This is a genomic window from Enterobacter sp. 302C9, from assembly GCF_034106085.1.
Taxonomy (GTDB): domain Bacteria; phylum Pseudomonadota; class Gammaproteobacteria; order Enterobacterales; family Enterobacteriaceae; genus Enterobacter; species Enterobacter asburiae_B.
Genome location: NZ_JAWNBW010000014.1, coordinates 57285 through 101769 on the forward strand (window position 1 = coordinate 57285; position 44485 = coordinate 101769).

38 protein-coding genes and 1 riboswitch (1 of these 39 running past the window's edge) are annotated in these 44485 nt (G+C 57.1%); of the genes, 17 read left to right on the forward strand and 21 right to left on the reverse strand.

Annotated elements, in window-relative coordinates; all coding sequences use genetic code 11:
• Positions 1-724: the 3' portion of a CDP-diacylglycerol diphosphatase gene (locus UR289_RS19740; protein WP_069303926.1), read on the forward strand. Its footprint begins 20 nt before the window's first position; only the last 724 of its 744 coding nucleotides appear in the window; its start codon lies off the left edge, out of view; its stop codon occupies positions 722-724.
• A 73-nt stretch (positions 725-797) separates the two neighbouring features.
• Positions 798-2102 (forward strand): SLC13 family permease, encoded by a 1305-nt coding sequence (locus UR289_RS19745; protein WP_211438796.1) that lies wholly within the window; start codon positions 798-800, stop codon positions 2100-2102.
• A gap of 99 nt (positions 2103-2201) precedes the next feature.
• Here UR289_RS19745 and tpiA read toward each other — a convergent pair whose 3' ends face one another.
• Both tpiA and UR289_RS19755 read right to left on the reverse strand, forming a co-directional pair.
• The gene (gene tpiA / locus UR289_RS19750) at positions 2202-2969 is read right to left on the reverse strand and encodes a triose-phosphate isomerase (RefSeq protein ID WP_033146941.1); all 768 of its coding nucleotides are present in this window, start codon (positions 2967-2969) and stop codon (positions 2202-2204) included.
• A gap of 111 nt (positions 2970-3080) precedes the next feature.
• The gene (locus UR289_RS19755; protein ID WP_023309692.1) at positions 3081-3677 is read right to left on the reverse strand and encodes a DUF1454 family protein; all 597 of its coding nucleotides are present in this window, start codon (positions 3675-3677) and stop codon (positions 3081-3083) included.
• A gap of 112 nt (positions 3678-3789) precedes the next feature.
• Here UR289_RS19755 and UR289_RS19760 point away from each other — a divergent pair, with 112 nt between their 5' ends.
• Positions 3790-4209, forward strand: a complete 420-nt coding sequence (locus UR289_RS19760; RefSeq protein ID WP_023293600.1) for a DUF805 domain-containing protein — start codon at positions 3790-3792, stop codon at positions 4207-4209.
• On the opposite strand, the gene fpr is transcribed toward UR289_RS19760, so the two are convergent.
• The 4 genes from fpr to UR289_RS19780 form a co-directional block, all read right to left on the reverse strand.
• The gene (gene fpr / locus UR289_RS19765) at positions 4210-4956 is read right to left on the reverse strand and encodes a ferredoxin--NADP(+) reductase (RefSeq protein ID WP_029739198.1); all 747 of its coding nucleotides are present in this window, start codon (positions 4954-4956) and stop codon (positions 4210-4212) included. It abuts the gene before it with no gap.
• 96 nt (positions 4957-5052) lie between these two features.
• Positions 5053-6063 carry a class II fructose-bisphosphatase gene (glpX, locus tag UR289_RS19770; protein ID WP_045355537.1) on the reverse strand — a complete coding sequence of 337 codons (1011 nt, stop codon included), beginning with the start codon at positions 6061-6063 and terminating at the stop codon, positions 5053-5055.
• A 154-nt stretch (positions 6064-6217) separates the two neighbouring features.
• Positions 6218-7726, reverse strand: coding sequence for a glycerol kinase GlpK (gene glpK / locus UR289_RS19775; RefSeq protein WP_023309688.1), 1509 nt, complete (start codon positions 7724-7726; stop codon positions 6218-6220).
• Between the two features lie 21 nt (positions 7727-7747).
• Positions 7748-8593 carry an MIP/aquaporin family protein gene (locus UR289_RS19780; protein WP_143347711.1) on the reverse strand — a complete coding sequence of 282 codons (846 nt, stop codon included), beginning with the start codon at positions 8591-8593 and terminating at the stop codon, positions 7748-7750.
• A gap of 399 nt (positions 8594-8992) precedes the next feature.
• Here UR289_RS19780 and zapB point away from each other — a divergent pair, with 399 nt between their 5' ends.
• A complete protein-coding gene (gene zapB, locus UR289_RS19785; RefSeq protein WP_010436935.1) occupies positions 8993-9232 on the forward strand; it encodes a septal ring assembly protein ZapB in 240 nt (79 codons plus the stop codon).
• Between the two features lie 586 nt (positions 9233-9818).
• Here zapB and rraA read toward each other — a convergent pair.
• The 7 genes from rraA to priA form a co-directional block, all read right to left on the reverse strand.
• Complete coding sequence (gene rraA, locus UR289_RS19790) at positions 9819-10304, reverse strand: ribonuclease E activity regulator RraA (RefSeq protein ID WP_032662736.1); 486 nt, start codon at positions 10302-10304, stop codon at positions 9819-9821.
• Positions 10305-10396: 92 nt separating this feature from the next.
• The gene (menA, locus tag UR289_RS19795) at positions 10397-11317 is read right to left on the reverse strand and encodes a 1,4-dihydroxy-2-naphthoate polyprenyltransferase (protein WP_320711378.1); all 921 of its coding nucleotides are present in this window, start codon (positions 11315-11317) and stop codon (positions 10397-10399) included.
• Between the two features lie 68 nt (positions 11318-11385).
• Positions 11386-12720: an HslU--HslV peptidase ATPase subunit gene (gene hslU / locus UR289_RS19800; RefSeq protein ID WP_023309685.1), complete on the reverse strand. Its 1335-nt coding sequence runs from the start codon at positions 12718-12720 to the stop codon at positions 11386-11388.
• Positions 12721-12729: 9 nt separating this feature from the next.
• Positions 12730-13260, reverse strand: a complete 531-nt coding sequence (gene hslV / locus UR289_RS19805) for an ATP-dependent protease subunit HslV (protein WP_008501802.1) — start codon at positions 13258-13260, stop codon at positions 12730-12732.
• A gap of 94 nt (positions 13261-13354) precedes the next feature.
• Entirely contained in the window at positions 13355-14344 is a 990-nt protein-coding gene (gene ftsN, locus UR289_RS19810) for a cell division protein FtsN (protein ID WP_232938986.1), read from the reverse strand.
• Between the two features lie 93 nt (positions 14345-14437).
• Positions 14438-15463, reverse strand: coding sequence for a DNA-binding transcriptional regulator CytR (cytR, locus tag UR289_RS19815; protein ID WP_320711381.1), 1026 nt, complete (start codon positions 15461-15463; stop codon positions 14438-14440).
• 119 nt (positions 15464-15582) lie between these two features.
• Positions 15583-17778, reverse strand: coding sequence for a primosomal protein N' (gene priA, locus UR289_RS19820; RefSeq protein WP_320711383.1), 2196 nt, complete (start codon positions 17776-17778; stop codon positions 15583-15585).
• Positions 17779-17978: 200 nt separating this feature from the next.
• Between priA and rpmE the strand changes: the two genes are divergently transcribed.
• Positions 17979-18191, forward strand: a complete 213-nt coding sequence (rpmE, locus tag UR289_RS19825; RefSeq protein ID WP_003862040.1) for a 50S ribosomal protein L31 — start codon at positions 17979-17981, stop codon at positions 18189-18191.
• A 48-nt stretch (positions 18192-18239) separates the two neighbouring features.
• Here the strand turns inward: rpmE and metJ are convergent, their stop codons facing one another.
• On the reverse strand, positions 18240-18557 hold the full coding sequence (gene metJ / locus UR289_RS19830) for a met regulon transcriptional regulator MetJ (RefSeq protein WP_007369220.1): 318 nt from the start codon (positions 18555-18557) through the stop codon (positions 18240-18242).
• A gap of 276 nt (positions 18558-18833) precedes the next feature.
• Here metJ and metB point away from each other — a divergent pair, with 276 nt between their 5' ends.
• The 4 genes from metB to katG all read left to right on the forward strand — a co-directional run bounded on the left by metB (position 18834) and on the right by katG (position 25871).
• Complete coding sequence (gene metB / locus UR289_RS19835; protein WP_320711385.1) at positions 18834-19994, forward strand: cystathionine gamma-synthase; 1161 nt, start codon at positions 18834-18836, stop codon at positions 19992-19994.
• A 2-nt stretch (positions 19995-19996) separates the two neighbouring features.
• Positions 19997-22429: a bifunctional aspartate kinase/homoserine dehydrogenase II gene (locus tag UR289_RS19840; protein ID WP_032662744.1), complete on the forward strand. Its 2433-nt coding sequence runs from the start codon at positions 19997-19999 to the stop codon at positions 22427-22429.
• A 226-nt stretch (positions 22430-22655) separates the two neighbouring features.
• A complete protein-coding gene (gene metF / locus UR289_RS19845) occupies positions 22656-23543 on the forward strand; it encodes a methylenetetrahydrofolate reductase (protein WP_033146931.1) in 888 nt (295 codons plus the stop codon).
• A gap of 147 nt (positions 23544-23690) precedes the next feature.
• Positions 23691-25871 (forward strand): catalase/peroxidase HPI, encoded by a 2181-nt coding sequence (katG, locus tag UR289_RS19850; protein ID WP_039264223.1) that lies wholly within the window; start codon positions 23691-23693, stop codon positions 25869-25871.
• A gap of 83 nt (positions 25872-25954) precedes the next feature.
• Here the strand turns inward: katG and gldA are convergent, their stop codons facing one another.
• The 5 genes from gldA to argE form a co-directional block, all read right to left on the reverse strand.
• Positions 25955-27058 (reverse strand): bifunctional L-1,2-propanediol dehydrogenase/glycerol dehydrogenase, encoded by a 1104-nt coding sequence (gene gldA / locus UR289_RS19855; protein WP_320711389.1) that lies wholly within the window; start codon positions 27056-27058, stop codon positions 25955-25957.
• A 12-nt stretch (positions 27059-27070) separates the two neighbouring features.
• Positions 27071-27733, reverse strand: a complete 663-nt coding sequence (fsa, locus tag UR289_RS19860) for a fructose-6-phosphate aldolase (protein ID WP_320711391.1) — start codon at positions 27731-27733, stop codon at positions 27071-27073.
• Positions 27734-27861: 128 nt separating this feature from the next.
• Positions 27862-28626, reverse strand: coding sequence for an AraC family transcriptional regulator (locus UR289_RS19865; protein WP_320711392.1), 765 nt, complete (start codon positions 28624-28626; stop codon positions 27862-27864).
• 94 nt (positions 28627-28720) lie between these two features.
• Positions 28721-31372 (reverse strand): phosphoenolpyruvate carboxylase, encoded by a 2652-nt coding sequence (ppc, locus tag UR289_RS19870; RefSeq protein ID WP_023309665.1) that lies wholly within the window; start codon positions 31370-31372, stop codon positions 28721-28723.
• Between the two features lie 271 nt (positions 31373-31643).
• A complete protein-coding gene (gene argE, locus UR289_RS19875) occupies positions 31644-32795 on the reverse strand; it encodes an acetylornithine deacetylase (RefSeq protein ID WP_023309677.1) in 1152 nt (383 codons plus the stop codon).
• 88 nt (positions 32796-32883) lie between these two features.
• On the opposite strand from argE, the gene argC reads away from it, so the two are divergent.
• The 4 genes from argC to oxyR all read left to right on the forward strand — a co-directional run bounded on the left by argC (position 32884) and on the right by oxyR (position 37402).
• Positions 32884-33888 (forward strand): N-acetyl-gamma-glutamyl-phosphate reductase, encoded by a 1005-nt coding sequence (argC, locus tag UR289_RS19880; RefSeq protein ID WP_320711394.1) that lies wholly within the window; start codon positions 32884-32886, stop codon positions 33886-33888.
• 6 nt (positions 33889-33894) lie between these two features.
• Positions 33895-34671, forward strand: a complete 777-nt coding sequence (gene argB / locus UR289_RS19885) for an acetylglutamate kinase (protein ID WP_120785294.1) — start codon at positions 33895-33897, stop codon at positions 34669-34671.
• 103 nt (positions 34672-34774) lie between these two features.
• Positions 34775-36148, forward strand: a complete 1374-nt coding sequence (argH, locus tag UR289_RS19890) for an argininosuccinate lyase (protein WP_069303419.1) — start codon at positions 34775-34777, stop codon at positions 36146-36148.
• A 336-nt stretch (positions 36149-36484) separates the two neighbouring features.
• Positions 36485-37402 (forward strand): DNA-binding transcriptional regulator OxyR, encoded by a 918-nt coding sequence (oxyR, locus tag UR289_RS19895; RefSeq protein WP_023309664.1) that lies wholly within the window; start codon positions 36485-36487, stop codon positions 37400-37402.
• On the opposite strand, the gene sthA is transcribed toward oxyR, so the two are convergent.
• Complete coding sequence (gene sthA / locus UR289_RS19900; protein WP_008501785.1) at positions 37385-38785, reverse strand: Si-specific NAD(P)(+) transhydrogenase; 1401 nt, start codon at positions 38783-38785, stop codon at positions 37385-37387. The genes oxyR and sthA overlap by 18 nt on opposite strands.
• Before the next feature lie 196 nt (positions 38786-38981).
• Here sthA and fabR point away from each other — a divergent pair, with 196 nt between their 5' ends.
• Both fabR and UR289_RS19910 read left to right on the forward strand, forming a co-directional pair.
• Positions 38982-39620 carry an HTH-type transcriptional repressor FabR gene (gene fabR / locus UR289_RS19905; RefSeq protein ID WP_008501784.1) on the forward strand — a complete coding sequence of 213 codons (639 nt, stop codon included), beginning with the start codon at positions 38982-38984 and terminating at the stop codon, positions 39618-39620.
• Positions 39621-39629: 9 nt separating this feature from the next.
• On the forward strand, positions 39630-39989 hold the full coding sequence (locus UR289_RS19910) for a YijD family membrane protein (RefSeq protein WP_008501783.1): 360 nt from the start codon (positions 39630-39632) through the stop codon (positions 39987-39989).
• A gap of 90 nt (positions 39990-40079) precedes the next feature.
• Here the strand turns inward: UR289_RS19910 and trmA are convergent, their stop codons facing one another.
• The gene (trmA, locus tag UR289_RS19915) at positions 40080-41180 is read right to left on the reverse strand and encodes a tRNA (uridine(54)-C5)-methyltransferase TrmA (RefSeq protein ID WP_023333837.1); all 1101 of its coding nucleotides are present in this window, start codon (positions 41178-41180) and stop codon (positions 40080-40082) included.
• Between the two features lie 104 nt (positions 41181-41284).
• Positions 41285-41461: riboswitch (cobalamin riboswitch) on the forward strand.
• A 65-nt stretch (positions 41462-41526) separates the two neighbouring features.
• Here trmA and btuB point away from each other — a divergent pair.
• Positions 41527-43374, forward strand: a complete 1848-nt coding sequence (btuB, locus tag UR289_RS19920) for a TonB-dependent vitamin B12 receptor BtuB (protein WP_039264233.1) — start codon at positions 41527-41529, stop codon at positions 43372-43374.
• The gene (gene murI / locus UR289_RS19925) at positions 43319-44170 is read left to right on the forward strand and encodes a glutamate racemase (protein ID WP_023309660.1); all 852 of its coding nucleotides are present in this window, start codon (positions 43319-43321) and stop codon (positions 44168-44170) included. Before btuB ends, murI begins: the two co-directional genes overlap by 56 nt.
• Positions 44171-44485: the final 315 nt, after the last annotated feature.

Below are 44485 nucleotides of genomic sequence, written 5' to 3' on the forward strand. Positions count from 1 at the left end.
GCTCCTCATTGTCATCGCCCTTGCCGCTGGCGGCGTGTACTGGATGAAGGCGGGTAATCCGAATGCGTTGCGACATATCGTTCTCGACCAGTGCGTGCCGAATCAGATCCAGAACCGTAACCCTGCACCCTGTGCGCAGGTGAAAACGGATGCAGGCTATGTGGTATTTAAAGATCGCAACGGGCCGCTGCAATACCTGCTGATGCCGACATATCGCATCAACGGCACCGAGAGCCCGCTGCTGACCGAAGCTCATACGCCGAACTTTTTCTGGCTGGCGTGGCAGTCGCGCAGCTTTATGACCCTGAAGCATGGATCCGAGGTGCCTGACAGCGCCATTTCGCTGACGATTAACTCGCCGACTGGCCGCACGCAGAACCATTTTCATATTCATATCTCCTGCCTGCGCCCGGACGTGCGCGAGAAGCTCAACGCGGCACAGGGAGAAATCAGCACCCAGTGGCTGCCTCTTCCCGGGGGGCTGGAAGGACATGAATATCTTGCTCGTCGCGTAACGGAGAATGAACTGGTCCAGCGCAGCCCGTTTATGATGCTGGCGGAAGAGCTGCCGGAAGCGCGCGACCATATGGGGCGTTTCGCGCTGGCAATGGCGCAGCAGTCGGACGGCTCTTTTGTTTTGCTTGCGACCGAGCGTAACCTGCTCACGTTTAACCGCGCGTCTGCGGAGGAACTGCAGGATCATCAATGCACTATCCTGAAGTAACCCCACCATAAATCGCGTTTACTCGGGCTGCCTGTCACCGTAGACTTGCTGAAAAATTCTACAGGAGACAGGTATGTCGCTCTGGTTAACGTATCCTCTGCTGCTGCCCTCACTGATCGTTGGCGTCACCATCGTGCTGTGGGCGACGTCGCTATTGCCGGAATTTATCACCGCGCTGCTGTTCTTCACGGCGGCGATGACCGCCAGAATCGCCCCGCCGGAGGTCATCTTCGGTGGTTTTGCCTCGTCTGCTTTCTGGCTGGTATTCAGCGGCTTTGTGCTCGGCGTGGCGATCCGTAAAACCGGACTGGCGGACAGGGCCGCTCGGGCGCTGTCGGCAAAGCTCACCGACTCCTGGGTGTTGATGGTGGCGAGCGTGGTGCTGCTGAGTTACGCGCTGGCGTTTGTGATGCCGTCGAACATGGGACGTATTGCGCTGCTGATGCCGATTGTCGCGGCGATGGCAAAACGCGCCGGTATCGCCGACGGCTCCCGCGCCTGGTTCGGACTGGCGCTGGCGGTGGGGTTCGGAACTTTCCAGCTTTCGGCAACGATCCTGCCTGCTAACGTCCCTAACCTGGTGATGAGCGGTGCGGCGGAAGGCTCGTACGGCATCCATCTGAACTATGTCCCGTATCTGCTGCTGCACACGCCGGTGCTCGGTATTCTCAAAGGCCTGATCCTGATTGGCCTCATCTGCTGGCTATTTCCCGGCAGCCCAAAACCGCCGAAGGAACAGGCGCCGTCAGAGCCTATGGGGCGGGATGAAAAGCGTCTTGCCTGGCTGCTGGCGGTGGTGCTGGGGATGTGGGTCACGGAGAGCTGGCACGGCGTGGGGCCCGCGTGGACGGGGCTGGCGGCGTCGGTCATCGTTATGCTGCCGCGCATTGGGTTCATTACCGGGGAAGAGTTTTCTGCGGGGGTGAATATGCGTACCTGTATTTACGTCGCGGGCATTCTTGGGCTTGCGATCGTGGTGACGCAAACCGGTATCGGAACGGCCGTGGGCGAGGCATTGCTTCGCATTATGCCGCTGGATGCAGACAGACCGTTCACCAGCTTCCTGGCGCTTACCGGTATTACCACGGCGCTCAACTTCATTATGACCGCCAACGGCGTGCCGGCGCTTTACACCACGCTGGCGCAGAGCTTCTCGGACGCGACCGGTTTTCCGCTGCTGTCGGTGATCATGATTCAGGTATTGGGCTATTCCACGCCGCTGCTGCCGTATCAGGCGTCGCCGATTGTGGTGGCAATGGGGCTCGGGAAGGTGCCTGCAAGGGCGGGGATGGTGCTCTGTCTGGCGCTGGCTATCGCAACGTATCTGGTACTGCTGCCGCTGGATTATCTGTGGTTTAGTTTGCTGGGGAAAGTGTAGTTCGGTGCGAGCGGTTTCCCCTCACCCCAACCCTCTCCCAAAGGGAGAGGGAGGAGAAGAGCGGCGGGTAAGCGCAAGCGCCACCCGCCACAAAGGCAATTACGCCTGTTTAGCCGCTTCAGCTGCCTTAACGATCACCGCGAAAGCGTCAGCTTTCAGGGATGCACCGCCAACCAGCGCGCCATCGATGTCTGGCTGGGTGAACAGCTCAGCAGCGTTGGAAGCATTTACGGAACCGCCGTACTGAATAATCACTTGCTCAGCGATCTTCGCGTCGGCTTTAGCAATGTGGTCACGAATGAATTTGTGAACCGCCTGAGCCTGCGCAGGGGTTGCAGATTTGCCGGTACCGATCGCCCAGACTGGCTCGTACGCGATTACTGCGCCTTCGAACGCTGCCGCGCCCTGGGTTTTCAGCACTGCGTCGATCTGACGTGCGCACACTTCTTCGGTTTTGCCCGCTTCGTTTTCCGCTTCGGTTTCACCGATGCACAGAACCGGGATCAGGCCCTGCTCTTTCAGCACGGCGAATTTCTTCGCGATGAACTCGTCGGATTCTTTGTGATAGGTGCGACGCTCGGAGTGGCCGATGATGATGTATTTCGCGCCGATATCTTTCAGCATTTCAGCGGAGGTTTCACCGGTGAACGCGCCAGACAGGTTAACGTCAACGTTCTGCGCGCCCAGAATGATGTGGCTGCCGTCAGCGGCGTGTTTAGCCAGATCCAGGTACATATCCGGCGGAGCGATAGCAACCGCGCAGCCCGTCACGCCAGCCAGCTCTTTACGCAGGTTCGCAACCAGTTCGTTTACCATATGGCGGCTGCCGTTCAGTTTCCAGTTACCCATCACTAAAGGATGTCGCATTTCAATTCTCCACGCTAAATAAGCGAATTAAGGAATATGGCCACCCTGTCGGGCAGCATGGTCTGTGAATCAGTATAGAGATTTTCCCTCGAAAGGCTTTGCTTTTTGTCATTAATTCGCCCCGCCGAGGGTGTCAGATAGTGCCAGCTTAATCGGTTCAACAGCGAAGGTCAGTCCTTTTTCGCCGTTGTCCGCCACAACATAGCGGATCGCGCCTTCGGTATCAGCGTAGTAACGCTTGTTTTTCCCGGCGGTAAGGAGTTTTTGCAGCTTTTGCTGGCTTTGCTTTTTCGTCAGCGCAGGGGTAAAGGCCTGCAGTACCGCGCTCATGTACTCCAGCGCTTTCGCCTTAGCGGCTTTCTGCTCTGGCCCCTGTATCGGCAGCCAGGTGATTTGCATGCTTTTGATTTTTAACGTACCGCGCTCCAGCGCCGTGGAAGCATACAAATTCTCGTTAATTTTGCTTGCCGCACGGGTCAGTGTGGGGGTATCGCGTGAGCCATCAATGGCGCGGAACTCATCCAGCGGCAGCGTGGGGTTGGTCTGATTGAAGGTTTCACGAAACTGGCTGATGGACTGATCGAACGACGGCGCGCCCGCCAGCAGATAGGGTGCTGTGGTCGGGGCTGTGGTTTCGGCGGCGTGCAGGGGATAACCCGCGCTGAGCAGCGCTAAACACAGGAAAAGAGAACGTGCCGAACTTTTCATCAACATTGCCCCTGGCCGTAAGTGCTCATGATTAAAACGATATCTGGTCGGCTTGTCAAAAGGTCACAACTCCAGGGTAAAATACGCGCTATACGATAATAAGGAACCTTACATGACCATACAGCAGTGGCTGTTTTCATTCAAAGGGCGTATTGGACGCCGTGATTTCTGGATCTGGATGGTGACGTGGGTTGTCGCCATGCTGCTTCTGTTTTTCGTGGCTTACAACGCCTGGCTGAGCACGCAAACGGCGGCCTTCGCGCTGGTCTGCCTGCTATGGCCAACGGCGGCGGTTGTCGTAAAACGGCTGCACGATCGCGGGCGTTCCGGCGCGTGGGCATTTCTGATTATTCTGGCGTGGATGCTGGTGGCGGGAAACTGGGCGATGCTGCCGTCCATCCTGCCGTGGGTTGTGGGCAGGCTGCTGCCGTCGGTCATCTTCGTGATGATGATTGTCGATCTGGGCGCGTTTATTGGCACCCAGAGCGAAAATAAATACGGTAAAGATACCGTCGAGGTGAAATACCGCTGATCACCAGTAGTGTTCGGCGGTCATATGGCCCGGTCGGCGGCGAAGATGTTTCGTCATCTGCCGGGTATCCTTCAGAAGCTGCTGCGTGTCCCGCACCATCTGGGGGTTGCCGCACAGCATGACGTGGCTGGTTTCAGCGTTCAGCGGCAAACCCACCGCGTCTTCCAGGGCTCCACTCTCAATTAACGCCGGCACGCGGCCGGTAAGCGCTCCTGCTACGGTTTCACGGCTGACCACCGTCTGAATCTTTAACTTCCCGCCGTACTGCTGTTCAAGCGCCTGCATTTGCGGCAAATAGCTCAGGTCTGCGGCGTAGCGCGCAGCGTGAACCAGCACGATGTTTTTAAAGCGCTCCAGATCTTTGCCGTACTGCAAAATAGAGAGATAAGGGCCGATGGCCGTACCGGTTGCCAGCATCCAGAGCGTGTCGCAGTCAGGGATCTCTTCGAGCACAAAGAAGCCTGCTGCTTCACTCACAATTTGCACCTCGTCGCCGGGCTTAAGGGCGGCAAGGCGCGGGCTGAGCTTACCGTCAGGAACGGTGACCAGATAGAACTCGAGATCCGGGTTATCAGGCGCGTTAACGTAAGAGTAGGCGCGCTGCACGCGCTCGCCGTCGACGTCCAGCCCCAGCTTCGCAAATTGCCCGGCTTTAAACGGGTGAACGGGAGCATGTACGGTGAGACTAAATAGCGCATCGGTCCAGAACTGTACCTTTGTGACTTTACCTGTTACCCAGTCCGCCATGATCTTCTCCTGTGCTGTTTCTCTGTTCTATCTTCCGTACTTGTGGTGACAATTTCCAGCCCGTCAGGGCCGGAAAGCTCTATCGATCAAACGGTTTTACAGAATGTGCGTCTGCACGTCCGGGTCTTTGCGGTCGAGATAGTGGATAGACTGGATGCGGCGAATGGTGCGTGATTTACCGCGAATCAGCAGTGTTTCAGTGGTGGCCATATTGCCCTTGCGGGTGATGCCGTCCAGCAGATCGCCTTTGGTGATGCCGGTCGCCGAGAAGACAACGTTATCGCTACGCGCCATCTCGTCCAGAGCCAGCACTTTATTGGCCTCGATGCCCATCGCTTCGCAGCGCGCCAGCTCGTTTTCCCCGATACGGCGGTTCTCTTCGCTGTCGCCTTTCACCTCATGGCGGGGCAGTAGACGGGCCTGCATATCGCCATCCAGCGCGCGGATCACTGCCGCGGAGACCACACCTTCCGGCGCGCCACCGATGCCGTAGAGCACGTCGACTTCGCTGTCCGGCATGCAGGTCAGGATCGAGGCGGCAACGTCACCGTCAGGGATAGCAAACACGCGCACGCCGAGCTTTTGCATCTGCGCGATGGTGGCGTCGTGACGCGGTTTCGCCAGAATCGTCACGGTAAGTTCGCTAAGGGGTTTGCCCAGGGCTTTGGCGATGTTTTGCAGGTTCTCTTCCAGCGGCAGGCTAAGGTCGATTGCGCCCTTCGCGCCTGGACCGACAATCAGCTTTTCCATGTACATGTCCGGCGCGTTCAGGAAGCAGCCCTTATCGCCGACGGCCAGCACCGCTAACGCATTGGCCTGACCCATCGCCGTCATGCGGGTGCCTTCGATCGGGTCAACCGCGATATCCACGGCATCGCCTTTGCCGGTACCGACTTTTTCACCGATGTAGAGCATCGGCGCTTCGTCGATCTCGCCTTCGCCGATCACGATGGTGCCGTCAATGTTGACCTGGTTAAGTACAATACGCATGGCATGGACGGCTGCGCCGTCTGCGGTATTTTTGTCGCCACGGCCCAGCCATTTATAGCCTGCAAGGGCGGCCGCTTCGGTGACGCGGGAAAACTCGATAGCAAGTTCACGTTTCATAAGGTACTCGTGCAATCAAAAGGAATTGCACGAAGTTTATCACAGAGTGGGTAAGGTGCGGTCTGTACTCCCCTCACCCTAACCCTCTCCCCAAAGGGGCGAGGGGACTTAAAACACCCTCTCCCCTTTGGGGAGAGGGCCGGGGTGAGGGGGATTACTCTTCGTGCTCTTCCCACGCCAGGGCGCGTTTCACCGCTTTTTTCCAGCCGCTGTAGCGGAAGTTACGCTCGGTGGTTTCGATGCCCGGGCGGAATTCGCGTTCGATAACCGCTTTTTCCTGCAGCTCGTCCAGGTTCTGCCAGAAGCCTACCGCCAGACCGGCAAGGTACGCCGCGCCCAGCGCCGTCACTTCACGCACTTCAGGGCGCTCAACGCGGGTGCCGAGAATGTCGGACTGGAACTGCATCAGGAAGTTATTCGCTACCGCACCGCCGTCCACGCGCAGGGCGTGCAGACGAATGCCGGAGTCAGCCTGCATCGCTTCCAGCACGTCGCGCGTCTGGTAGGCGATGGATTCGAGAGTAGCGCGAATAATGTGGTTAGAGTTCACACCGCGCGTCAGGCCGAAAATTGCGCCGCGTGCATACGGATCCCAGTACGGTGCGCCCAGACCGGTGAACGCAGGCACCACGTACACGCCGTTGGTGTCTTTCACTTTGGTCGCGAAGTACTCGGAGTCGAACGCATCGCTGATCAGCTTCATCTCGTCGCGCAGCCACTGAATGGATGCACCCGCCATGAACACCGCACCTTCCAGCGCATAGTTCACTTCGCCGCGCGGGCCGCAGGCGATGGTGGTCAACAGGCCGTTTTCTGATTTCACCGCTTTCTCGCCGGTGTTCATCAGCATAAAGCAGCCGGTGCCGTAGGTATTCTTCGCCATCCCTTCCTTGACGCACAGCTGGCCGAACAGCGCCGCCTGCTGGTCACCGGCGATACCGGCGATAGGAATACGGGTGCCGCCTTTACCGCCGATGTTGGTCTGGCCGTACACTTCGGAAGACTTACGCACTTCAGGCAGCATCGCGCGCGGAATGTCCAGCGCGTCCAGCATCTTGTCATCCCACTCAAGGGTGTTGATGTTGAACAGCATGGTACGCGAGGCGTTGGTGTAGTCGGTCACGTGAACGCGTCCCTGGGTCATCTTCCAGATAAGCCAGGTATCGACGGTACCGAACAGCAGCTCGCCGCGTTTTGCACGCTCGCGTGAACCTTCCACGTGGTCGAGGATCCATTTCACTTTGGTGCCGGAGAAATACGGGTCAACCACCAGACCGGTGGCGCTGCGCACGTACTCTTCCATACCGTCGCGCTTCAGCTGTTCGCAGATCTCGGATGTACGGCGGCACTGCCAGACGATAGCGTTGTAAATGGGCTTACCGGTTTCGCGTTCCCAGACAATCGTCGTTTCACGCTGGTTGGTAATACCAATCGCGGCAATCTCGTCGGAACTGATATCGGCTTTCGCCAGCACTTCGACCAGCGTGGAGCTTTGCGATGCCCAAATCTCCATTGGGTCGTGTTCTACCCAGCCTGGACGAGGATAAATTTGCTCAAATTCGCGCTGTGACACGCTGACGATGTTCGCGTCATGATCCATTACGACAGCGCGGGAGCTGGTAGTGCCCTGGTCGAGCGCAACGATATATTTTTTTTCGGTCATGGTATGTGTCCCGTAGTCAGATTACAGCGAAGCTTTTTGTTGTGCGGTAGAAGTCGTTTCCTTCTCCTCTTCCACACAGGTGTCGCACGGTAAGTGGCGACCAATTAATTTGCGGTAGCTAAACGCACCCAGCGCAGCCCCGACAACCGGCGCAAACATCGGTACCAGGAAGTAAGGAATATCTTTGCCACCGGTGAAGGCGACGTCGCCCCAGCCAGCGATAAAGGCGAAGGCTTTTGGTCCGATATCACGTGCCGGGTTCATCGCGAATCCGGTCAGCGGGCCCATGGATGCGCCAATTACCGCAATCAGCAAACCAATCAGCAGGGGTGCCAGCGGGCCGCGCGGAATGCCGTTTCCGTCGTCGGTCAGCGCCAGGATAACGCCCATCAGAATAGCGGTAATCACCATTTCAACTGCGAACGCCTGCACAAAATTAATATGCGGGTTAGGGTAGGTTGAGAAGATGCCTGCCAGATCCAGACTTTCGACGCTGCCGCGTACCATATGATGCGTCTGTTCGAAGTCGATGAAAAGATTGTAATAAAGCCCGTAAACTAACGCCGCTGCGCAAAACGCGCCGGCAAACTGAGAAAGAATGAAAGGAACAACTTTGCGTCCGTCGAAGCACGCGAACAGCCACAGTGCGATTGTCACCGCCGGGTTAAGATGTGCACCAGAAACCCCTGCAGTCAGGTAGATGGCCATCGCCACGCCCAGACCCCAGATGATACTGATTTCCCACTGACCAAAACTGGCACCCGCCACTTTCAGTGCAGCGACACAGCCCACTCCGAAGAATATCAACAACCCGGTACCAAGGAACTCGGCAATGCACTGGCCTTTTAAGGTTGATGTCTGACTCATAATCGGAATCCTGAAGAAATTGATGTTTATTGTTAGCATGGCCGCCCGTGACAGCCACGATGCCCTGTAGACATAGTGTTAATTTATCGTTAACGAGCAAAAACGAGAAATATCGAAATCAAAATGTGTGGTCTGTGTCAATAAAATGAGCGTTTTCGCGCCATAAAGCACATTTTTGCATCAGTACAGGAATGTGAGCTGAATCATTTCATTAACGAATCAGTTAACAATTTAGGGGTATATGATGCGAACACACCAGGACCAGACCTAAAAGTGTTGCAAACCGCGATCTGCGCGGTGTGTCGCTGGACACAGAGCGCCGCGCTCCATACAATCGACGGTATATGTCGTGCGCGTTTATGTTAAAGCGTCGCCTTGCAATTCAGGAGAGGTAGCATCATGTCTTTAGAAGTGTTTGAGAAACTGGAATCGAAAGTACAGCAGGCGATTGACACCATCACCCTGCTGCAGATGGAAATTGAAGAGCTGAAAGAAAAGAACAACAGCCTGGCGCAGGAAGTTCAGAACGCTCAGCACGGCCGCGAAGAGCTGGAGCGCGAAAACAACCAGCTGCGCGAACAGCAGAACGGCTGGCAGGATCGCCTGCAGGCGCTGCTGGGACGTATGGAAGAGGTTTAATTCCCATTGGGATGAACTGAACAGGCCGGGTAAGGCGAAGCCGCCACCCGGCTTTTTTTATGGTTTGATGTCAGTCGGCGATCACCATAAAAAAGGCCGCCAAAGGCGGCCTTAACGCTACTTGTCCTGCGCTGTCATAGCAAAAGCAACGAACACATTGGGTTCATCACTCTTTACAACGAGTACGCTGGCGACAATGAACGCGATACATAAATAGCGTTTCATTATGCGGTCCCTGCAGCTAACCGCTCCACCGTTCACCACCGGTGATAAGTCGGTGGACACAAGCCCTGGTGTTAGCCTGCTTTACGGTAGTGAATACACCTTTCCCTGGACCGATGCCCATTTGCGAGATGGCGGAAAGGGACGCTTCATCATAATGAGCATCAACCGTGGAGTTAAGGTATTCATAGACAATTAGGATTTTATAAAGGTTCTGAGGGGTTGCCCAAGGCTTGGACGAGAGTATGATGAAACTCCCTGGTGTTAGTCTGCAAAACTTCCCAACGGACCGCGAATCCTGAGGGGACAAAAAAACCGCCACATTGCTGTTGGCGGTTTTTTTATGGTTCTCGCTGACTTTTTACTACTCGATATCCAGCGCGTCTTCCGACAGGATAATACCGGTATTATCGGCGTAGAGATGGTCCCCGGAGAAGAAGGTCACGCCGCCGAAATTGACGCGCACGTCGCTTTCGCCGATGCCGTCACCCGCTGCCCCTACCGGTATGGCCGCGATGGCCTGAATCCCGATATCCAGGTCTTCCAGATCGTCCACCTGACGCACGGAACCGTACACCACAAGGCCTTCCCACTCATTCTGGACGGCAATGCCGGCCAGTTCAGCATCAATTAATGCACGGCGCACGGAACCGCCGCCGTCGACCACAAGAACGCGGCCGCGGCCATTCTGTTCGAGCAGATCGTACAGCAACCCGTTGTCCTCGAAACATTTCACCGTGACGATTTGACCGCCAAACGACGACCTCCCACCAAAGTTGGAGAACAGCGGTTCAACGACGTTGACATCTTCCTGGTAGATGTCACAAAGCTCGGAGGTATCGTATTTCATAGGTTTAACGCTCAGTTGCTGCGAATGTGTTCAGTATATCGTGCGAAATGCGTTGTTGGCAAAATCATCAATTGTTAATTGATATTTGTCAGCTAACGCAGCGTCTGGCTTAAAACAATCCCGATGACGAACAACAGGTTAGTCAGCAACGCGCCTTTTACCGTGCGTTCCAGCATCGGCGGCATGGCGGACGGGCTGATTTCACGCATCACAAAGCGGGCCTGCTTAATCAGCAGCGGCGCGGCAAGCACAAACAGCCAGCCCCATAAACTCTGCAAGGAAATCAGGTTAAACAGCGCCAGGCAAACCAGCGCGCCAATGAGCAGGCAGGCATGATAGCGGCGCGCATTAACCGGTCCCAGACGAACCGCCAGGGTATTTTTGCCGTTCTCGCGATCGCTGTCGATGTCGCGCAGGTTGTTGATGTTGAGCACCGCCGTCGCCAGCAGACCGCAGGCGGTCGCGGGCAGGAAAAGGGCAGGGATCACCGTATGCGCCTGCAGGTACCAGCTTCCCATCACGCTCAGCCAGCCGAAGAACATCAGTACGGAGATATCCCCGAGCCCAATATAACCGTAAGGACGCGTGCCGACGGTGTAGGTGATGGCCGCGATAATGGCCAGTAAACCCAGCACCAGGAAGCCAATGAAATCGCTGGTGGTCTTAGACGCCACCGTCACCAGCGCCAGGCCGGATACGCAGATCAGCGCTACGGTGATAATCAGCGCGCGTTTCATCTGCGCCTGGGTAATCACCCCTTTCTGCATTCCGCGCAGTGGCCCTATGCGGTCCGGCTTATCGCTGCCCTTTACCGCGTCGCCGTAGTCGTTGGCGAGATTGGAGAGAATTTGCAGCAGGCCGGCGGTAATCAGTGCCAGCGCGGCGACCAGCGGATCAAAATAACCCTGCCACCAGGCAAGGGCGGTGCCGACGATAATTGCGGCAAAGGCCAGAGGAAGCGTTTTAGGGCGCAGACTTTCGAGCCACGCCTGAGTACGGCTGATGTCAGTCATAAGTATTTAGCCAATAAAAATGGGGGCATTAGCCCCCATTAAACGTGATGAGAATCCAGTAACCGCGATTATAGGATAAAACGGCTCAGATCTTCATCTGCCACTAACGCATCCAGATGTTTACTCACATATTCTGCGTCAATGGTAACGGTTTGACCGTTAAGGTCGCTCGCGTCATAAGAGATATCTTCAACCAGGCGTTCCAGCACGGTATGCAGGCGACGCGCACCGATGTTCTCGGTGGTTTCGTTGACCTGCCATGCGGCTTGGGCAATACGCTTGATACCGTCTTCGGTGAACTCGAGGTTCACGCCTTCGGTCGCCATCAGCGCTTTGTACTGTACGGTAGCAGAGGCGTTTGGCTCGGTCAGGATACGTTCGAAATCTTCGGTAGTAAGCGCCTGCAGCTCAACGCGAATTGGCAGACGCCCCTGCAGTTCGGGGATCAGATCCGACGGGCTGGCAACCTGGAACGCACCGGAAGCGATAAACAGGATGTGGTCCGTTTTCACCATGCCGTGCTTGGTGGAGACGGTGCAGCCTTCAACCAGCGGCAGCAGGTCGCGCTGAACGCCTTCGCGGGACACGTCCGGGCCGGAGCTGTTGCCGCCGCGCTTACAAATTTTGTCGATTTCGTCGATAAACACGATACCGTGCTGCTCAACCGCGTCGATAGCGTCCTGCTTCAGCTCTTCCGGGTTTACCAGCTTCGCCGCTTCTTCTTCAATCAGCAGCTTCATCGCGTCTTTGATTTTCAGCTTACGCGCTTTCTGCTTCTGGCCGCCCAGGTTCTGGAACATGGACTGCAGCTGGCTGGTCATCTCTTCCATGCCCGGAGGCGCCATGATTTCCACACCCATTGGCGCGGCAGCGAGATCGATCTCAATCTCTTTGTCGTCCAGCTGGCCTTCACGCAGTTTTTTGCGGAATGCCTGGCGCGCCGCGGATGGTTCCGCCTGCTGCTCTGCCTGGCCCCAGTTGTTTTTTGCCGGTGGAATCAGCACGTCGAGAATGCGCTCTTCGGCCATCTCTTCCGCGCGATAGCGGTTTTTCTCGATCGCCTGGACGCGCACCATCTTGATCGCCGAGTCGGTCAGATCGCGGATGATGGAGTCCACTTCTTTACCCACATAGCCCACTTCGGTGAACTTGGTGGCTTCAACCTTGATGAACGGCGCGTTAGCCAGCTTCGCCAGACGACGGGCGATTTCGGTTTTACCGACGCCGGTCGGGCCGATCATCAGAATGTTTTTCGGCGTCACTTCGTGGCGCAGCTCTTCATCAAGCTGCATACGACGCCAGCGGTTACGCAGGGCGATAGCCACCGAACGCTTGGCGTTATCCTGGCCGATAATGTGTTTGTTCAGTTCGCTGACAATTTCGCGTGGGGTCATTTCAGACATGGGAGATCCTTACGCTTTGGAGGTCAATTCTTCGATGGTGTGGTTGTGGTTGGTATAAATGCAGATATCACCTGCAATATCCAACGCCTTCACCGCGATATCACGCGCATTCATGTCGGTATTTTCCAACAGCGCGCGGGCTGCAGCCTGGGCATAAGGGCCGCCAGAGCCGATGGCAATCAGGTCATTTTCCGGCTGAATGACGTCACCGTTACCGGTGATGATCAGCGAGGCGGTTTCATCGGCCACGGCCAGCAGCGCTTCGAGCTTGCGCAGCATGCGGTCGGTACGCCAGTCTTTCGCCAGCTCAACGGCAGCTTTCACCAGATGACCCTGGTGCATTTCCAGTTTGCGTTCAAACAGTTCAAACAGCGTGAAGGCGTCCGCCGTGCCGCCTGCAAAACCGGCGATCACTTTGTCGTTGTAGAGGCGGCGCACTTTCTTCACGTTGCCTTTCATGACGGTATTACCCAGCGTGGCCTGGCCATCACCGGCGATTACCACATGGCCGTTACGGCGTACACTTACTATTGTTGTCACGAGCAGACCCCCTGGTTACAGAATCGGGAAACAGAAGCCCTGAGCCTGTGCTCAGGGCTGAATTAAATGATAGATGGGGGGGATTTCGGGGGTTTCAACCCCCGGAGGCGAGTCGAATGCAGTTTGTGTGGCCGGCGATTTTCAAACGAGAAATGGTGCCATCGGCATTTTCTTTGCCTTTGACCGGACCAATCACCACGCGATTCCAGCCGTTATTGGTGGTAATACGCGAATCAAACCCTTCAAAGGCCAGCTGAGCACGTACCGTTTCCGCCTGCTCTGCGCCTTTGAACGAACCGCACTGTACCATCCAGCGGCGCTCGTCTTTTTTCTCAGCCGTCTGCTTCGGCGCTTCGGTCTCTTTGGTCACCGGCGCGGCCTGCTGCGTTTTCGGCTGCTGCGCGGTGGTATGCGCTGGCGTCTGGAGCAGATCCTGATACGGCTGAGCCGCCTGTTTCTGCGGCTGCGTTTTCGGCTGCTGCTGGACAGGCTGAGACTGCGCCGTACGCGTCTGCTGCTGGTATGGCTGTTCCGTTACCCGCGGCTGTGCTTTCGGCTGCTGCACCGGCTGGGTTTGCGCCCACTGCTGCTGTTGCTGGATCTGCTGTTGCGCCTGACGTCGCTGCAGCGTTTGCTGGCGCTGTGCTGGCGTCTGCTCATTCCACGGTACTTCGTTCAGCTGCGTAGGCTGCTGGCGCATATCGGCCTGCATTTGGGCCAGCAGCTGACGCTGTTCATCCGTCAGCTGATTCGCATTCTGCACTTCACCACCCGCAGAAGGTTCGGTTGGCGCACGCACCCCGGGCTGACGGCTTTCCAGCTCTTTGATATACCTCCAGCGCTCTTCAGGCTTCGGAGGAAGGCCATTTCCGGCAACTTTACTGGCCTGAAGCGCCTCAGACTCTTCTTTTTTATGGTGCGTGATGAAGTACAGGCCACCAATAAAGGCGACGACTACAGCCGCAGCAATAGCGACCATTGCTGGCGAGACAGCAGGCAGGTTACGTTGCTTTTTCCTTGAGCTACTCTTTTTGCGTCGCGAAGGTGCCGGCTGGCCGCGACGTACATAATCTCGTTGTGCCACTATCGTTTCGCTGTATTTATTCGTTCGTCAGTCCGCCATGTTACTTAAGCGGCGGGGCTTTGACCAGATAAGGGTATCCGAAAGACGTTTACTTTAAGTCAATGCCTGGGTAGTGCCGCGGACAATCAGTTCGCAGTCCAGCAACCGCGAGCCGCTGCTAACTGTTTGACCGTGAAGCTGATCCAGCAGAAGGAGCATCGCTTCGCAGCCGATTTGGTAGCGCGGCTGAGCGACCGTTGAGAGCGGCGGATCGCAAAATTCTGAAAGCGAAATATTATCGAATCCGATGATCGATAAATCTTTCGGTATGCGAAGGCCGCGGCGTTTGGCGTACGACAATGCGCCCAGCGCCATCACGTCGCTGTGACAAAATACGGCGGTTGGCGGCTCAGGCAGGTCCAGAAGTTTCTCAAGCGCTTGTCCACCCGCGGCGAAGGTAAAGTCACCGCGCGCAATGTAGTGCGGATCGACGGTGACGCCGGTACGGCGCAGCGCCTGAACGTAGCCCTGCAAGCGATAATGACACAGCGGCATCTCTTCCGGCCCGGCAATACAGCCAATGCGCTTATGCCCCAGCTCCTGGAGATAGTTTACGGCGTTGAACGCGGCGGTGAGGTTATCAATGTGGACCGTCGGCAGCTCCAGCTCTGGCGCAAACTCGTTGGCCATCACCATCGGCGGTAAATTACGCTGCTCTTCAATGCTGGCATCAAACGGCAGGCGGGAGCCAAGCAGCAGCATGCCGTCGATCTGCTTGGTGATAATGAGATCGATGAAGGTTTTTTCCTGCTGGTTCTGGTGAGCGCAGTCGCCAATCAGCACCAGGTAACCCTGTTCCGCTGCGGTGACTTCAATACCGCGGATAATCTCGCTGAAGAAGGGGTCGCAGATATCCGGCACAATCACCAGAATGGTGCGCGACTCATTGCGTTTAACGTTACGCCCCATCGCCTGTGGGAAATAACCCACTTCAAGCGCAGCCTGCTCTACCCGGTTACGGGTCGCCTGGGAGACTTTATCCGGGTTCATTAATGCGCGGGATACCGTTGCCGTAGAGACTTGTGCTTTCTGGGCAACGTCTTTCATGGTCGCCGGTGCAACCTCTTTCCTGGACTTCAACGTCTTCTCCTCGCCTGAACACCGAACTTCTGACATCACCATTTTTACAGATAGTTAATGGAATCGGTTACAGAATTTTCATAAAAAGTGTGAGGAGCGTTAAATTTTTCGATCCGTCTTCAGCCTTCAATGGGATCGACGTCCAGTATCCACTTCACTTTTCGCGCTTCCGGCAGCGTGTTGATGAGCGCCAGCGTGCCGCTGACGATATGCTGCAGGCGAACACGTGAGGGGTGCTGAAGTAAGATTTGCCAGCGGAAACGTCCGCCGCGCTTTGGTGCGAGTGCCGGCACCGGGCCCAGGATCCACAGCTGATTATCCACCAGCGGGCTGGCCTGCAGGAGGTTTCTCAGCTGCTGCAGGAAAAGCGGCGCCTGCTGGTTATTGTGATCTTCCGCGCGGATGATGACGTGGCTGGTCCACGGCGGCAGCTGCATGGTCTGGCGTTCGGCCAGCGCCTGCTCGGCAAAGGCGTCATAGCCTTTATGCAGCAGGGTTTGCAGCAGCGGGTGCTCAGGATGGTGCGTTTGCAACACCACTTCGCCCTGTTTACCGGCGCGACCGGCGCGCCCTGCCACCTGGGTATACAGCTGGGCGAAGCGCTCGGCTGAGCGGAAATCTGCCGAGAACAGCGCGCCGTCCACGTCCAGCAGGGCGACAAGCGTCACGTCCGGGAAGTGGTGGCCTTTCGCCAGCATCTGGGTGCCAATCAGGATGCGCGCGCCGCCGCGATGCACTTCCGCCAGCTGCTGTTCCAGCGCGCCCTTGCGGCTGGTGGTGTCCCGGTCGATACGCGAAATAGGCACGTCCGGGAAGAAGGGGCCAAGCGCCTGTTCCAGCTGTTCCGTCCCCAGACCGACCGGCACAATATGCGTGGAACCACACGACGGGCACTGGCGCGGCACCGGGCGCTGGCTGTCGCAGTGGTGGCAGCGCAAATGCCGCTGGGCCTGGTGGAAGGTATAGTAGTGGTCGCAGCGCGGGCACTCTGCAATCCAGCCGCAGTCGTGGCACAGCAGGGCGGGGGCGAATCCGCGGCGGTTCAGAAACAGAATGACCTGGTTCCCCGCCTGCAGGTGCTGGCGCATGCGGGTAATCAATGCAGGCGCTAGCCCGGCCTGAACCTGCTGACCTTTCAGATCCAGCACGTGCTGAATGGCCGGACGGGCATTCCCCGCCCGACGCGTCAGGCGCAGCATGTGGTACTTACGCTGGCGCACGTTGTGCAGCGTTTCGAGCGCAGGCGTGGCGGAGCCGAGAATAATGGGAATCTGCTCACTGTGCGCGCGATAGACCGCCAGATCGCGGGCGTGATAGCGCCAGCCTTCCTGCTGTTTATAGGAGCTGTCGTGCTCTTCGTCGATCACGATAACGCCAAGATTTTTAAACGGCGTAAACAGCGACGAGCGGGTGCCGATCACAATCGCCGCTTCGCCGTTTTTGGCTTTCAGCCAGGCGCTGAGGCGTTCGCTGTCGTTCAGGCCGGAGTGCAGCACCTCAACCGGCGCGTTAAAGCGCTCGCGGAATCGGGCGATGGTTTGCGGCGTCAGGCCAATTTCCGGCACCATCACCAGCGCCTGTTTGCCCTGAGCCAGCACGTTTTCCAGCACGCTCAGGTAGACTTCGGTCTTGCCGGAACCGGTGACCCCCGCCAGCAGCCAGGCAGAGAAATGATCGGAGGCGCTATGAATCGCGCCCACGGCGGTGGCCTGCTCGGTATTCAGACGCAGGCGATCCCCTGAAACGGAGAAACTCACCCGCCAGTCGTAAAGAGCGGGAGCTTCGCTGGCCAGTTCGCTCAGCCCTTTCTTTCTTAAGGCCTGTAGCGCCGTTTCGCTGACCTCAAGCTCGTCGACCTGATGTCGCCAGATTTTTCCCTGACGCAGCGCCGCCAGCGCCTGCTGCTGTTTCTGCGATCGCTTCAGGCTGTTGATGTCCACCGCCTGGCCCTGCTCGGTGGCAAACCAGTACCACATCGGCGCATGGCTGGCGCTTTTGCCCTGGCGCAGCATGATGGGCAGGGCGTGGAACAGCACGTCGCCAATCGGGTGATGATAATAATCCGCCGCCCACAGCAGCAGTCGCCAGGTGCTGGTGGAGTAAACCGGCTCGCTGTCCAGCACCTCAACGACCGACTTCAGCTCGTTAAGCGGTAATTCGCTTTTATCGCTGACGGAGACGACGATCCCCACGCGCTGCTGTTTGCCAAATGGCACGGTCACGCGGCAGCCCGCTTTGGCGCTCATGCTGTCGGGCAGCAGGTAGTCAAAGGTGCGGGGAAGCGGAACGGGCAGGGCAACGTGAGCGACGGGCATCGAATCTTCCTGACTTGAAAAGTGGCGCGTTAGTATACACATTAGTAAAAGCGGCGTGCGGATCAGTTTGCATACGTTGGTCAAATTCTGTATGATTCGCCGCCTTTGGTGTACTTTACGCCAAAGAACTTACAATCAACATCGCGTGGTGTCTGGCGTTAGGGCTGGAAGAGCGACGCGGCCTTAACTGAGGTTCTCCCATGAAAAAAGATATTCACCCGAAATACGAAATGATTACTGCAAACTGTTCTTGCGGTAACTCTATCCAGATCCGCTCTACCGTGGGTCACGATCTGAACCTGGACGTGTGCGGCAAATGCCACCCGTTCTACACTGGTAAGCAGCGTGACGTTGCAACCGGTGGCCGTGTTGACCGCTTCAACAAGCGTTTCAGCATCCCGGGCGCTAAATAAGTTTCCCGAAAAAAAGGCACCGCAAGGTGCCTTTTTTGTATCCGCTTCTCAGTATTCCCACGTATCCGGGTCAATACCCAGTTCACGCATGATCACCTTCGCCTCTTCCGGGATTTCATCACTGCGCTCTTTGCGCAGATCTTCATCGTTCGGCAACGGTTGACCGGTAAACGCATGCAGAAACGCTTCGCACAGCAGTTCGCTGTTGGTCGCGTGGCGCAGGTTGTTCACCTGACGACGCGTACGTTCATCGGTGAGGATCTTCAACACCTTCAGAGGAATGGAAACCGTAATTTTCTTTACTTGCTCACTCTTCTTACCGTGCTCAGCGTATGGGCTGATATATTCGCCGCTCCATTCAGCCATGAGATACCTTTAATCCTCTCAGTCATTTATTTAAAGGTGCAAAACCTGTAACCACCCGTTTTGAACCGCAATCTTGTCTAGTTTACCGTAGAGACGATACCGTGGCACGGATATTGCCGCTGCAGCGTGCACTAAAGCATATAATTTTAACGGCTATTTGCGCATTGCTCAATCTATACGCAAAGAAGTTTAGATGTCCAGATGTATTGACGTCCATACTTTCAGTGTTTACTCTGGTGCCTGACTTTTCACCTCATTCGCCAGGAAGCCCTCACCATGACGCGTAAACAGGCCACTATTGCAGTGCGTAGCGGATTAAATGATGACGAGCAGTACGGCTGCGTTGTCCCGCCGATTCATCTTTCCAGTACCTATAATTTCACCGGATTTAATGAACCCCGCGCGCATGATTATTCGCGTCGTGGCAACCCTACGCGTGACGTGACCCAGCGCGCGCTGGCCGAGCTGGAAGGTGGCGCAGGTGCAGTATTAACCAATACGGGGATGTCCGCCATTCACCTGGTGACCACGGTGTTCCTGAAACCGGGCGATCTGCTGGTCGCGCCGCACGACTGCTACGGCGGCAGCTATCGCCTGTTTGACAGCCTGGCGAAACGCGGCTGCTATCGCGTCCTGTTTGTCGATCAAAACGACGAACAGGCGCTGAAACAGGCCCTGGAAGAGAAACCGAAGCTGGTTCTGGTGGAAAGTCCAAGCAATCCATTGTTGCGCGTTGTCGATATTGCGAAAATTTGTCAGCTCGCAAGGGATGCGGGAGCGATAAGTGTAGTGGATAATACGTTCCTCAGTCCGGCCCTTCAGAACCCACTCGCACTGGGTGCCGATCTGGTATTGCATTCATGCACTAAATATCTGAACGGCCATTCTGATGTGGTGGCGGGCGTGGTGATTGCCAAAGATCCCGACGTTGTCACCGAACTGGCATGGTGGGCCAATAATATTGGCGTCACCGCGGGGGCCTTCGACAGCTATCTGCTGTTGCGCGGCATCCGCACGCTGTCGCCGCGCATGGACGTAGCGCAGCGCAATGCCCAGGCGATTGTCGATTTCCTGAAAACCCAGCCGCTGGTGAAAAAGCTTTATCACCCGTCGCTGCCGGAAAATCAGGGGTACGAGATTGCCGCGCGTCAGCAGAAAGGGTTTGGCGCGATGTTAAGTTTTGAACTGGACGGTGACGAGCAAACGCTGCGTCGCTTCCTGAGCGGGCTGTCATTGTTTACGCTGGCGGAATCCTTAGGTGGGGTTGAAAGCTTGATCTCCCACGCCGCGACCATGACGCACGCAGGTATGGCACCGGAAGCTCGTGCCGCCGCCGGAATTTCTGAGACGCTGCTGCGTATCTCAACCGGCATTGAAGATTCTGAAGATTTAATTGCCGATCTGGAAAATGCCTTCCGGATCGCAGCCAAGGGGTAATCATGAGTGTGATAGCGCAGGCAGGGGCGAAGGGTCGTCAACTGCACAAGTTTGGTGGTAGTAGTCTTGCTGATGTGAAATGTTACCTGCGCGTTGCAGGGATCATGACGGAATATTCACAGCCGGGTGACATGATGGTTGTCTCAGCGGCGGGCAGCACCACCAACCAGTTGATTAGCTGGCTGAAACTGAGCCAGACCGATCGCCTTTCTGCGCATCAGGTGCAACAGTCCTTACGCCGTTACCAGAGCGAGCTGATTGCCGGCTTGCTGCCTGCGGACGTTGCGGACGGGCTGATCAGCGCCTTTACGCATGACCTTGAGCGTCTGGCTGCCCTGCTGGACAGCGGAATTACCGACGCGGTGTATGCCGAAGTGGTGGGCCACGGTGAAGTGTGGTCCGCGCGCCTGATGGCCGCCGTGCTGCAACACCTGGGCGTGGAAGCGGCCTGGCTCGACGCGCGTGATTTCCTGCGCGCCGAACGCGCCGCGCAGCCGCAGGTGGATGAAGGGTTGTCCTACCCGCTGCTGCAACAGCTGCTGGTGCAGCACCCGGGCAAACGTATTGTCGTCACCGGCTTTATCAGCCGCAGCAACGCGGGCGAAACCGTGCTGCTGGGCCGTAACGGTTCGGACTACTCGGCAACGCAGATTGGTGCCCTGGCGGGCGTGTCCCGCGTCACCATCTGGAGCGACGTGGCCGGTGTGTACAGCGCGGACCCGCGTAAAGTGAAAGATGCCTGCCTGCTGCCGCTGCTGCGTCTCGATGAAGCCAGCGAGCTGGCGCGTCTGGCCGCGCCGGTGCTGCACGCGCGCACGCTGCAGCCGGTTTCCGGCAGCGATATCGACCTCCAGCTGCGCTGCAGTTACACCCCGGATCAAGGCTCCACGCGCATTGAGCGCGTGCTGGCGTCCGGTACCGGGGCGCGTATTGTCACCAGCCACGACGACATCTGCCTGATTGAGTTCCAGGTGCCTGCGGGCCAGGACTTCAAGCTGGCGCATAAAGATATCGACACGATCCTGAAACGCGCCCAGGTGCGTCCGCTGGCCGTTGGCGTGCATAACGATCGCCAGCTGCTGCAGTTCTGCTATACCGCGGAAGTGGCGGACAGCGCGCTGAAAATTCTGGATGAAGCGGGCCTGCCGGGCGAGCTTCGCCTGCGTCAGGGGCTGGCGCTGGTGGCGATGGTGGGCGCGGGCGTCACCCGTAACCCGCTGCACTGCCACCGCTTCTGGCAGCAGCTGAAAGGCCAGCCGGTGGAATTCACCTGGCAGTCGGAAGAGGGCATCAGCCTGGTCGCCGTCCTGCGTAAAGGCCCAACCGAGAGCCTGATTCAGGGTCTGCACACCTCCCTGTTCCGCGCGGAAAAGCGCATCGGCCTGGTGCTGTTCGGGAAAGGCAACATCGGTTCCCGCTGGCTGGAACTGTTCGCCCGCGAACAGGTGACGCTCTCGGCGCGTACCGGATTCGAATTCATTCTCGCGGGCGTGGTGGACAGCCGCCGCAGCCTCCTGAACTACGAAGGGCTGGACGCCAGCCGCGCGCTTGCGTTCTTTAATGATGAAGCGGTTGAGCAGGATGAAGAGTCGCTGTTCCTCTGGATGCGCGCGCACCCGTATGACGATCTGGTGGTGCTGGACGTTACCGCAAGCGAACAGCTTGCGGATCAGTATCTGGATTTCGCCAGCCACGGTTTCCACGTCATCAGTGCGAACAAGCTGGCGGGGGCGAGCAGCACCGATAAATACCGCCAGATCCACGACGCGTTTGAAAAAACAGGGCGCCACTGGCTCTATAACGCCACCGTTGGGGCTGGCCTGCCGGTTAACCACACCGTGCGTGACCTGATTGAAAGCGGCGACAGCATTCTGGCGCTGAGCGGTATCTTCTCCGGCACGCTCTCCTGGCTTTTCCTGCAGTTTGACGGCACCGTACCGTTCACCGACCTGGTGGATCAGGCGTGGCAGCAGGGCTTAACCGAGCCCGATCCGCGCGTTGACCTTTCCGGCAAAGACGTGATGCGTAAGCTGGTGATCCTGGCGCGTGAAGCCGGTTATGACATCGAACCGGACGCCGTACGCGTCGAATCGCTGGTGCCTGCCGGCTGTGAAGAAGGTTCTGTGGATCATTTCTTTGAAAATGGTGAAGAGCTTAACGAGCAGATGGTACAGCGTCTGGAAGCGGCGAACGAGATGGGGCTGGTACTGCGCTACGTGGCGCGTTTCGAGGCCAACGGAAAAGCGCGAGTCGGCGTCGAGGCGGTGCGTCCTGAACATCCGCTGGCGGCGCTGCTGCCGTGCGATAACGTCTTCGCCATCGAAAGCCGCTGGTATCGCGATAACCCGCTGGTGATCCGCGGCCCTGGCGCGGGACGCGATGTCACCGCTGGAGCCATTCAGTCCGACATCAACCGTCTGGCTAAGCTGCTGTAAAGCCTGAATTTCCCTCTTCCTGTGGGAGAGGGTTAGGGTGAGGGCCTCAGACCGCACTCACCCTCATCCTGAATTTCCCTCATATTCCCTGAGCAAACCTCACCGTTATTGTTGATTATTTATGTTGACGTCCCTCCGCTTTTCCGTCATTTTTACATCTGGACGTCTAAACGTATAGAAGTTCACAACACAACAAATAACGACATGCGATTGATAGAGGTAAGGTATGAGCTTTTTTCACGCCAACCAGCGGGAAGCACTGAATCAGAGCCTGGCCGAAGTAAACGGCCAGATTAACGTCTCTTTTGAATTTTTCCCGCCGCGCACCAGTGAAATGGAGCAAACCCTGTGGAGCTCTATCGATCGTCTTAGCAGCCTGAAGCCGAAGTTCGTCTCCGTGACTTACGGTGCGAACTCCGGCGAGCGTGACCGTACGCACAGCATCATTAAAGGCATCAAAGATCGTACCGGTCTGGAAGCAGCGCCGCACCTCACCTGTATCGACGCGACCCGCGACGAGCTGCGGGCCATCGCTCAGGATTACTGGAATAACGGCATTCGTCATATCGTCGCTCTGCGCGGTGACCTGCCGCCGGGCAGCGGTAAGCCGGACATGTATGCCGCCGATCTGGTCGCGCTGCTGAAAGAGGTGGCTGATTTTGATATCTCCGTTGCCGCTTATCCTGAGGTGCATCCGGAAGCGAAAAGTGCCCAGGCCGATCTGCTGAACCTCAGGCGTAAAGTGGACGCCGGCGCGAACCGTGCCATTACCCAGTTCTTCTTTGATGTGGAAAGCTACCTGCGATTCCGTGACCGCTGCGTCTCCGCGGGCATCGACGTTGAAATTATCCCGGGTATTCTGCCGGTTTCTAACTTCAAACAGGCGAAGAAGTTCGCCGATATGACCAATGTCCGCATTCCGCTGTGGATGTCCAAAATGTACGAAGGGCTGGACGATGACCCGGAAACCCGCAAGCTGGTGGGGGCGAATATCGCGATGGACATGGTGAAAATTTTAAGCCGTGAAGGGGTGAAAGATTTCCACTTCTATACGCTGAACCGCGCGGAGATGAGCTACGCCATTTGCCATACGCTGGGCGTTCGTCCGGCGTAATAAGCACAAAGCCCTCGTAATACGAGGGCTTTTTAGTTACGCGAATAGTTAAAAGGTATTAGCTATCGAATCTGTGGATTAATTCAACTATAACTTATTGCTAGTGGTGTATATCGTAACGGTAACACTGTAAAAGGGAGCATAGCGATGAGCACGTCAGACGAGACCAATAAAGCGGCATCGGTCGGCAAATGCCCGTTCCACCAGGGCGGCGTCGATCACAGCGCGGGGGCAGGTACAGGCAGCCGCGACTGGTGGCCAAAACAACTCCGCATCGATCTTCTTAACCAACATTCCAATCGTTCGAACCCGCTGGGTGAAGACTTCGACTACCGCAAAGAATTCAGCAAACTTGATTACTCCGCCCTTAAAGGCGACCTCAAAGCCCTTTTAACCGACTCTCAACCGTGGTGGCCTGCCGACTGGGGCAGCTATGCGGGCCTGTTTATCCGTATGGCCTGGCACGGCGCGGGTACCTATCGCTCCGTTGACGGGCGCGGTGGCGCAGGCCGCGGTCAACAGCGCTTTGCGCCGCTGAACTCCTGGCCGGATAACGTGAGCCTGGATAAGGCGCGCCGTCTGCTGTGGCCAATCAAGCAAAAATACGGACAAAAAATTTCCTGGGCCGACCTGTTTATCCTCGCGGGTAACGTGGCGCTGGAGAACTCCGGCTTCCGTACGTTTGGTTTCGGTGCCGGGCGTGAAGACGTCTGGGAACCAGACCTGGACGTGAACTGGGGTGATGAAAAAGCCTGGCTAACCCACCGTGACCCGGAGGCGCTGGCGAAGCGACCTCTCGCCGCCACCGAAATGGGCCTGATTTATGTGAACCCGGAAGGGCCAAACGCCAGCGGTGAACCTCTGTCTGCTGCGGCGGCCATTCGTGCCACCTTCGGCAACATGGGGATGAACGACGAAGAGACCGTTGCGCTGATCGCGGGCGGCCACACCCTCGGCAAAACCCACGGCGCGGGTGAAGCCACGCACGTCGGCACCGACCCGGAAGCCTCGCCGATTGAAGCGCAGGGCCTGGGCTGGGCCAGCACGCACGGCACGGGAATTGGCGCAGATGCCATTACCTCCGGTCTGGAAGTCATCTGGTCGCAAACCCCGACCCAGTGGAGCAACTACTTCTTCGAGAACCTGTTCAAATACGAATGGGTGCAGACCCGCAGCCCGGCGGGGGCGATTCAGTTTGAAGCCGTGGATGCTCCGGAAATCATGCCTGACCCGTTCGACCCGTCGAAAAAACGCAAACCTACTATGCTGGTCACCGACCTGACGCTGCGTTTTGATCCGGAATTCGAGAAAATTTCCCGCCGCTTCCTGAACGATCCGCAGGCCTTCAACGAAGCCTTCGCGCGCGCGTGGTACAAGCTGACCCACCGCGATATGGGGCCAAAATCGCGTTACCTTGGCCCGGAAGTGCCGAAAGAAGATCTGATTTGGCAGGACCCGCTGCCGCAGGCGGTGTTCAATCCGTCGAAAGAAGACATTGAAAGCCTGAAGGCGGAAATCGCTGCCTCTGGCCTCTCCGTGAGCGAACTGGTTTCCGTTGCCTGGGCATCAGCGTCGACCTTCCGCGGCGGCGACAAGCGCGGCGGCGCCAACGGCGCGCGTCTGGCGCTGGCTCCTCAGCGCGACTGGGATGTGAACGCCGCAGCGGTTCGCGCGTTGCCGGCTCTGGAAGCTATCCAGCGCACCACCAACAAAGCCTCTCTGGCGGATATCATCGTGCTGGCGGGCGTGGTGGGCGTTGAGCAGGCGGCGAAAGCGGCAGGCGTTTACGTCAACGTTCCGTTCACCCCGGGCCGCGTCGATGCGCGTCAGGATCAGACGGATATCGAGATGTTTAACCTGCTCGAACCGATTGCCGACGGCTTCCGCAACTACCGTGCGCAGGTGGATGTGTCCACCACTGAGTCACTGCTGATCGACAAAGCCCAGCAGCTGACGCTGACCGCGCCTGAGCTGACGGTGCTGATCGGTGGCCTGCGCGTGCTGGGTGCTAACTTTGATGGCAGCAAGAATGGCGTGTTTACCGACCGTGAGGGCGTGCTGAGCAACGATTTCTTCGTGAATCTGCTGGACATGAACACCCAGTGGAAGGCAACCGACGAATCTAATGAACTGTTTGCCGGAAGCGATCGCGCCAGCGGTGAAGTGAAATACACCGCCACCCGCGCCGATCTGGTCTTCGGTTCTAACGCCGTCCTGCGCGCGCTGGCAGAGGTTTATGCCAGCAGCGATGCCAGCGAGAAGTTCGTCCGCGACTTCGTTGCCGCATGGGCGAAGGTAATGGATCTGGATCGGTTCGACCTGCAGTAACCCTTGTGCCGGGTGGCGCTAAGGCTTACCCGGCCTACGGGCAAAAAAATCCCCGCTGATGCGGGGATTTTTGTTCACGCTATTTACTCCCACTCCTGCAGGAACCGCTGCCCATACTGGTCGGCCACCAGCAGCGCCGCATATACCTGATCCGGCGTTACGCCGCCGGGCATGTTGTGGATAGTTTCCCCTTCGGCACACGAGGCTTCCGCGATCAAACGCATTTTGGCCGGAATATCCTCTTTGATGTTCAGCTGCGCCAGCGTGATCGGCAACCCAACGCTGTGACAAAGCGCCGCGACGGCCTCTATTTCTTCTACCGGCGCGTTTTCCAGCACCAGCTGCGTCAGCGTGCCAAACGCTACTTTTTCACCGTGATAGAAGTGGTGCGCGTCCGGTACCGCCGTCATTCCGTTATGAATAGCGTGTGCCGCCGCCAGCCCGCCGCTTTCAAAGCCTACGCCGCTGAGATAGGTGTTGGCTTCGATAATGCGTTCCAGCGCCGGTGTAACCACATGCTGTTCCGCGGCCAGCATGGCTTTTTCACCCTCTTCAACCAGCGTGTTGTAGCACAGCTCGGCCAGCGCGAGTGCAGCCTGCGTACATTTGCCGCCCGCCATGGTGGTCGCGCCGCTGCGCGAGCAGGCGCGTGCTTCAAACCAGGTTGCCAGCGCATCGCCAATCCCGGCGGCCAGCAGGCGTGCCGGCGCGCCCGCGACCACTTTGGTATCGACGATTACCATGTTCGGGTTGTGCGGCAGCATCAGGTAGCGATCGAACTCACCGCTGTCGGTGTAAATGACCGAAAGGGCGCTGCACGGCGCATCGGTGGAGGCGATTGTCGGGGCTATAGCGACCGGCACGTCCATAAAATGGGCCAGCGCTTTAGCGGTATCCAGCGTTTTACCACCGCCGATACCCAGCACCGCCAGGCAGTCGGCGCTGTCTGCCAGCTTTTTCAGCCGATCGATTTCATTTTGCGAACATTCGCCGCCAAACGGCGCAATTTCGGCGTGCAGTTCGGCTTTTTTAAAACTCTGGCGCAGGGTCTCTTCGGCAAAACCCAGCACAAATTTATCGCCGACGACCAGCCAGCGATTGGCCAGGGGTTTCAGATAGTCGCCGAGACGGGTAAGCACATCAGCGCCCTGGATATATTTTCCCGGCGATTGAATGATACGGTCCATAACAGTTCTCCCTTAGAGGTTGAGGTTACCAAACGCGTTTTTCCAGTCCTGCTCGAACTTCTCTATGGCTGACTCTACCGCTGGCGTGCCGAGCATTTGTTGCGCTACGTCTAAGGGAAGCGTGATTGCCTCGCATCCCGCCAGCAGGCAGTCCAGCGCCTGCCGCGGCGTTTTGAAGCTGGCGGCCAGCACTTTGCTTTCCGGCGCGTGCAGTTCCAGCAGGGATTGCAGCTCCTGGACCATGCGAATGCCGTCACCGCCCTGCGCGTCAATGCGGTTTACGTACGGCGCGACATATTTCGCGCCTGCCAGCGCGGCGAGCAGGCCCTGTGCCGCGCTGTAAACGGCGGTCCCCAGCGTGGCTATCCCTTCTTTTTTCAACGCCTTAATCGCGATGAGCCCCTGAGCCGTCACCGGGATTTTCACCACGATGCCCGGGACGGCGTTACTCAGACGTTTGGCCTCTGCCACCATCCCTTCGGCATCGCGGCTCATGGTTTGAGCAAACAGCGTGCCTTCCGGCCCGATGGCTTTTTGCAGACGCGGCAGCACGTCCCAGATGGATTCACGGCTGGCGGCAACGATGCTCGGATTGGTAGTGACGCCCGCAATGGGGAAGACCCGCGCCAGGCGTTCAACTTCCGCCACGTTGGCGGTATCCAGGTACAGTTCCATTATTTTTCCTTAAGTCAGAAAGGCTGAACAAAGGATAAGGCGCGGGCAGGCAGGGCGGATACAGGCCAATTTTGCCAAATACTGGACAAATGTAATGTCCTTAGCGAAGTGCGAGAGCGATCACAATGCTATTTTTTGGCGGTCAGCTCGCTGTGATACTGGCGACGATATTCGGAAGGAGAGCGTTCGGTGTGCTTGCGAAAGAGACGGCAGAAGTAATTGCTGTCTGTAAACCCACAGCGTGCGGCGATATCTTTGATTTTAAGATCGTAGCCTTTCAGCAGCTGGCGCGCGTGTTCGAGTCGCGTTTGGGTCAGGTATTCGTTGAAACCCACGTTGCCAATCTTCTGAAAGAGGTGGGAAAGGTAGTTCGGCGAGACGTAGAACGCCTGCGCGACGGATTCACGGGTTAACGCCGAAGCATGATGTTCTTCGATGAAGCGGCGAATGGCCTCAAACAGGGCGCGGCTGCGGCTGGCGGTGTGGATGTCGCTGCCAAGCAGATCCCGGCAGTGGCTGAGCAAGCTTAATACCACCAGTATCGCGGTCTCTTGCTCATCCGGCTGCATCTGTAATTCGGTTAGCGTCTGCAGAAGAAAAGCACCCGTTCGCGGACCGCGGCGGGCAACCTGGAGCTGCTGCACAAGCGTATTGTCATGCTGTAACTCGATAGTCAGCAGCTGCTTACCGAAATGTATGCTCAGGGCGTCAGGCGATGGCTGCGTTAAGTGTCCAAAGGATGAAAATATCGCCTCACAGGGGGCATCAAGGGTAATGACGAGGCAGGGAGATGTTCGGGAATGCTGTTCAGACAGCGCTGAGAAATGAATCTGGCCCAGCGGTAGCGTGCGGTTTACCAGGTCTGCCAGGATTCGGGTGATATCGGAATGCATGAGAAGACTACCGAAATGTGCCGGGTGGCGCTAACGCTTACCCGGCCTACCAGTCACAGGTCCGGGCAAGCGCGGCGCCGCCGGGCATAGAGTATTAGCCGGTGTTACGCATACCCGCAGCAACGCCCGCAATCGTCACCATCAGCGCCTGTTCAACGCGCGGATCCGGCTCTTTACCTTCTTCTTCCGCCAGACGCGAACGGTGCAGCAGCTCTGCCTGCAGGACGTTCAGCGGGTCGGTGTAGATGTTACGCAGCTGAATAGACTCGGCAATCCACGGCAGGTCCGCCATCAGATGTGAGTCGTTGGCGATGTCGAGTACCACTTTGATGTCGCCTTCCAGCAGTTCGCGCAGCTCTTTACCCAGCGCCCACAGCTCTGGTTTCACCAGACGCTGGTCGTAGTATTCCGCCAGCCACAGGTCGGCTTTCGAGAAGACCATCTCCAGCATGCCCAGACGGGTAGAGAAGAACGGCCAGTCGCGGCACATGGTTTCCAGTTCGTTCTGTTTACCGTCTTCCACCACTTTTTGCAGCGCGGCACCGGCACCCAGCCAGGCGGGCAGCATCAAACGGTTCTGCGTCCAGGCGAAGATCCACGGGATCGCGCGCAGAGACTCTACGCCACCGGTCGGGCGACGCTTCGCAGGACGTGAGCCCAGCGGCAGTTTACCCAGCTCCTGCTCAGGCGTGGCCGAGCGGAAGTAAGGAACGAAATCTTTGTTTTCACGCACGTAGCCGCGGTACAGATCGCAGGAGATATCAGACAGCTCGTCCATGATATGGCACCAGGATGCTTTCGGCTCCGGCGGTGGCAGCAGGTTTGCTTCCAGGATAGCGCTGGTGTAGAGCGACAGGCTGCTGATGGTCACTTCCGGCAGACCGTACTTGAAGCGGATCATCTCGCCCTGCTCGGTGACGCGCAGGCCGCCTTTCAGGCTTCCCGGCGGCTGTGAAAGCAGCGCTGCGTGTGCAGGTGCACCGCCACGGCCAATCGAGCCACCGCGTCCGTGGAACAGGGTCAGCTCAATACCGGCTTTCTCGCAGGTTTTGATCAGTGCGTCCTGCGCCTGATACTGCGCCCAGGATGCCGCCATCACGCCCGCATCTTTCGCGGAGTCGGAATAGCCAATCATCACCATCTGTTTGCCCTGAATAAAGCCGCGGTACCAGTCGATATTCAGCAGCTGGGTCATGACGTCGTTGGCGTTGTTCAGGTCGTCGAGGGTCTCAAACAGCGGGGCGACCGGCAGGGCGTAGTCGATTCCCGCTTCTTTCAGCAGAAGGTGAACGCCCAGCACGTCGGACGGGGTCTTCGCCATGGAGATCACATAGGCGGCCACCGATCCTTTCGGTGCGTCCACGATCGCTTTACAGGTGTTGAGCACCTCGCGGGTTTCGTTGCTTGGCTCCCAGTTGCGCGGCAGCAGAGGGCGCTTCGAGTTCAGCTCGCGGATCAGGAAGGCCTGTTTGTCGGCTTCGGACCAGCTTTCATAGTCGCCGATGCCGAGATAGCGGGTCAGCTCGCCCAGCGCTTCGGTATGACGGGTACTTTCCTGACGTACGTCGATACGCACCAGCGGCACGCCGAAACACTTCACGCGGCGCAGGGTGTCGAGCAGTTCGCCGTTAGCGATGATGCCCATCCCGCAGGCCTGCAGTGATTTATAACAGGCATACAGCGGCTCCCAGAGCTGTTCGTTCTGGCTGAGCAGACCCTCTGGTTTTGGCAGGCGCTGACCTTTCAGACGCGCTTCCAGCCAGGCCTGAGTGGCCATCAGCTGACCACGCAGTTTCTTCATCAGGAAACGGTACGGCTCGCTGGCGCCTTCTTCTCCGGCCAGCGCGCGCAGTTCCGGCGTCGCTTCAACCATCGATAGCTCGGAGATCAGCACCTGAATGTCTTTCAGGAACAGGTCGGTCGCTTTCCAGCGGCTCAGCAGCAGGACGTGACGGGTGATTTCCGCGGTCACGTTCGGGTTACCGTCGCGGTCGCCGCCCATCCAGGAGGTGAAGCGCACCGGAACAAAGTCGACCGGCAGGCGGTAGCCGAGGTTCTCTTCCAGCTGTTCGTTCAGCTCGCGCAGGTAGTTAGGCACCCCTTCCCACAGGCTGTTTTCCACCACCGCAAAGCCCCATTTGGCTTCGTCGACCGGGCTTGGGCGATGCTTACGAATTTCATCGGTGTGCCAGGACTGGGCAATCAGCTGGCGCAGACGGCGCATCAGCTGGTTACGTTCGTAGTCGGCAATGTCTTTGTTATCCAACTGCTTCAGACAGTTGTTCACTTCCACCATTTTGTGGATCAGGGTGCGACGGGTAATTTCAGTGGGGTGTGCGGTCAGCACCAGCTCCAGCGAAAGCGACTCCACCGCTTTTTTGATGGTGGCTTCGTTGAGGTCTGGCTGGTCTTTCAGTTTACGCAGGGTGCGGGCAATGACTTCCGGGTTGCTTGCCGCTTCGCCGTTTGGCGAAATGCTGTGGTATTGCTCAGCGGTGTTAGCCAGGTTCAGGAACTGGCTGAATGCGCGTGCAACGGGCAGCAGCTCATCGTTAGAGAGGTTCTGCAAGGTGGTGAGCAGCTCCTGACGACTGGCCTCGTTACCGGCACGGGAAGATTTAGACAGCTTGCGGATGGTTTCAACGCGGTCGAGGATGTTCTCCCCCAACGCGTCTTTGATGGTATCTCCAAGCACTTTGCCGAGCATACTGACATTACTACGCAACGCGGAATATTGTTCGTTCATAAAAACCCAGTCACCCCATCATTTTTGTTTATGCCCAGGCGAAAATCATCTGGACATTATTTTGTCATCTCCCTTTATAAAGCCACGTAAAACCCCCGTCGTCAATTGCTGCGAAAACGGTTCAGCAAACGAATAAATGCGGGCAATTTACGAAATTTAATTCGCATTGCGTCAGATAAGAGATGCTTATGGGAATGTGACGGAGATCATGCGATTTGTTGCCCTCACCCTAACCCTCTCCCACTGGGAGAGGGGACTCTTCGGTGCGGTTTTAATGCCAGCAGAAGTGATGCACAACCTGGGTAATCAGTTCGCGGGTTGGCTTGATGAAGCGGGTTTCCAGATATTCATCCGGCTGGTGGGCCTGGTTGATGGAGCCGGGGCCCAGGACCAGCGTAGGGCAAAGCGTCTGAATAAACGGCGCTTCGGTGCAGTAGTTCACCACGTCGGTTTTCTCACCGAGCAGCTTTTCCACCACCTCAACCAGCTGATGATCCGGCGGGCATTCGTAACCCGGGATCGGCGGATGCAGTTCGGAGACCGTCAGGCGGCCCGGCCAGCGCTCGCTCACCGGAGCCAGCGCTTCATTCAGCAGGCCGTCGAGATCGCTCAGCGTCATGCCCGGCAGCGGGCGGATGTCCATATGCAGTTCGCAGCAGGCGCAGATACGGTTGGAGGCATCGCCGCCATGCAGGCTGCCGAGGTTCAGCGTCGGATACGGCACGGTGAACGCGTCGTAGTGGTAGCGCTCTTTCAGATCGTCGCGCAGGGTCATGATGCGGCCGATGGCGTCATGCATCAGCTCGATGGCGTTCACGCCGCGCGCCGGGTCGCTGGAGTGGCCGGACTGACCCAGCACGCGCACGGCCGTAGAGATATGGCCTTTGTGCGCGCGAATCGGCTGCAGAGACGTCGGCTCGCCGATGATCGCGCAATCCGGGCGAATCGACGTGTTTTCAGAGAAGTAGCGCGCGCCCGCCATGCTGGTTTCTTCGTCGGCGGTCGCCAGAATGTAGAGCGGTTTTTTCAGCTTCGTCACGTCCACGTCACGCAGCGCGTCGAGGATAAAGGCGAAGAAGCCTTTCATGTCGGCGGTGCCCAGGCCATAGAGCTTGTTGTCGTGCTCGGTCAGGGTGAACGGATCGCGCGTCCAGCGGCCATCGTCAAACGGCACGGTGTCGGTATGGCCGGCCAGCAGCAGGCCGCCCGCACCGGTTCCGGTGCTGGCGAGCAGGTTAAATTTGTGGCGTGTTCCGGGAACGGGCTGAACCTCAACGTTAAACCCAAGATCGCTAAACCAACCCGCCAGCAGATTGATTAAAGACTCATTGCTCTGATCCAGCGCTTCTTCCGTTGCGCTGATGGACGGAGTGGCAATCAGGGCGCGGTAGATCTCGATAAATGGCGGTAAGTTCATTTTCATTGTTGACACACCTTAGGTCGTGATAGTATCAATATTCATGCAATAAATGTGAATAAAAATACATTAACGTTGAGCATAAAGGAACCCGATGTTGAATACGCTGATTGTAGGCGCTAGCGGTTATGCGGGCGCAGAGCTTGTAAGCTACGTGAATCGCCATCCACATATGACCATAACCGCTTTGACCGTGTCAGCGCAAAGCAATGATGCAGGAAAGTTAATTTCCGATTTGCATCCGCAGCTTAAGGGTCTTGTCGATCTGCCGCTGCAGCCCATGTCTGACATCAGCGAGTTTACCGACGGCGTCGACGTGGTGTTTTTAGCCACCGCGCACGAGGTCAGCCACGACCTGGCGCCGCAGTTCCTGGCGGCTGGCTGCGTGGTCTTCGACCTTTCCGGCGCGTTCCGCGTGAACGACGGTGCGTTTTACGAAAAATATTACGGCTTCACCCATCAGCATCCGGAACTGCTGGAAAAAGCGGTGTACGGACTGGCGGAGTGGAGCACAGATAAACTGAAAGAAGCGGACCTGATTGCCGTTCCGGGCTGCTACCCGACGGCGGCGCAGCTTTCCCTGAAGCCGCTGATCGACGCAGGCCTGCTGGATCTGAGCCAGTGGCCGGTGATCAACGCCACCAGCGGCGTGAGCGGAGCAGGGCGCAAGGCCGCTATTTCCAACAGCTTCTGCGAAGTGAGCCTTCAGCCGTATGGCGTGTTTAATCACCGTCATCACCCTGAAATCACGACGCATCTGGGCGCGGACGTCATTTTCACGCCGCATCTGGGCAGCTTCCCGCGCGGGATCCTCGAAACCATTACCTGCCGCCTGAAGCCGGGCGTGACCAAAGAGCAGGTGAACGAGGCCTTCACGCAGGCGTATGCGGATAAACCGCTGGTGCGCCTGTACGATAAAAGCGTGCCGGCGCTGAAAAACGTGGTCGGCCTGCCGTTCTGCGACATCGGCTTTGCCGTGCAGGGCGAGCATCTGATTGTGGTCGCCGCGGAAGATAACTTACTCAAAGGCGCTGCCGCACAGGCAATGCAGTGTGCAAATATTCGTTTCGGTTTCCCGGAAACGCAGGCTCTTATTTAAGGTGTGATGATGAACCCATTAATTATCAAACTCGGTGGTGTACTGCTGGACAGCGAAGAAGCACTGGAGCGTCTGTTTACCGCGCTGGTGAACTATCGCGAATCACACCAGCGTCCGCTGGTGATTGTGCACGGCGGCGGCTGCGTGGTGGATGAGCTGATGAAAGGGCTCAACCTGCCGGTGAAAAAGAAGAACGGCCTGCGCGTCACGCCTGCTGACCAGATTGACATCATTACCGGTGCGCTGGCGGGTACGGCGAACAAAACGCTGCTGGCGTGGGCGAAGAAACACCACATCGCATCCGTTGGCCTCTGTCTGGGCGATGGCGACAGCGTAAAAGTGACCCAGCTCGACGAAGAGCTCGGCCACGTTGGACTGGCGCAGCCGGGTTCGCCTAAGCTGATTAACACGCTGCTGGAAGGGGGGTTCCTGCCGGTGGTGAGCTCTATCGGCGTGACCGAAGAGGGCGAGCTGATGAACGTCAACGCTGACCAGGCGGCGACGGCACTGGCGGCAACGCTGGGTGCGGATCTGATCCTGCTTTCCGACGTGAGCGGCATTCTGGACGGCAAAGGCCAGCGCATTGCGGAAATGACGGCTGAGAAAGCCGAGCAGCTGATTGCCCAGGGCATTATTACCGACGGCATGATCGTCAAAGTGAACGCCGCGCTGGATGCCGCACGCACGCTGGGCCGTCCGGTGGATATCGCCTCCTGGCGTCACGCGGAACAACTGCCGGCGCTGTTTAACGGCACGCCGATTGGCACGCGTATTCTGGCGTAATCGATTTAATGCCCGGCGGCGCTCTGCTTGCCGGGCCTACAAGACCGTAGGCCGGGTAAGCGAAGCGCCACCCGGCAGAACTAACGAATAAAGGAAGCATGTTATGGCACTTTGGGGTGGGCGTTTTACACAGGCAGCGGATCAGCGGTTCAAACAGTTCAACGACTCTTTGCGCTTCGACTACCGCCTGGCCGAACAGGATATTGTCGGCTCTGTGGCCTGGTCCAGGGCGCTGGTAACGGTAGGCGTACTGACCGCCGACGAACAATTACGGCTGGAAGAGGCGCTGAACAATCTGCTGGAAGAGGTGCGTCTTAACCCGCAGCAGATCCTCGAAAGCGATGCTGAAGATATTCACAGCTGGGTGGAAGGCAAACTTATCGACAAAGTCGGCCAGCTGGGTAAAAAGCTGCATACCGGCCGCAGTCGTAACGACCAGGTCGCCACCGATCTGAAGCTGTGGTGCAAAGATACCGTTGGCGAACTGCTGGCGGCTAACCGCCAGCTGCAGAGTGCGCTGGTGGAGACCGCGCAGAACAACCAGGACGCGGTGATGCCGGGTTATACCCACCTGCAGCGCGCCCAACCGGTGACCTTCGCGCACTGGTGTCTGGCCTACGTCGAGATGCTGGCACGTGACGAAAGCCGTCTGCAGGATACCCTGAAGCGTCTGGACGTCAGCCCGCTGGGCAGCGGCGCGCTGGCCGGTACGGCGTATGAAATCGACCGTGAGCAGCTGGCAGGCTGGCTGGGCTTTGCTTCCGCCACCCGTAACAGCCTGGACAGCGTGTCCGACCGCGACCACGTGCTGGAGCTGCTCTCCAATGCGTCTATCGGAATGGTGCATCTGTCGCGCTTTGCCGAAGACCTGATCTTCTTTAACTCTGGCGAAGCGGGCTTCGTCGAGCTCTCCGACCGCGTGACCTCAGGCTCCTCCCTGATGCCGCAGAAGAAAAACCCGGACGCGCTGGAGCTGATCCGCGGCAAATGTGGCCGCGTGCAGGGCGCGCTGACCGGCATGATGATGACCCTGAAAGGGCTGCCGCTGGCGTATAACAAAGACATGCAGGAAGACAAAGAAGGGCTGTTCGACGCGCTCGACACCTGGCTGGACTGTCTGCATATGGGCGCCCTGGTGCTGGACGGCATTCAGGTGAAACGTCCGCGCTGCCAGGAAGCGGCGCAGCAGGGCTATGCGAACTCTACCGAACTGGCGGATTATCTGGTGGCGAAAGGCGTACCTTTCCGTGAAGCGCACCACATTGTGGGTGAAGCGGTGGTGGAAGCCATTCGTCAGGGTAAACCACTGGAAGATCTGGCGCTGGCAGACCTGCAGAAGTTCAGCGCGGTTATCGGGGATGATGTGTATCCGATCCTTGCGCTGCAGTCTTGTCTGGATAAACGTGCCGCGAAAGGCGGCGTGTCGCCGAAGCAGGTGGCGCAGGCGATAGCGGATGCGAAAAACCGGTTGGTTTGATTTGGTTTGAACAGTGCGGGCTGGTGCCCTCACCCCGGCCCTCTCCCACGGGGAGAGGGAGCAAACACTAAAAATGGCAACTTCGGTTGCCATTTTGCTTTTATCCCCGGGCTCTTTTACGCAAAAAAAAGCGGACCACGGGGTCCGCAAAAGTTCACGTTGGCTTTAGTTGTTCGAGTTTTGAGAGAAACTCGCTGACGGTGCGGGGACGTCAAGGGTCAAACACGTGCCGCCTCGTCTATGTGGTGTATTATTCAACAGAATGCTTGATAGGGATAATCGTTCGTTGCTATGCTATCTATCGCCATGAACTATCGTGGCGACGGAGGATGAATAATGAATATTCGTGATCTTGAATACCTGGTAGCGTTAGCCGAGCATCGTCACTTTCGCCGCGCGGCAGATTCCTGCCACGTCAGCCAGCCCACGCTGAGCGGTCAGATCCGCAAGCTGGAAGACGAGCTGGGCGTGATGCTGCTGGAGCGCACCAGTCGTAAGGTTCTGTTCACACAGGCAGGTCTGCTGCTGGTGGATCAGGCGCGCACCGTGCTGCGCGAGGTCAAAGTGCTCAAGGAAATGGCAAGCCAGCAGGGGGAGGCGATGTCCGGCCCGCTGCATATCGGCCTGATCCCAACCGTTGGCCCGTACCTGTTGCCGCACATCATTCCGATGCTGCACCAGACGTTCCCGAAACTCGAAATGTACCTGCATGAAGCGCAAACCCATCAGCTGCTGGCGCAGTTAGACAGCGGCAAGCTCGACTGCGCCATTCTGGCGCTGGTGAAAGAGAGTGAAGCCTTTATTGAAGTGCCGCTGTTCGATGAGCCGATGATGCTGGCGATCTATGAAGATCACCCGTGGGCGAACCGCGATCGCGTACCGATGGCCGATCTGGCCGGTGAAAAGCTGCTGATGCTGGAAGATGGCCACTGCCTGCGCGATCAGGCGATGGGCTTCTGCTTCGAAGCGGGTGCGGATGAGGATACCCATTTCCGCGCAACCAGCCTGGAAACGCTGCGTAATATGGTCGCGGCGGGAAGCGGGATTACGCTGCTGCCTGCGCTGGCCGTGCCGCGCGAGCGTAAACGTGATGGCGTGGTTTATCTGCCGTGCATTAAGCCGGAGCCGCGTCGCACTATCGGCCTGGTGTATCGTCCGGGTTCACCGCTGCGCAGCCGCTATGAGCAGCTGGCAGAGGCCATCCGTGGTTCGATGGATGGCCATTTTGACAGCGCGTTAAAACAGGCGGTTTAAGCCGTTCAGCGCGGCTACCCGATAGGCTTCCGCCATGGTCGGGTAGTTAAAGGTGGTGTTAACGAAGTACTCAATGGTGTTACCACCGCCTTTCTGCTCCATTATCGCCTGGCCGATATGAATGATTTCCGCCGCGCGTTCACCAAAGCAGTGAATGCCGAGGATCTCTTTCGTTTCGCGATGGAACAGGATCTTCAGCGTTCCCACGCTCATCCCCACGATTTGCGCCCGCGCCAGATGTTTAAACTGGGCACGTCCCACCTCGTAAGGCACCTTCATTGACGTCAGCTGCTGCTCGGTTTTCCCGACTGAACTGATTTCCGGGATGGTATAGATCCCCGTCGGAATATCTTCGATCAGGTGCGCCGTCGCTTCGCCTTTTACCAGCGCCTGTGCGGCGATGCGTCCCTGGTCGTAAGCGGCTGAGGCCAGGCTTGGGTAGCCAATCACGTCGCCGACCGCGTAAACGTGCGGCAGGGCGGTCTGATACATGCTGTTGACCTTCAGCTGACCGCGGCTGTCGGTTTCAAGCCCGATATTTTCCAGCTGCAGTGAATCGGTGTTGCCGGTACGACCGTTGGCGTACAGCAGACAGTCTGCTTTCAGCTTCTTACCGGACTTCAGGTGCATGATCACCCCGTCGTCGCAGCCTTCGATCTTCTCGTACTCTTCGTTGTGGCGAATCACCACGCCGCTGTTCCAGAAGTGGTAGGAGAGAGAGTCCGACATCTCCTGATCCAGGAACGCCAGCAGGCGGTCACGAGTGTTGATCAGGTCAACTTTGACGTCCATTCCGCGGAAGATCGACGCATATTCGCAACCAATGACCCCTGCGCCATAGATAATGACGTGGCGAGGCTCATGGTGCAGGCTCAGAATCGAGTCGCTGTCGTAAACACGCGGGTGCGAGAAGTCCACGTCGGCCGGATGGTAAGGGCGTGAGCCGCAGGCGATCACAAATTTTTCAGCCGTGATGGTTTCAACCGAACCGTCGTGGCATTCGAGTGCCAGGGTGTGTTCATCCACAAAATGCGCGTTGCCCTGCAAAATTTCACAGTGGTTACGCTCATAAAATCCCTGACGCATGCGTGTCTGCTGGTTAATAACGGTATCCGCGTGATTCAGTATGTCAGCAAAGGATGAACGAAGAAGTCGGGAGTGGTCGCTGTAAAGAGGGTTCTGGTTAAATTCGATAATGCGGCTAACGGCGTGGCGGAGGGCTTTCGAAGGGATGGTGCCCCAGTGGGTGCAACCGCCGCCGACATTATGGTAGCGCTCGATGACCGCTACTCTGGCTCCCTGTTTCACCAGACCCATAGCAGCACCTTCGCCGCCGGGGCCGGAACCAATAACTATTGCGTCGTAATCGTAGGAATGTGGCATGGTAAGGCTTACCTGTTCTTATACATAAAAGCAACAGAATCATAACATCATTGCCAGAGTAACCCAATTATCGTTGTGCTTTTTTCGGGCAGTGGAGCACAAACCGCACGTAAACAATCATTCACAAAGCCAGGCAAACAGATTAATTTTATTCTCTGGTATAGTGCCATCAGGCCTTTGGAAGGATTCAACTATCGTGATGGGCGTAAGAGCACAACAAAAAGAGAAAACCCGGCGTTCGCTGGTGGAAGCCGCATTCAGTCAACTGAGTGCTGAGCGGAGTTTTGCCAGTTTGAGCCTGCGCGAAGTCGCACGCGAGGCCGGGATTGCGCCAACGTCCTTCTATCGTCATTTCCGTGATGTGGATGAACTGGGCCTGACTATGGTCGACGAGAGCGGTCTGATGCTGCGCCAGCTGATGCGCCAGGCGCGTCAGCGTATCGCCAAAGGGGGCAGCGTGATCCGCACCTCCGTATCGACCTTTATGGAATTTATCGGCAATAACCCCAACGCGTTTCGTCTGCTTCTGCGCGAGCGTTCGGGCACATCGGCGGCGTTTCGTGCCGCCGTCGCGCGTGAAATTCAGCACTTCATCGCGGAACTTGCCGACTATCTTGAACTCGAAAACCATATGCCGCGTGCGTTTACTGAAGCACAGGCCGAGGCGATGGTGACGATTGTTTTCAGCGCGGGTGCCGAAGCGCTGGATGTCAGCATTGAACAACGCAAACAGCTCGAAGAGCGGCTGGTATTGCAGCTCAGGATGATCTCCAAAGGCGCGTACTACTGGTATCGCCGTGAACAAGAGAAACTGGCACATCAAACCGAAGAGTGAAGGTGAGTAATGAAACAGTCAGGTCAGGATAAAGGGACGCTGTTGCTGGCATTGATCGCTGGCTTATCCATTAATGGTACGTTTGCCGCTATTTTTAGCTCAATTGTTCCATTTTCGATTTTCCCGCTTATTGCGCTGGTGCTGACGGTTTACTGCCTGCATCAACGTTACCTGAACCGCACCATGCCGGTGGGGTTACCGGGGCTGGCCGCTGCCTGCTTTATTCTGGGCGTATTGCTGTATAGCACGGTGGTTCGCGCGGAGTATCCGGATATCGGCTCTAACTTCTTCCCTGCGGTACTGTCTGTGGCGCTGGTGTTCTGGATTGGCTCGCGCATGCGTAGCCGTAAGAGCCAGTTACCGGAGTAAAGGGTTTCGTCATTGTAGGCCGGATAAGCGAAGCGCCATCCGGCTTTTTTGGCAGGTGGCGCTTCGCTTACCTGCCCTACAACCCCCACATTACTTCGCCGTGAGCAGTACGCCGCACTCCATATGGTGCGTATACGGGAACTGATCGAACAGCGCCAGACGTTCAACCTTGTGCGTCTGGCCTAATGTTTCGAGGTTCTTGCACAGCGTCTCCGGGTTACAGGAGATGTATAAAATACGCGGGTACGCCTGAACCATCTTCTCGGTTTCGCTGTCCAGGCCACTGCGCGGCGGGTCGACAAAAATCGTCTCACACTGGTAGCTTTTCAAATCGATCCCTTCCAGGCGGTTAAACTGGCGTACGCCGTTCATGGCCTGCGTGAACTCTTCCGCGGCCATACGAATGATCTGCACGTTATCGATATGGTTAGCAGCGATGTTGTACTGCGCGGCAGCCACCGACGGCTTGGCGATTTCCGTTGCCAGAACGCGATCGAAATTACGCGCCAGCGCCAGCGAGAAGTTGCCGTTACCGCAGTAGAGCTCAAGCAGATCGCCCGTTGACCCTTCCGTCGCCTTCAGCGCCCACTCCAGCATCTGCACGTTCATCGCAGCGTTTGGCTGGGTGAAGCTGTTCTCGACCTGACGATACACCATCTCTTTACCTGCCACCGGCAGGCGCTCGTCGATGTAGTCCTGATCCAGCATGATTTTGGTTTTTGTCGCGCGGCCAATCAGGTGAACGTTGATGTTCTGCGCGCGCAGCGCATCGCGCAGCGCTTCTGCCTGCTCGCGCCACTCGTCATTGAGCGCTTTGTGGTACAGCAGGGAGACAATCGCCTGATTGCTTTGCGTGGTCAGGTAGTCAATCTGGAACAGCTTGTTACGCAGTACCGGATTGTTGCGCACGCCGTCCATTATCAGCGTCATCAACTGGTTAATGAGCTCGCTCGCCGCCGGAAAGCTGTCCACGCGAATACGGGATTTCGTCTGCTGATCGAAAATGATGTGGTACAGGTCGTCACCGTCGTGCCAGATGCGGAACTCGGCGCGCATGCGGTAATGGCTGACGGGAGAGCGGAACACCTCGGGAACGGGCGCGTTGAAAGGCGTCATCATACTTTGCAGGCGGACGACTTTCTCTGCCAGCTGCGCGTCGTACTGTTCTGTCGGGAGGTGTTCTGGGGTCATGATGCGTCCTGAATGATAAAGAATTACGCGGGGATTGTAGGCATTGTTCAGGGGATGTCCAGATTTAATGGGCAATAGCTGTCTGGACATCCATACGTGTCTAATTGTAGCATTCTGTTTCCGGTCTCCTGAGAGTGAAAAGGGAATCCAGTGTAAATCTGGAGCTGACGCGCAGCGGTAAAGTCTGGCGGGATGAGAGTTGTAGACACTGTGAAAATGGGAAGTCTTCATCCTTATATAGCCACCTAGCCCGAAGACCTGCCGGGATCACGTCGCATTTGGTTTCATCATCGCGTGCTATCGATGAGGCCTGCGGCATCCTTCTTATATTGTGGATGCTTTAACAATGATTAAAAAAGTATCGCTGTTGACGGCGTTGTCCGTCACGGCATTTTCGGGCTGGGCGCAGGATAGCGCCGACTCGTTGGTGGTGACGGCAAATCGTTTTGAACAACCTGAAAAAACTATTCTGGCTGCAACCTCCGTTGTTACGCGTGCCGATATTGACCGTTGGCAATCAACCTCAGTCCTTGATGTTATGCGTCGCCTGCCCGGCGTGGATACGGCGCAAAATGGCGGGATGGGGCAACTCTCTTCTCTCTTTATACGTGGCACCAACTCCAGCCATGTCCTGATCCTTGTTGATGGGATCCGCCTTAACCAGGCGGGCGTTACGGGGTCGTCCGATCTCAGCCAGTTCCCGATCTCCCTGGTGCAGCGTATCGAATATGTTCGTGGACCGCGTTCGGCGGTATACGGCTCGGACGCGATTGGCGGAGTCGTAAACATTATTACCACTCGCGCGAAGGACGGTACCACGCTGAATGCAGGTGTAGGGTCGCATGGTTACCAGAATTATGGCGGCAGTACTCAGCAAACATTGGGCGACAGCACGCGCGTCACGCTTGCGGGTGATTACACCTATACCAAAGGGTTTGATGTGGTTGCGGACGGCAACAATGGTGGCCTTGCCCAGACCGATCGCGACGGCTTTATGAATAAAACGCTCTATGGTGCACTGGATCACGCATTCTCGGAGCAGTGGAGCGGATTTGTTCGCGGCTTTGGCTATAGCAACCGTACTGCCTACGACGGTTACTACAGTTCATTTACCCCTGACGTACTGGTCGATACCCGCCAGCTCTATAGTCAGACCTGGGATGCAGGATTGCGCTTCAACGATGACATCTTCCATTCACAGCTGCTCACCAGCTATAGTCACAGCAAGGACTATAACTACGACCCAAATTTGGGCCGCTACGATTCGACAGCCACACTGGATGAAATCAAGCAGTACAACGTCCAGTGGCTGAACTCCGTTGATGTTGGCCATGGAAACATTGGCGCGGGCGTTGACTGGCAGAAGCAGAGCACCGAGCCGGGTACAAACTACGTGACCAACGGCTACGACCTGCGTAACACCGGCGTTTACCTGACCGGGTTGCAGCAGTTTGGTGACTTCACTCTGGAAGGAGCGGTTCGCAGCGATGACAACTCTCAGTTCGGTCGCCATGGCACCTGGCAAAGTAGTGCGGCCTGGGAGTTCGTGGAGGGTTACCGCTTCGTTGCTTCTTATGGTACGGCCTATAAAGCACCGAATCTGGGTCAACTCTATGGTTTCTATGGCAATGACCATCTTGATCCCGAAGAGAGCAAGCAGTGGGAAGGTGCGTTTGAAGGCCTGACGGCCGGCGTGAGCTGGCGCGTCTCCGGCTACCGTAATGACGTCGATAATCTCATCGACTTCGATAATAACCTTCAGCAATATTACAACGTCGGTAAAGCGCGCATTAAAGGTGTGGAAGCGACAGCATCGTTTGATACGGGTCCGTTGACGCATACTGTAGGCTACGACTATGTGGATGCCCGCAATGCCGCAACCAACGAACTTCTGGACCGTCGTGCTAAGCAGCAGGTGAAATATCAGCTCGACACGCAGATCTATGATTTCGACTGGAGCCTGACTTATCACTATCTCGGTACGCGTTACGACACTGACTTTGGTGCTTATCCGTCTGAGAAAGTAAAAATGGGCGGTGTCAGCCTGTGGGATGTCGCAGTTTCGTATCCTGTCACCTCACATCTCACAGTTCGTGGTAAAATAGCCAACCTGTTCGATAAAGATTACGAGACAGTTTATGGCTACCAAACTGCAGGACGGGAATACACCTTGTCTGGCAGCTACACCTTCTAATCCGCGTCCCACCGTGCTGGTGTTTGATTCCGGCGTCGGTGGGCTTTCGGTCTATGATGAGATTCGGCATCTCCTGCCGGATCTCCATTACATCTACGCCTTCGATAACGTCGCTTTCCCGTATGGGGAAAAGAGCGAAGATTTTATTGTTGAGCGTGTGGTTGAAATCGTCACCGCGGTACAAAAGCGCTATCCCCTTGCGCTGGCCGTCATCGCCTGTAATACGGCGAGCACCGTTTCTCTTCCCGCCCTGCGTGAAAAATTCCAGTTCCCGGTTGTGGGCGTCGTTCCTGCAATAAAGCCAGCCGCGCGCCTGACGGCGAACGGCATTGTGGGTCTGCTGGCAACGCGAGGCACGGTAAAGCGTCCTTATACCCGCGAACTGATCGACCGTTTTGCCAACGAATGCCAGATTGCGATGCTGGGTTCGGCTGAGCTGGTGGAGATGGCTGAAGCGAAGCTGCATGGAAAGGCGGTATCACTCGACGAGCTGCGTCGTATTCTTCGTCCGTGGCTGCGCATGCCTGAACCCCCGGATACTGTTGTGCTGGGCTGCACCCACTTCCCGCTATTACAGGAAGAGCTATTAGAGGTATTGCCGGAGGGGACTCGCCTGGTGGATTCCGGTGCGGCTATCGCCCGTCGTACGGCCTGGTTGCTGGAGCATGAAGCGCCGGATGCGAAATCTACCGATGCGAATATCGCGTTTTGTATGGCCATTACGAAAGAGACTGAGCAACTTTTACCCGTTTTACGCCGTTATGGCTTTGAAACGCTCGAAAAACTGGCGCTGTAGCACGGTTTTGAGCAAAAAAGAGACGGTTGAAAGTTTTTTTTAAAAGAGGGGTTGTCAACGTCAGAGAACTCCCTATAATGCGCCTCCACTGACACGGAACAACGGCTTACAGGCCGCCGGGTTAGCGGGGTTCAGAGATGAACGCCGGCAGAGAAAAGCAAAAATAATCGCTTGACTCTGAATGAGGAAAACGTAATATACGGGACCTCGCAACGGTGAGCGAAAGCCGCGTTGCACTGCTCTTTAACAATTTATCAGACAATCTGTGTGGGCACTCAAAGTGACATGGATTCTTAATGTCTTCGGACAATAAAT

Excerpts from the sequence above, each read along its gene's own strand:
- UR289_RS19840 (WP_032662744.1), top strand. The coding sequence starts at position 19,997 with ATGAGTGTGATAGCGCAGGCAGGGGCGAAGGGTCGTCAACTGCACAAG.
- UR289_RS19865 (WP_320711392.1), bottom strand. The coding sequence starts at position 28,626 with ATGCATTCCGATATCACCCGAATCCTGGCAGACCTGGTAAACCGCACG.
- priA (WP_320711383.1), bottom strand. The coding sequence starts at position 17,778 with ATGCCCGTCGCTCACGTTGCCCTGCCCGTTCCGCTTCCCCGCACCTTT.
- ppc (WP_023309665.1), bottom strand. The coding sequence starts at position 31,372 with ATGAACGAACAATATTCCGCGTTGCGTAGTAATGTCAGTATGCTCGGC.
- rpmE (WP_003862040.1), top strand. The coding sequence starts at position 17,979 with ATGAAAAAAGATATTCACCCGAAATACGAAATGATTACTGCAAACTGT.
- fsa (WP_320711391.1), bottom strand. The coding sequence starts at position 27,733 with ATGGAACTGTACCTGGATACCGCCAACGTGGCGGAAGTTGAACGCCTG.
- zapB (WP_010436935.1), top strand. The coding sequence starts at position 8,993 with ATGTCTTTAGAAGTGTTTGAGAAACTGGAATCGAAAGTACAGCAGGCG.
- metF (WP_033146931.1), top strand. The coding sequence starts at position 22,656 with ATGAGCTTTTTTCACGCCAACCAGCGGGAAGCACTGAATCAGAGCCTG.
- tpiA (WP_033146941.1), bottom strand. The coding sequence starts at position 2,969 with ATGCGACATCCTTTAGTGATGGGTAACTGGAAACTGAACGGCAGCCGC.
- gldA (WP_320711389.1), bottom strand. The coding sequence starts at position 27,058 with ATGGACCGTATCATTCAATCGCCGGGAAAATATATCCAGGGCGCTGAT.
- menA (WP_320711378.1), bottom strand. The coding sequence starts at position 11,317 with ATGACTGACATCAGCCGTACTCAGGCGTGGCTCGAAAGTCTGCGCCCT.
- glpX (WP_045355537.1), bottom strand. The coding sequence starts at position 6,063 with ATGAAACGTGAACTTGCTATCGAGTTTTCCCGCGTCACCGAAGCGGCC.
- metB (WP_320711385.1), top strand. The coding sequence starts at position 18,834 with ATGACGCGTAAACAGGCCACTATTGCAGTGCGTAGCGGATTAAATGAT.
- argE (WP_023309677.1), bottom strand. The coding sequence starts at position 32,795 with ATGAAAATGAACTTACCGCCATTTATCGAGATCTACCGCGCCCTGATT.
- hslU (WP_023309685.1), bottom strand. The coding sequence starts at position 12,720 with ATGTCTGAAATGACCCCACGCGAAATTGTCAGCGAACTGAACAAACAC.
- UR289_RS19780 (WP_143347711.1), bottom strand. The coding sequence starts at position 8,593 with ATGAGTCAGACATCAACCTTAAAAGGCCAGTGCATTGCCGAGTTCCTT.
- argH (WP_069303419.1), top strand. The coding sequence starts at position 34,775 with ATGGCACTTTGGGGTGGGCGTTTTACACAGGCAGCGGATCAGCGGTTC.
- UR289_RS19760 (WP_023293600.1), top strand. The coding sequence starts at position 3,790 with ATGACCATACAGCAGTGGCTGTTTTCATTCAAAGGGCGTATTGGACGC.
- UR289_RS19745 (WP_211438796.1), top strand. The coding sequence starts at position 798 with ATGTCGCTCTGGTTAACGTATCCTCTGCTGCTGCCCTCACTGATCGTT.
- sthA (WP_008501785.1), bottom strand. The coding sequence starts at position 38,785 with ATGCCACATTCCTACGATTACGACGCAATAGTTATTGGTTCCGGCCCC.
- katG (WP_039264223.1), top strand. The coding sequence starts at position 23,691 with ATGAGCACGTCAGACGAGACCAATAAAGCGGCATCGGTCGGCAAATGC.
- UR289_RS19910 (WP_008501783.1), top strand. The coding sequence starts at position 39,630 with ATGAAACAGTCAGGTCAGGATAAAGGGACGCTGTTGCTGGCATTGATC.
- argC (WP_320711394.1), top strand. The coding sequence starts at position 32,884 with ATGTTGAATACGCTGATTGTAGGCGCTAGCGGTTATGCGGGCGCAGAG.
- glpK (WP_023309688.1), bottom strand. The coding sequence starts at position 7,726 with ATGACCGAAAAAAAATATATCGTTGCGCTCGACCAGGGCACTACCAGC.
- UR289_RS19755 (WP_023309692.1), bottom strand. The coding sequence starts at position 3,677 with ATGAAAAGTTCGGCACGTTCTCTTTTCCTGTGTTTAGCGCTGCTCAGC.
- fpr (WP_029739198.1), bottom strand. The coding sequence starts at position 4,956 with ATGGCGGACTGGGTAACAGGTAAAGTCACAAAGGTACAGTTCTGGACC.
- metJ (WP_007369220.1), bottom strand. The coding sequence starts at position 18,557 with ATGGCTGAATGGAGCGGCGAATATATCAGCCCATACGCTGAGCACGGT.
- oxyR (WP_023309664.1), top strand. The coding sequence starts at position 36,485 with ATGAATATTCGTGATCTTGAATACCTGGTAGCGTTAGCCGAGCATCGT.
- trmA (WP_023333837.1), bottom strand. The coding sequence starts at position 41,180 with ATGACCCCAGAACACCTCCCGACAGAACAGTACGACGCGCAGCTGGCA.
- murI (WP_023309660.1), top strand. The coding sequence starts at position 43,319 with ATGGCTACCAAACTGCAGGACGGGAATACACCTTGTCTGGCAGCTACA.
- argB (WP_120785294.1), top strand. The coding sequence starts at position 33,895 with ATGATGAACCCATTAATTATCAAACTCGGTGGTGTACTGCTGGACAGC.
- rraA (WP_032662736.1), bottom strand. The coding sequence starts at position 10,304 with ATGAAATACGATACCTCCGAGCTTTGTGACATCTACCAGGAAGATGTC.
- btuB (WP_039264233.1), top strand. The coding sequence starts at position 41,527 with ATGATTAAAAAAGTATCGCTGTTGACGGCGTTGTCCGTCACGGCATTT.